The sequence below is a fragment of the Methylotuvimicrobium sp. KM2 genome (assembly GCF_038051925.1).
In the GTDB taxonomy this organism is placed as follows: Bacteria; Pseudomonadota; Gammaproteobacteria; order Methylococcales; family Methylomonadaceae; genus Methylotuvimicrobium.
In genome coordinates, this window is record NZ_CP150634.1 from 3574970 (window position 1) to 3632640 (window position 57671).

General features: G+C 49.6%; 56 protein-coding genes and 1 pseudogene (1 of these 57 cut by a window edge). 27 read left to right on the forward strand and 30 right to left on the reverse strand.

Annotation, left to right across the window (positions count from 1 at the left end; all coding sequences use genetic code 11):
- From WJM45_RS14975 to umuD, 5 genes and pseudogenes are all read right to left on the reverse strand, one after another.
- On the reverse strand, positions 1-2651 hold the 5' portion of the coding sequence (locus WJM45_RS14975; RefSeq protein WP_341325881.1) for a hypothetical protein. Its footprint begins 559 nt before the window's first position; only the first 2651 of its 3210 coding nucleotides appear in the window; it begins with the start codon at positions 2649-2651; its stop codon lies off the left edge, out of view.
- Between the two features lie 1169 nt (positions 2652-3820).
- Positions 3821-6172, reverse strand: a pseudogene (locus tag WJM45_RS14980) (SNF2-related protein); the annotation flags it as partial.
- Positions 6173-6569: 397 nt separating this feature from the next.
- Positions 6570-7046 carry a DUF4113 domain-containing protein gene (locus WJM45_RS14985; protein WP_341328954.1) on the reverse strand — a complete coding sequence of 159 codons (477 nt, stop codon included), beginning with the start codon at positions 7044-7046 and terminating at the stop codon, positions 6570-6572.
- A gap of 33 nt (positions 7047-7079) precedes the next feature.
- A complete protein-coding gene (locus WJM45_RS14990) occupies positions 7080-8174 on the reverse strand; it encodes a Y-family DNA polymerase (RefSeq protein WP_341325882.1) in 1095 nt (364 codons plus the stop codon).
- Entirely contained in the window at positions 8174-8608 is a 435-nt protein-coding gene (gene umuD, locus WJM45_RS14995; protein WP_341325883.1) for a translesion error-prone DNA polymerase V autoproteolytic subunit, read from the reverse strand. The genes WJM45_RS14990 and umuD overlap by 1 nt, the downstream gene beginning before the upstream one ends.
- 119 nt (positions 8609-8727) lie before the next feature.
- On the opposite strand from umuD, the gene WJM45_RS15000 reads away from it, so the two are divergent.
- Positions 8728-8871 (forward strand): hypothetical protein, encoded by a 144-nt coding sequence (locus WJM45_RS15000; RefSeq protein ID WP_014147570.1) that lies wholly within the window; start codon positions 8728-8730, stop codon positions 8869-8871.
- A gap of 161 nt (positions 8872-9032) precedes the next feature.
- Here the strand turns inward: WJM45_RS15000 and WJM45_RS15005 are convergent, their stop codons facing one another.
- Positions 9033-9401 (reverse strand): hypothetical protein, encoded by a 369-nt coding sequence (locus WJM45_RS15005; RefSeq protein WP_341325884.1) that lies wholly within the window; start codon positions 9399-9401, stop codon positions 9033-9035.
- A gap of 295 nt (positions 9402-9696) precedes the next feature.
- Here WJM45_RS15005 and WJM45_RS15010 point away from each other — a divergent pair, with 295 nt between their 5' ends.
- The 8 genes from WJM45_RS15010 to WJM45_RS15045 all read left to right on the forward strand — a co-directional run bounded on the left by WJM45_RS15010 (position 9697) and on the right by WJM45_RS15045 (position 16323).
- Positions 9697-10575 (forward strand): ImmA/IrrE family metallo-endopeptidase, encoded by an 879-nt coding sequence (locus WJM45_RS15010; protein ID WP_341325885.1) that lies wholly within the window; start codon positions 9697-9699, stop codon positions 10573-10575.
- 206 nt (positions 10576-10781) lie between these two features.
- Positions 10782-11282: a hypothetical protein gene (locus tag WJM45_RS15015; RefSeq protein WP_341325886.1), complete on the forward strand. Its 501-nt coding sequence runs from the start codon at positions 10782-10784 to the stop codon at positions 11280-11282.
- 278 nt (positions 11283-11560) lie between these two features.
- Entirely contained in the window at positions 11561-11908 is a 348-nt protein-coding gene (locus tag WJM45_RS15020; RefSeq protein WP_014147574.1) for a cupin domain-containing protein, read from the forward strand.
- 480 nt (positions 11909-12388) lie between these two features.
- Positions 12389-12682, forward strand: coding sequence for an IS66 family insertion sequence element accessory protein TnpB (locus WJM45_RS15025; RefSeq protein ID WP_341325887.1), 294 nt, complete (start codon positions 12389-12391; stop codon positions 12680-12682).
- Positions 12670-13020, forward strand: a complete 351-nt coding sequence (tnpB, locus tag WJM45_RS15030; RefSeq protein ID WP_341325888.1) for an IS66 family insertion sequence element accessory protein TnpB — start codon at positions 12670-12672, stop codon at positions 13018-13020. Before WJM45_RS15025 ends, tnpB begins: the two co-directional genes overlap by 13 nt.
- A gap of 85 nt (positions 13021-13105) precedes the next feature.
- Entirely contained in the window at positions 13106-14719 is a 1614-nt protein-coding gene (locus tag WJM45_RS15035) for an IS66 family transposase (RefSeq protein WP_341325889.1), read from the forward strand.
- A gap of 189 nt (positions 14720-14908) precedes the next feature.
- On the forward strand, positions 14909-15259 hold the full coding sequence (locus WJM45_RS15040) for a hypothetical protein (RefSeq protein ID WP_341325890.1): 351 nt from the start codon (positions 14909-14911) through the stop codon (positions 15257-15259).
- Positions 15260-15684: 425 nt separating this feature from the next.
- Positions 15685-16323 carry a hypothetical protein gene (locus WJM45_RS15045; protein WP_341325891.1) on the forward strand — a complete coding sequence of 213 codons (639 nt, stop codon included), beginning with the start codon at positions 15685-15687 and terminating at the stop codon, positions 16321-16323.
- Here the strand turns inward: WJM45_RS15045 and WJM45_RS15050 are convergent.
- The 17 genes from WJM45_RS15050 to WJM45_RS15130 form a co-directional block, all read right to left on the reverse strand.
- On the reverse strand, positions 16320-17834 hold the full coding sequence (locus WJM45_RS15050; RefSeq protein WP_341325892.1) for a conjugal transfer protein TraG N-terminal domain-containing protein: 1515 nt from the start codon (positions 17832-17834) through the stop codon (positions 16320-16322). The two genes, WJM45_RS15045 and WJM45_RS15050, sit on opposite strands and share 4 nt — an antisense overlap.
- A gap of 8 nt (positions 17835-17842) precedes the next feature.
- Positions 17843-18259, reverse strand: coding sequence for a hypothetical protein (locus WJM45_RS15055; protein ID WP_341325893.1), 417 nt, complete (start codon positions 18257-18259; stop codon positions 17843-17845).
- Positions 18256-19608 (reverse strand): integrating conjugative element protein, encoded by a 1353-nt coding sequence (locus WJM45_RS15060; RefSeq protein ID WP_341325894.1) that lies wholly within the window; start codon positions 19606-19608, stop codon positions 18256-18258. The genes WJM45_RS15055 and WJM45_RS15060 overlap by 4 nt, the downstream gene beginning before the upstream one ends.
- Before the next feature lie 24 nt (positions 19609-19632).
- The gene (locus tag WJM45_RS15065) at positions 19633-20529 is read right to left on the reverse strand and encodes a TraU family protein (protein WP_341325895.1); all 897 of its coding nucleotides are present in this window, start codon (positions 20527-20529) and stop codon (positions 19633-19635) included.
- Positions 20526-20993, reverse strand: coding sequence for a TIGR03757 family integrating conjugative element protein (locus WJM45_RS15070; protein ID WP_341325896.1), 468 nt, complete (start codon positions 20991-20993; stop codon positions 20526-20528). Before WJM45_RS15070 ends, WJM45_RS15065 begins: the two co-directional genes overlap by 4 nt.
- Complete coding sequence (locus WJM45_RS15075; protein WP_341325897.1) at positions 20980-23790, reverse strand: conjugative transfer ATPase; 2811 nt, start codon at positions 23788-23790, stop codon at positions 20980-20982. The genes WJM45_RS15070 and WJM45_RS15075 overlap by 14 nt, the downstream gene beginning before the upstream one ends.
- Positions 23790-24236 carry a TIGR03751 family conjugal transfer lipoprotein gene (locus WJM45_RS15080; RefSeq protein WP_341325898.1) on the reverse strand — a complete coding sequence of 149 codons (447 nt, stop codon included), beginning with the start codon at positions 24234-24236 and terminating at the stop codon, positions 23790-23792. The genes WJM45_RS15075 and WJM45_RS15080 overlap by 1 nt, the downstream gene beginning before the upstream one ends.
- The gene (locus tag WJM45_RS15085) at positions 24196-25614 is read right to left on the reverse strand and encodes a TIGR03752 family integrating conjugative element protein (RefSeq protein ID WP_341325899.1); all 1419 of its coding nucleotides are present in this window, start codon (positions 25612-25614) and stop codon (positions 24196-24198) included. The genes WJM45_RS15080 and WJM45_RS15085 overlap by 41 nt, the downstream gene beginning before the upstream one ends.
- Positions 25615-26484 (reverse strand): TIGR03749 family integrating conjugative element protein, encoded by an 870-nt coding sequence (locus WJM45_RS15090; protein WP_341325900.1) that lies wholly within the window; start codon positions 26482-26484, stop codon positions 25615-25617.
- Complete coding sequence (locus WJM45_RS15095) at positions 26484-27122, reverse strand: TIGR03746 family integrating conjugative element protein (RefSeq protein WP_341325901.1); 639 nt, start codon at positions 27120-27122, stop codon at positions 26484-26486. Before WJM45_RS15095 ends, WJM45_RS15090 begins: the two co-directional genes overlap by 1 nt.
- A 9-nt stretch (positions 27123-27131) precedes the next feature.
- Positions 27132-27518: a TIGR03750 family conjugal transfer protein gene (locus tag WJM45_RS15100; protein ID WP_341325902.1), complete on the reverse strand. Its 387-nt coding sequence runs from the start codon at positions 27516-27518 to the stop codon at positions 27132-27134.
- 3 nt (positions 27519-27521) lie between these two features.
- The gene (locus WJM45_RS15105) at positions 27522-27890 is read right to left on the reverse strand and encodes a TIGR03745 family integrating conjugative element membrane protein (RefSeq protein ID WP_341325903.1); all 369 of its coding nucleotides are present in this window, start codon (positions 27888-27890) and stop codon (positions 27522-27524) included.
- 64 nt (positions 27891-27954) lie between these two features.
- Positions 27955-28191 carry a TIGR03758 family integrating conjugative element protein gene (locus WJM45_RS15110; RefSeq protein ID WP_341325904.1) on the reverse strand — a complete coding sequence of 79 codons (237 nt, stop codon included), beginning with the start codon at positions 28189-28191 and terminating at the stop codon, positions 27955-27957.
- A gap of 1 nt (position 28192) precedes the next feature.
- Complete coding sequence (locus tag WJM45_RS15115) at positions 28193-28486, reverse strand: RAQPRD family integrative conjugative element protein (protein ID WP_341325905.1); 294 nt, start codon at positions 28484-28486, stop codon at positions 28193-28195.
- A 204-nt stretch (positions 28487-28690) separates the two neighbouring features.
- Positions 28691-29437: a TIGR03747 family integrating conjugative element membrane protein gene (locus WJM45_RS15120; RefSeq protein ID WP_341325906.1), complete on the reverse strand. Its 747-nt coding sequence runs from the start codon at positions 29435-29437 to the stop codon at positions 28691-28693.
- A 1-nt stretch (position 29438) separates the two neighbouring features.
- The gene (gene traD, locus WJM45_RS15125; protein WP_341325907.1) at positions 29439-31493 is read right to left on the reverse strand and encodes a type IV conjugative transfer system coupling protein TraD; all 2055 of its coding nucleotides are present in this window, start codon (positions 31491-31493) and stop codon (positions 29439-29441) included.
- The gene (locus WJM45_RS15130; protein ID WP_341325908.1) at positions 31490-31987 is read right to left on the reverse strand and encodes an integrating conjugative element protein; all 498 of its coding nucleotides are present in this window, start codon (positions 31985-31987) and stop codon (positions 31490-31492) included. The genes traD and WJM45_RS15130 overlap by 4 nt, the downstream gene beginning before the upstream one ends.
- A gap of 761 nt (positions 31988-32748) precedes the next feature.
- Here WJM45_RS15130 and WJM45_RS15135 point away from each other — a divergent pair.
- Positions 32749-34209, forward strand: a complete 1461-nt coding sequence (locus WJM45_RS15135) for a metallophosphoesterase (protein ID WP_341325909.1) — start codon at positions 32749-32751, stop codon at positions 34207-34209.
- On the forward strand, positions 34206-36530 hold the full coding sequence (locus WJM45_RS15140; RefSeq protein WP_341325910.1) for an ATP-binding protein: 2325 nt from the start codon (positions 34206-34208) through the stop codon (positions 36528-36530). The genes WJM45_RS15135 and WJM45_RS15140 overlap by 4 nt, the downstream gene beginning before the upstream one ends.
- Positions 36531-36851: 321 nt before the next feature.
- Here WJM45_RS15140 and WJM45_RS15145 read toward each other — a convergent pair whose 3' ends face one another.
- Genes WJM45_RS15145 through WJM45_RS15170 form a run of 6 tightly spaced genes read right to left on the reverse strand, consistent with a single transcriptional unit; the run spans position 36852 to position 40926 of the window.
- A complete protein-coding gene (locus WJM45_RS15145) occupies positions 36852-37733 on the reverse strand; it encodes a TIGR03758 family integrating conjugative element protein (RefSeq protein ID WP_341328955.1) in 882 nt (293 codons plus the stop codon).
- 6 nt (positions 37734-37739) lie between these two features.
- The gene (locus WJM45_RS15150; RefSeq protein ID WP_341325911.1) at positions 37740-38192 is read right to left on the reverse strand and encodes a hypothetical protein; all 453 of its coding nucleotides are present in this window, start codon (positions 38190-38192) and stop codon (positions 37740-37742) included.
- 10 nt (positions 38193-38202) lie between these two features.
- Positions 38203-38745 (reverse strand): transglycosylase SLT domain-containing protein, encoded by a 543-nt coding sequence (locus WJM45_RS15155; RefSeq protein WP_341325912.1) that lies wholly within the window; start codon positions 38743-38745, stop codon positions 38203-38205.
- Positions 38746-38785: 40 nt separating this feature from the next.
- Positions 38786-39556: a TIGR03759 family integrating conjugative element protein gene (locus tag WJM45_RS15160; protein ID WP_341325913.1), complete on the reverse strand. Its 771-nt coding sequence runs from the start codon at positions 39554-39556 to the stop codon at positions 38786-38788.
- Positions 39557-39574: 18 nt separating this feature from the next.
- Positions 39575-40357 carry a hypothetical protein gene (locus WJM45_RS15165; protein ID WP_341325914.1) on the reverse strand — a complete coding sequence of 261 codons (783 nt, stop codon included), beginning with the start codon at positions 40355-40357 and terminating at the stop codon, positions 39575-39577.
- Between the two features lie 2 nt (positions 40358-40359).
- The gene (locus tag WJM45_RS15170) at positions 40360-40926 is read right to left on the reverse strand and encodes a hypothetical protein (protein ID WP_341325915.1); all 567 of its coding nucleotides are present in this window, start codon (positions 40924-40926) and stop codon (positions 40360-40362) included.
- A 940-nt stretch (positions 40927-41866) separates the two neighbouring features.
- Between WJM45_RS15170 and WJM45_RS15175 the strand changes: the two genes are divergently transcribed.
- Positions 41867-43450, forward strand: a complete 1584-nt coding sequence (locus tag WJM45_RS15175) for an IS66 family transposase (RefSeq protein WP_341325916.1) — start codon at positions 41867-41869, stop codon at positions 43448-43450.
- Positions 43451-43959: 509 nt separating this feature from the next.
- Here WJM45_RS15175 and WJM45_RS15180 read toward each other — a convergent pair.
- Positions 43960-44628, reverse strand: a complete 669-nt coding sequence (locus WJM45_RS15180; RefSeq protein ID WP_341325860.1) for a hypothetical protein — start codon at positions 44626-44628, stop codon at positions 43960-43962.
- A gap of 403 nt (positions 44629-45031) precedes the next feature.
- Between WJM45_RS15180 and WJM45_RS15185 the strand changes: the two genes are divergently transcribed.
- The 15 genes from WJM45_RS15185 to WJM45_RS15255 all read left to right on the forward strand — a co-directional run bounded on the left by WJM45_RS15185 (position 45032) and on the right by WJM45_RS15255 (position 57665).
- Complete coding sequence (locus WJM45_RS15185) at positions 45032-46228, forward strand: integrase family protein (protein WP_341325917.1); 1197 nt, start codon at positions 45032-45034, stop codon at positions 46226-46228.
- Between the two features lie 191 nt (positions 46229-46419).
- Complete coding sequence (locus WJM45_RS15190; RefSeq protein WP_341325918.1) at positions 46420-46941, forward strand: hypothetical protein; 522 nt, start codon at positions 46420-46422, stop codon at positions 46939-46941.
- A gap of 163 nt (positions 46942-47104) precedes the next feature.
- Positions 47105-47323, forward strand: a complete 219-nt coding sequence (locus WJM45_RS15195) for a helix-turn-helix domain-containing protein (protein WP_341325919.1) — start codon at positions 47105-47107, stop codon at positions 47321-47323.
- A gap of 105 nt (positions 47324-47428) precedes the next feature.
- A complete protein-coding gene (locus tag WJM45_RS15200) occupies positions 47429-48103 on the forward strand; it encodes a hypothetical protein (RefSeq protein ID WP_341325920.1) in 675 nt (224 codons plus the stop codon).
- Between the two features lie 10 nt (positions 48104-48113).
- Positions 48114-48896, forward strand: a complete 783-nt coding sequence (locus WJM45_RS15205; protein ID WP_341325921.1) for a hypothetical protein — start codon at positions 48114-48116, stop codon at positions 48894-48896.
- Positions 48893-50383: a DEAD/DEAH box helicase family protein gene (locus WJM45_RS15210; protein WP_341325922.1), complete on the forward strand. Its 1491-nt coding sequence runs from the start codon at positions 48893-48895 to the stop codon at positions 50381-50383. Before WJM45_RS15205 ends, WJM45_RS15210 begins: the two co-directional genes overlap by 4 nt.
- Positions 50380-51360 carry a primase-helicase zinc-binding domain-containing protein gene (locus WJM45_RS15215; RefSeq protein ID WP_341325923.1) on the forward strand — a complete coding sequence of 327 codons (981 nt, stop codon included), beginning with the start codon at positions 50380-50382 and terminating at the stop codon, positions 51358-51360. Before WJM45_RS15210 ends, WJM45_RS15215 begins: the two co-directional genes overlap by 4 nt.
- 265 nt (positions 51361-51625) lie before the next feature.
- Positions 51626-52174, forward strand: a complete 549-nt coding sequence (locus WJM45_RS15220) for a hypothetical protein (RefSeq protein WP_341325924.1) — start codon at positions 51626-51628, stop codon at positions 52172-52174.
- A gap of 45 nt (positions 52175-52219) precedes the next feature.
- Complete coding sequence (locus tag WJM45_RS15225; protein ID WP_341325925.1) at positions 52220-52795, forward strand: helix-turn-helix transcriptional regulator; 576 nt, start codon at positions 52220-52222, stop codon at positions 52793-52795.
- Between the two features lie 82 nt (positions 52796-52877).
- Positions 52878-53633, forward strand: a complete 756-nt coding sequence (locus tag WJM45_RS15230) for a hypothetical protein (RefSeq protein ID WP_341325926.1) — start codon at positions 52878-52880, stop codon at positions 53631-53633.
- Positions 53634-53638: 5 nt separating this feature from the next.
- Positions 53639-55483, forward strand: a complete 1845-nt coding sequence (locus tag WJM45_RS15235) for a glycoside hydrolase family 19 protein (protein WP_341325927.1) — start codon at positions 53639-53641, stop codon at positions 55481-55483.
- A gap of 48 nt (positions 55484-55531) precedes the next feature.
- Complete coding sequence (locus tag WJM45_RS15240) at positions 55532-56071, forward strand: hypothetical protein (protein WP_341325928.1); 540 nt, start codon at positions 55532-55534, stop codon at positions 56069-56071.
- Positions 56072-56482: 411 nt separating this feature from the next.
- The gene (locus WJM45_RS15245; RefSeq protein ID WP_341325929.1) at positions 56483-56689 is read left to right on the forward strand and encodes an AlpA family phage regulatory protein; all 207 of its coding nucleotides are present in this window, start codon (positions 56483-56485) and stop codon (positions 56687-56689) included.
- Entirely contained in the window at positions 56686-57369 is a 684-nt protein-coding gene (locus WJM45_RS15250; protein WP_341325930.1) for a Rha family transcriptional regulator, read from the forward strand. Before WJM45_RS15245 ends, WJM45_RS15250 begins: the two co-directional genes overlap by 4 nt.
- 47 nt (positions 57370-57416) lie before the next feature.
- Positions 57417-57665 (forward strand): hypothetical protein, encoded by a 249-nt coding sequence (locus tag WJM45_RS15255; protein WP_341325931.1) that lies wholly within the window; start codon positions 57417-57419, stop codon positions 57663-57665.
- Positions 57666-57671 lie beyond the last annotated feature (6 nt).

A 57671-nucleotide genomic window follows, 5' to 3' on the forward strand; every position in this document is an offset into this window, starting at 1 on the left:
ATTATTCCGCGTTGCGGGCGTGTCAGTTGGTCAAGTCCAGTTTTAAACAATGGCGCCGGTTGGGGTGGGATTTCTTTCGGAATTATTTTGAGCATTTTTTGCTTATCGGCTTCTGACGCTTTTTTGAAAGAATCGATCAACATCACCAAATCTTTATCTCCCTCCGTGATCAATTCAAGAGCTTGTTCAACTTCAGGCTTTTTCATGCCCAATTTTTCAGCAACTTCCCTAGCACCAACAGAAGTATTTTCAAATTCATCGGGTAAATCAGTTAGTAACAGTTCGGTTGGCTTATAAAAGTTTCCCGAGTTATCAGGCAGCCAACGTGAATTTGATAGAAGGATTCCTACTGTAGACAGTTTTTCTTCTTCTCTTATTGGATTTTCAAAATTCTGCCGAGTAGATTTTTCGATTGTGCCTTTTATGCACTGATAATTTGACTTCAGAATGTCCCATAAAATCACGCTTTGCTCTGGTCTTAAATTTGAGTTTATTCTTGGTTCAAGGCCTATAACTTCCCAGTCAGGATCAAAGCCGTTTAATCCTCGTACGTGATTTCCATGATTTGATGAAATATTCGTATAGCGTTTATTGTCTGAAAAACGTTTTTTTACCAAATTATCAACTGGTTTAGCCATTATCTTTACTAAATCACTGCCTAACTCATTATTCACGCGATGATGTAAAAAATAGGCGTCAAAAAACTCTAGCCCTTCAAACCAAATTTCATGATAACGTGTTCTAGCAAATAAGGACGTATCTCCGGTTTTCTTCCAAACAATCTTTTCCGACTTTCCGCTGGAATGATTGCAGGCCAACCAAAATACAGTTTTAAGACTATTGATGAGCTGATTTCTTGGCAATTCATCGGATTTGTTATAAGCGTCTTTAATATGTCGCAAGTAGTCAGCGTAGGTTTTTTCTTCAAAGTTTTCGGTAAATTGTTCCTCTTGAAATTTAGGCAAAATTGATTTTTCTACGATAGCAGCGGCATCAATTTCACGGATACCTTTTTCAGCCAGAAAGCTTCTAATTTCACCGTCGTTAACCAGTTCCGCATGCACGAGCGGGAACACTGTCAAATCCAAATCAGAAGCATCTTTGGGAGCAAACCAAGCGGTAGGCGACACTGACTTGTTTTCAGGAAGTGAAACTTGTTCACCTGATTCGAGCCGAATAAACGGCACTTTTCGCATAGCCAAAATATTCTTGGCATAAAGAACGAAACGCACTAGCCAGTCGACCTCCTGTTTCTTTAGGAAATCTACTGTTAGCTTTGGAGCCAGGGTGTCAGCTTCCACCTGGAGTCCTTCAATAAGCGGTTCAATATCGATATAACCTTTTTTACGCCCCACTAAATATACATAAAAGCCCGCAGTTTCCCCGTTCTCGGTAATGGCTGTATCTATCCAGTTCAGCTTTTTTTTGCCGAACAACGCGCTCAGTTGCTCTGAAGAAAAAAGCTCGACTAATTCTTTTCCGCGCGCAAGTTTGGCTTCAACTGCTTTGATAAAATCACCATCCTGCCCGGGTAGTAAGGGCTGAGTTTTAAGCGCTTCACGTATCCTTTCATAGACACATTCAAATAAACTATGGCGAAAATCTATTAGACGTATAGGAAAGGCATTAAAACTGGCAATATTCATCCTTCCCATATCGCGGAGAATTGTCAAACTGTCGGCAGCGAGTTCCGCTGCTGTTTGAATCATAAGTTCATTGGCTGCATCGTCAGACTTAATGTTGTCACGCGCTTTGGTGGTCTTGAATGGCGCTTGAATAAAGAAACCAAGTTTGGTTTCCTTTTCGGTCGGAAAAAAGACAACTAATTGTGTATCTTGCGCTTTAGTAACAAAGCCATTTTTGAGCAGGAAAGCAACTTCCACTGTAACGATATGTGATTTTCCGACATCCTCGACTCTGACATCCCTAGAAAAAATTAGCCACTCCTCAAGGGATTCGTCTTGATCGAGCACTTCCACCTTGCGCAAATTATTGTAATTTTCGAAAGGTAAGGTGCTTCGAATAAAATGGCCGGACGTTCCGTCCGGCAATGTCCATTTGATTTCTTCGATATGTCTTAAAAACAACAAAGTTCGGATGCCTAATTCGCGGAGAGCATCGCCGATTTCCAGTGCTGCACTTTCTGGAGATATATTTTCTCGAAAAGCCCATGATGGCCTGCAATCCGGTCGATCAAAAGGCAAAATAATCCGAGTATCTTCACTTTCTATACTGTCAATGTTGTAGGGTTCAACAAAGCGCCGTATTTCGAAGTGCTCATCGCCGGAATGAATTTGCGGAAAAAAAGTAAAGGCGTAGACTGACTTGAAGCCAATGCCGAATTTACCAATCTGGGTATAATCTCCCGCTTTTGTCCCTTCCCCAATACCGCAAATGCCTATGACATTTTTTTCGGAAAACGGCATTCCGTTATGACTAATTTCCAACCTATCCTCATACAAATTAAAGTACACATAACCTGAAGGACTTCCGGCTGATCGCTCCTTTAATGCATCCTCGGCGTTTTGCAGAATTTCGAAAATAAAATGAGTCCGGGTTGTATAAATGTCAGAAAGATATGAAAGGTGACGCGATCCTTCACCATATTCTTTAATATTTTTATGGCGAATACTTTCGTAATCTGTCGTCATACACTGATCTCCAAAACCCCAAACACAACCGCCTCAGCCAATATATCCGCCTGCTTAGCGGCAAGCTCTAACTGCTCCAGGTGCTGGGCATTATCACGTTCTGCCGATTCGATTTGCGCTTGTTTCATGCGTTGAATTTTCGCGTCGCTGTTTGTTTCCAATTGATCCCTGAGTACGGCAATACGGGCGGTATGCGTGGTTTTAAGCGAGTTCAGCCGCGAATCGACGTGTTGCCGGACTTGTTCGATATGCTCGGCGCGAGCGTCCAACCATAACCGGTAATGGTGTTGCTCCAGTTCGGTTTCATCCTGTGCCGAAATTCCTACGTCAGCATTATTCAAAGACTGAGCGGTTTCTAGTATGGAGAGCATGGCTTCGGTTAAGCGCGGATCGGTACTTAACGGTTGGAAGGTAAAATCCTCTTTAATGCCTTTCTTCTGCCAGCGGTAAATCGCGTACGGGTAATGGCCCGGTTGAATCGCATCGGTTTGGGTAACGAGGTTACACTGCAACGGCGTGTCCGGTTCTACCGCTAAGGCGGCCTGTTGGGCCAGCGGATGAGTGGGAGCGATGAATAGGATTTCTCGGTTGTCGCTGGCAACTTCCTGGTCGAAGGTGATCTTCAAATAGGGATCGTTACCTTTTAGCCAGCGTTGCCATTGCTGGGCGGCTTCACCACTAAGCTTCAGGCTTTGAAACTGCTTCAACAATCGTTCGCGGATGTCTTGCCCGAGTTGCAAAGTGGTAACGGCTTTTTGTCCGAGCGATGCGGGGAGATTCGCGCCCTGTTGTTGCAGATAACGGTTGATTAAATTAGCGAGCATGATTTGGCTCAACCAGAAGCTGGAAGCTTGATTAACCATGTCTTGATCCCGCGTCGGCTGAGTCAAGCCGAACAGTTGGCTTTGTTGCTGCTCCAGTTGGGCTTGTTCCTGCATGATGCGTACTTCGTTATCGGACAACTGTTGCAGACGGTCAGCTTGTTGTTCTGGAGTCAAATTAAAATCTTCGGCAATGTTCTGGATTTCCTGGGTCAGTTCGCCGAGAATTTCTTCATTGCCGCCGATTGATTGCTGAAAAACGCCGATTCGCCATAGGCAACGTTCGTAGATTTCCGCATCGACAGTGCCGGGCGTGATGAAGTTATATATTACCACCGTAGGGCTTTTTTGCCCGTAACGGTCGATACGGCCAATGCGTTGTTCGACGCGCATCGGGTTCCACGGTAAGTCGTAATTAACCATGCCGTCGCAGAATTGGTAATCCAGGCCTTCGCAACCGACTTCCGAAGATAGCAACACATCCAATGCATCGGCATGATCTTTCGGCAGGCTAAAGCGATTGCGCAATTCGCGGCGTTGTTCGTCGGCGATTTTACCGTGAATCAAACCGACTCGGACGCCTTCCTGTTTTAGCGCATGCTCCAGATATTCCCAGGTATGGCGGAAGCAAGTAAACACCAATAATTTATTGTTATCCAGCGCCTGCTTGTCGCGGATGACCTTGAGAAAGGCGGCTAATTTGGGATCGGGACCGTTCGCAACCTGTTGCGCCGTCTGAATAAGACTATTAACTTCTTGACGGAATTGAGCAAGGATTTGACTTACCGAGTCGGTATCGATCGTGTCGAAGGGATCGATGTCGTCAATCTCGAGTTTGCTCAAGTGGCGGTGCAAAATGTCCTTTAGTAATGGCGCAAGCCCGAATACGCTACTGGCAACTTGCCGCCGTATGGTAGACAACAGAAATTTCAGGTTTTGGTTGCCATGCCGCAGTTGCAGAATTCGGGCGAGCAAATCGAGCAAATTTCGGTGTAGTTCGGCTTGTTCCGGCGTGAATTCGACGCTGACGGTTTCCGGTTTCCGGATGGTGAAGTTACCGATGTCGCGGCGACGGGTACGGTTGATGAAGGGAGCGAAGGTGTATAACGTTTCCAGCAGGCGCACGCTGGTCAATCGAGCTTCCGTGGAATCGTCTTCGCCAAGCAGCAGATCAAGGATTTGTTGGGTTTTCGGATCGTTGATTAAAACACCCACCCCCCATGCCGTCGCCAAAGCGTCATGTAGATGGTCGAATACGCGCTCTTTCCAATCTTGTTTGGCGGTTCTGGCGGCTTCAATCGCTTTGTTTAATGCCGGATTCGGTTCGGCCATCGCATCGAAATCGCCACGATTGGTGATGACGTCCGGTCTTAGCAGTTTTAGCAGATTGAACAGGTCGTTGTTACCCAGTTGGATCGGTGTGGCGGATAGCAAGATCACCGCTTCGGCGTTATCGCAAAAATAGCGGACGTTTTGGTGAGCCCAGGTGTTGGTGTTGCGGATGGCATGGGCTTCGTCGACGATAACCAGATCGAAAACCGGCGGCGGGTCCAGGTCGAGCAAGCCTTTTTGTTTCTTGCGGCCATTTTGTTTGCCGTTCAACAGGCTTTCATCTAATTGCGAATACGGCAGAATCGCCCGCGCATAATTTTGCGGCCAAACGCCGTCGAGGTCGGTTTCGTCAATGCAATAGCGCAGTGCTTGTCCGTCCAGATGCTCGAAACGTTCGTCAAAGCGCTTCATTTCGTTAAGCCATTTGCGTTCGGCAACCAGTGGTTTGGGGCAAATCACCAATACGTTTTTCAATTCGCGGCGCGCTTGCAGCTCCTTAAGAATCAGCCCTGCTTCGATGGTTTTACCGACACCAACCTCGTCGGCAATCAGAATTCTAGGGCGGTCGGCCTGAATTAATTTCAGTACCGGGCGGAACTGGTATGGGATGAAGTTAATGCGTGAAGCGAATAAAGAATACAGATGGCGAGTGCTGGGATGGCGCAATTGTAGGGCGGTCATTGCGGCGTGCAATTCATCCGGGGTAACAGTGGATCTGGTCGTGGCAGCCTCTATCGTTTCAAGCTGCGATTCGTAGTAAGTCGAAACCGAACCATCGAAAAATACTTGATAGCGGTTTTCGGCTGCCCCATTTAAAACCGCCGTGATTGCGCCGGTTTTGCTTGGATCGGCTTTGAGGTGCACCATGTCGCCGGGTTTGTAGCCGATGTTTACGGAATTCGGTGCCGGTGGTGTCTCGACTGGTGTTTTTTCGCGGCTAGCCAAACGGTTGAGCAGATGCTGCTTTTCCTGCTTTATGCGATCCAGGATTTCGCTGTCGGCACCAAACGCTTTTAACAATCGTTCGATGGTATCGACATCGCGGAAGCACATGTCGCCCGGCAATCCCTCGGCCGGCGCATGCGCCCAGCGGTTACGGATGGTATGCGCTTCTTTCAGCCAATTTCGCGCTTCACGGTTAAAGCCACCTTCCCTGGCTATGTCGTACCAGTTTTGGTCGGCTATTCGCAGCAGGGCAGCCAAATCCAGGCGTTCCAGAGCGTGCGGCGTTAGCGAGACGGCAAAGCTTTTTTGTTGGTAGGTTAATTTGTCAAGTACCAGAGAATTCCACCAATTGGAATCCAGCGTCGGTAATGTGGCGGTTAATAGTTTAACCAGTTGTTGATTGAGCAGGCTGAGGATTTCCATATTTGATTGTCTGAGTTAAAAATGCCGATGACTGATTAGTTAAGATACTAGGTGTTTTATCTAATTTTCCAGGCAAAGTCACGCGACATTCGGTGAATGACAGTCAAAGCCTTAATTTACTGAGCTACACGAAATTACCAATTCGATATTGGTCGTATCAGTTTTTCCATGTAGGCTGAGTATTGTGCATCTGATATTTAATGTTGTTTCACTTGAATGTCGGATATACATTCGATTCCAGCCTATCGGAATCGAACCATCGGTGGCCGCAGTTGGCCGTTTGGTTGAGGTCACCAATGGCTGCTTTGTAGCCCTCCAGTCCGCAAAACTAAATTTGGCTGCCGGCCGCTTTGGAGAAGTCCGACTGGCAAAAATGGGTCGTCAACAGACATGGACCTCACAAACACTTCACCCCAGCCAATTCCCGCCAATCCGTCGTATAACGCTGCGAAATCCTCTCCGCCTTCGGCTTCCAGCTTTTATCAAATCCAGTTGCCGCGATCGAAACGGCACTCGGAAAGCGGTGGTTTATCTGATCAATGGCTTTCATCAAGTGACGGTTTTCAGAAGATAGCCCGTCAACCATCAAGTCGAATACATCCATTTGCCCTGGCGTGGTTTTTGGCTGGATATGGCTCAGCTGGACGCCGCATTTCTGATAGTTATAGCCTGGCCTGTATAGCTCTTTGAGCATCTGGTTAGCGGTAGCTATGATAGACCTCGTGTCTTGCGTAGCCGCATTCAGCTTACTACTGGCCGCCCGTTGATATTGCGGCTCATCCGGATTGAATGGGCTGGTCCGGATAAATATCGTAATGCAGCCGGTCACTGAGTCTTGATTCCGGAGTTTTTCGGCGGCCCGGCCGCTGAAAATCTTGGAAACGGAGCGTTAGCGAAGTGAAGATTTTTAGTCCCCGATAGCCGTAGCGCCGGGTGTTTTGCCGGAGTCTGCGCGAATAGCGCAGGCGGAGGCAAAATACAAGGCATCGCGACACGGCGTAAAGCCATTTGTGGGAGTGCTACGGAGCCGCATCGAGTATACGATGATGTGGCGTAGTGGCACGGACGCAGGGCGAATCGGGGCCGCCGAAGGCAATAATCGCCAAGTCATTTTTCGCTGCTGAAATCGGACGGACCCCATTTCAGCTTTCGCGAAAAATCTTGGCGCGCTTGTGCAGAATTCGGCCATGGCTTGCGACAGCTCGGCGTATTCGGTTAAGCGGCGGCTAAAACTTCTGGAGCAGACAATTTGCTGTTTATCCGGGGCGATTGCTTCCAGTTGCAGGCAAGGCGTGCCATTTAATTCCATCACGGTTCTGGCCACCACAACATTGAACTGGGCTTGAATGCGCTTGCTGGATTGGGACGCCAAATCCCAAACGGTATGAATGCCAAGCTGGTTCAGCTTGGCCGCCGTGCGCGGGCCTATGCCCCACACCTCGCCGACCGGCACAATGCGCATCAATTTTTCCCGGCGCACCGGGTCGGACAGATCCAGAACACCGCCGGTTCGCGGCCATTTCTTGGCGGCGAAGTTCGCCAGCTTAGCGAGCGTTTTGGTCGGTCCTAGCCCCACGCAAACCGGAATGCCGGTGGTTCGAACAACCGTTTTTCTGATCAGCTGGCCGTAAGCGATTGGGTCTTTGCCGCAAGGGTAAACGCCGGTTAAGTCCAGAAAGCCTTCGTCGATGGAATACACCTCAAGATTTGGGGCGAACTCTTCCAAAGTGGCCATGACTCTCGCCGACATATCGGCATACAGCGTGTAGTTTGATGAGAAAAGTTTGATTTGGTGCTGGTTGACCAGTTGCTGAATCTGGAACAGCGGCACACCCATTTTAATGCCCAATTTCTTGACTTCGGCACTGCGGGCGACGACGCAGCCGTCATTGTTGCTGAGTACGGCAACCGGCTTACCGATCAGGTCAGGCCTAAACACGCGTTCGCAGCTTACATAGAAGTTGTTGCAATCGACCAGGGCGATCAGCCGTTGCGGGGACATTACAGCGGGTGAATGACGTTGGTCACCACGCCCCAAATCACAGTATCCATCTCTTCACGAAGCACGATATCTTTATAAGCCGGGTTTTCTGAGCCTAGAACCCATTGGCCGCCCAGGCGCTTCAAACGCTTGACGACCAGCTCCCCATTCAGCGCGCAAATCACGATCCTGCCCGGTACCGGTTCCAGCGAACGGTCGACGACCAGAATGTCGTTCGGGTGGATGCCGGCGCCGAGCATCGATTCGCCTTGCGCGCGGACGAAGAACGTCGCGGCGGGCTTTTGCACCAGCAGCTCGTTCAGATCCAGCGTTTTCTCGATGTTCTCGTCGGCCGGCGAGGGGAAGCCGGCCGAGACTTTGCCGGAAAATAGCGGCAGGTTCACAGTTTTCGGGTTTGAAGCAGCGTATAAAACAGTCGTTGGCATAATGATCATAGCGGGTTGAGAGCGAGGCGAAGCCGAAAGGCGTTTATTATGTTCTCTTATTGTTCTCTTTTAAATCTGTTTTTGCTATGCTGTCAAAAAATTCCAAACCAGCGATGAGGGGCGCCGCCATGCAACGCAAAATTCACATGCAGGATCAGGTCAGAAACCGGGTGGCCGAGATTATGGAGGATCGCCGGTCGGATGTTGCGGCCGCTTTGGGGATGAAGGTGTTGGTGGTATCGGCGATTATGCTGGTGGGGGTGGTTTGGTGATAGATAAGTATGGAAATGCAGCGCAGTGGAATTGAGGTTTGCGGCGGTACGGTAATATCTGTTGTTGGAGGGGGGATTAAGTTTATTACGACACTATGCGGAATATAGTGTCATGAGTTTTATAACGGGAAATGAGAATGCTTGCGAGTCCAATTCTTCAGTTATTGAGGTTGTTTCCAGCGGACCGGGACAAACGCCCGGCAAGAAGTGATGCCGGTTACCCCGTTGCGCCCCATTGAAATACGAATCCGCTGCTCATTTACGGGCTCTATTTCTTTCTTCAATTTTTCTGCGTGCCTCCAGGCGGCTGAGGTCAGTTGGTTCTTGCACGCCATAGCTACCGCATCACTTTCAGGGATAAACTGATATCGTGAGTAGTAGAGTTCTATATCGAAGCCGTCTTCGGTTTCTTTCGTTCCATACCGCGTATCGTCGTCGAATGAGATGAGTTTAATATCCGTATGCTGTTTGGCAACGGCACATGCTGTAAGTGACAGCACGAAGACGACGCATAAGCTTAGTCGGACCATTTTGAATACCTTAAATATTGATTAAGTGGGAAAATTTGCCATTTTATTTCGATTGATCTTGGGGGACACTTTAACATATTTCTCAGAAAAATCGCTTAATCCCAGCAATATCAAGGCTTACAAGCTTGGATTTGAAAAGTTGCCGTGAATTCTTTTAGTCCATCTATGGGCTGAAAAAAATACCCGCGTTTGCTTGGAAATTTACGACGCGGGGACGATGCAACAATGATTTTGAAGGTAAACTAAGCGTTGTGTTCATGCCCGAAATGAAGGCGACGGTTAAGGAAAAATAACAATGTCCACCCAGAACTATGACTCAATGGCGCCGCATGCCCGTTCGCTGCTTTCCGAATTACTCGAAGATTCCAAGCTTTATAAAAGCGGCCAAGACTATCAGGAAATGCTCGATTTTGTCGTGCGGCTACGCAACTTCGCACCCTTCAATGCCTTTATCCTGCACATCCAAAAACCAGGCCTGCGCTTTGCCGCGTCACGAAGGGATTGGCTCAATCGGTTCAGGCGCACGGTCAGGCCGGGCGCCAGGCCGCTGCTGATTTTATGGCCCTTTGCGCCGCTGGTCCTGGTTTATGACGTCGAAGATACCGAAGGCGATCCATTGCCCCATGATGTGGCCGAAGCTTTCAGGGCTATCGGGGCTATGACGGACCATAGAATCGCGCGGTTTTTGGAATTGCTCGGCCGGCAGGGCATAGAAACCCAGCAAATCGAATTTGGCGATGGCCTGGCGGGTAACATCGGTAAACTGGGCAATACGATGGAAGTCATCAAGCGCATCCCCAAAACCAAAGAAAAAAAGGATACCAAGGAAAAGCCGCACTACCGCATTCGTTTGAACAAAGCCCACGATCCAAATATCCGTTTCGCCACGTTGATTCATGAGCTGGCGCATCTGTACCTTGGGCATTTGGGCGAAGACGACTATTTGAAGATACCGGACCGTAGTGGCTTGACTCACGGCCACAAAGAACTGGAAGCGGAATCCGTTTGTTACATGATCTGCCGCCGTAGCGGGGTAGAACCCGATTCGGACCGATACCTGGCAAATTATGTGCGGCAAGATATGACGGTCGAACATTTTGATTTATACGCCTTGCTGAAGACCGCCGGCCAAATCGAGACAGTGCTTGAGCTTACGGCGCATAATTATTTTTAGCGCGTCGAAGAGGCTGGCGTGCAAGCGCTTTGGGAATGAAGGTGTTGGTGGTATCGGCGATTATGCTGGTGGGGGTGGTTTGGTGATGGATAAGTTCGGGAATACGGCGGTGGAGTTAGATGGGCTGTTTTGATGCCTTTATTTATCCTGGCTATGCGAGAATGTGAGTTTTATTCTTAAATTTCCGCAATATGGACAACAAGCAAATGGCAAGAACATTAGTTTTATTCGGTTTCATCAGCATTTTCATTGGAGGATGCACATCAATAACGGTCGAGCCTTTAACCACTTCGTATAGCGTTAAGCGCATTTGTATCAGAGAGAACCCTAAAGTTATGGTACAGGATTTAGTGCCAGTGATTACCGACGGTTTGGCACGCCATCAGATAGAGAGTGAGTTTATTGAGTCAACGCTGGATAAAGATAAAGTGCGCAGAGAGGGCGCTGAATCTGATGAATACTATATGCATATCACCCCGGTACCAGATCAGTGCGAATTCAACTTGGCTTATACGGCTAGACGTTCATGGGACTTGGGTACTTACCTATCTTCTGCCGATATTGAGATTTTAAATCGGGAAGGCGTGATCGCTCGAGCAAATTACCATTTGGTTGGAAAAGGCGGATTGTCTTTATTTAAGTGGCAAGGCGTCAAAACCAAACTAGACCCGATGATGGATGAATTGCTTGAACATTATAAAAATTAAGGATGGGGTTTGAGACGCAGTGGAACGGAAAACCGAGTTAGCGTCTATTATGACGCGATTTTAGATGAGCTTGGAAATGTCGGTAGCCCCAATACGGGGTTATTTAACCCAAAGAACGGTTTGTCCCGCGACACCCTTGTAACCCTTGGTCTTACATGCGGTGTGAACGATAAATTCGGTTTATCGGCAAAATGCAGGCAAAATAAAGAGCACGAAAAACAGGCACGATCATTCAAATTTACTCTGATTTTGGAAAAAATCTAACTATAGGAAGGAACATGAAAGAAATTACAGTTGATAGCAACCCAAGTGAAGCAGTGTTAAAAAAATTGGGTGTTGCACACTGGCCAACATGGGAAAAGGACGTCTCTGTCTTCCCGTGGGCGTTTGTTACGACAGAAATAGCCCTTATTGTTGAAGGTGAGTGTGAAATGACACCTGCCGATGGGGGGCCGTCTACGACCTTTAAAGCCGGTGATTTAGTGGTATTCCCGAATGGGTATAAAGGCACTTGGGAAGTGAAAAAACCTCTTAAGAAGCAGTTCAAACACAAAGACGGTAATTTAGTGAAATGTGCTCTCAGCCGTTTTAAAATTTTAAAAAACCGTTTAAAGTCAAATAATTAAAGCGTGTCGTAATGCCTGTTAGATTGGGCTAAATTCAATGAATCTCAACAAATAGCTGTCATTCCCGCGCAGGTGGGAATCTGGTGACATTTGTAGGTTGGCGCTGAGCTTGCGAAGCCCAACAATTGGTATTTGGCCGACCGTAAGGATTGCTTCGTAAATGAGTAAAGCATCCCTGTAACCATTGGTATCACTGGCTTGGCATAACTAACTGCAAGAAAAGTGTTTATCTTGTAGTCAAATAATCGCCAGTTTGTTCGGGAAAGAGCACAAGAAAACTCATTGATAAAATCAAATAAAGGTTCAATGCCTCGATTTCGCTTCCTGTTACTCATTTACGAAGCAATCCTTACTGTACCCCATATACTGTTAACGGCTTAATAACTTGATGGCTCCGCTTCGCGGTAAGCGTCCAACGCCACCATCTAAAAAATTTTCCCCGCCGTTGTTATCCTCATTATTTTTCCACGAGGAGAGCACATGGCATTATCGGACAAACAGAAACATCACATCGAAGCCTGGCAAGCCAGCGGATTGACGAAATCAGCGTATTGCCGTCAGACGGGTTTGAACGTCAAAACCTTTGGCCGCTGGTGCCGATTGGCTCGGCAAGCGGCGGACTCCGATGCGCCTGCATTGATACCGGTCCGGCTGCAACCGGAGTCGACGGCCTCGGGTTCGTTGTCGTTGCGTTGGCCGCAAGGCCACGTTTTGGAAATACCGGGCAGTGTATCACCGCATTGGCTCGGGGAGTTGCTGCAATGTCTGGCTTGATTGAGAGTCCGGCGCAAATCTGGCTGGCGGTCGAGCCGGTCGATATGAGGCGGGGCATCGATGGCTTGTCGGCGATTGTCCAACAGCGCTTAGGTTATGCGCCGTGCGCCGGGGCAGCGTTTATTTTTCGTAATCGCGCCGGTAATCGTTTGAAAATGTTGCTGTGGGACGGCAATGGTGTCTGGCTGTGTCAACGGCGTCTGCATCGAGGCTCGTTTACCTGGCCCAAGGCCTCCGAAACCGTATTTGCCCTGAGTCAGGCGCAGTGGCAATGGCTGATTGCCGGTGTCGATTGGCAGCGCTTATCGGCGTCATCGTCAGCCGATTGGCAAGTCTAAAAGGCCTGAAAAAACACGTAAAAAAATCGTAGAAACCCAGTTGAATCAAGTGCTTCAGAGGGCTTAATAGGGTATAATAAACCCCATGAATCCACTCGCTGAACTTGATCAATTGAACCTAGAGCCCGCCGCGAAAAATCATGTCGCGGCGTTGCTTCAGGCGCTTCTTGATCAAGCCGCTCAGGACGCCAAAACCATTGAGGCTAAAGAAGCTGACATCCAGGCCAAGGACCTCAAAATCGGCGCCCTGACCTACGAATTGGCCTATTACAAGCGTATCCGCTTCAGCACCAAGAGCGAAGCGCTGGCACCGCTGCAACGCGACGTATTCGAGGAAGCCTTCGATACCGACATTGCCGCTATCCAAGCCGAGGTCGAGCAGCTTCAAGACGACCCGGCGTGTGATACTGCGGGTCGCCCCAAACGTCCGCGCGCCGGCCGCCAACCCTTACCGGATCATTTGCACCGCATCGAGCACCGTCACGAACCCGAATCCTGCACTTGCGGTCAATGCGGCAAGGACTTGGTCAAGATCGGCGAAGACGTCACCGAACAACTGGATGTCGAGCCGGCCAAATTCTTTGTCCATCGTCATATCCGCCCGCAATATGCCTGCCGGACTTGCGAAACCGTCACGGCGGCACCGATTCCTCCGGCCGTGATCGACGGCGGTATGGCGGCAGTCGGCTTGCTGACCTGGGTGCTGATCGGCAAATTCCTCGATCACTTGCCGTTGTACCGACTGGAACAGATCGCCGCCCGCAGCGGTGTGATCTTGTCCCGCTCGACACTGGCCGATTGGGTCGGACGCCTCGGCGTCGCCCTGGAGCCCTTGGCGGAACGCCTGGCTTGGCATCTAAGGCAACGCGATAGCTTGCATGCCGACGAAACCCCCGTTTCGCAACTGGATCCCGGCAACGGCAAAACCAAGAAAGCCTATTTATGGGCTTATCGCAGCAACGACTTGCAACCCGGCCCCAAGATCCTCGTCTTCGACTACCAAGCCGGTCGCAGTGGCCGGCATGCGCAGCGCTTTCTACAAGACTGGCATGGTCACCTGCTGGTCGATGACTACAGTGGCTACAAAGCCCTGTTTGCGACGGCGCGTGCGCATCCCGAATCGTCTTGCCTACTCGAGCCGTGCGTCGAACTGGCGTGCTGGGCGCATGTGCGCCGAAAATTCTTCGATCTGTATCAGGCCAATCAGAGCCCGATCGCGCAGGAGGCGTTAAATCGTATCGCGGTCTTATATGCGGTAGAAGCCGACGCGCGGGAACTGACGTCCCTAGGACGCCAAACCCTTCGGGCCGAAAAAAGCCTGCCGGCACTCACGGACTTACACGACTGGCTGCACCAAACCCGGTTGCGCACCGCACCGAATACCGCGACCGCCAAAGCCATCGAGCACGCGTTAAAACGCTGGCCAGCCCTGACGCGTTACGCCGAAACCGGCGATTTACCGATCGACAACAATCCGGTAGAAAATGCCATCCGACCCATTGCCCTGGGCAAAAAAAACTGGCTGTTCGCAGGATCCGAGCGTGCCGGTCAACGGGCCGCCGTCATCCAAACCCTGCTCGGCACCGCCAAACTCAATGGACTTGATCCGGCCGCTTGGTTAAATGAAACCCTGGAAAAACTACCCACCTGGCCCAATAGCCGGATCGACGAATTGTTGCCGTTCGACCGCGGGGATTAAATCATGTTCTGTCGAGCACGAATAGGTGGCTCGGTTGGACGCTTACGCTTCGCGGAGCTCTCGGGTCAGATAAGGAGCTTGAACATGTCAAAACGATATACACTATTAAACGTAACGCCATCAATCAGATCAAGCAGACGCTTGGGCGCTCCTTATCTGACCCATTAGTCCATTTTACGGATGCGAAAAGTGAGAAAATTGAAATTATTTTTATTAGTTGCTGCAATGGCAGTAGGCATTATCCCTTTGTTTGGTTGCACGCCTCATGGAAGCTATATTAGAACAGACTACATTGACAACGGCACTGTGGAGCAAAAAAAATGCCTACAAGAGTGCAAGAATACTGAAATGAGTTGCAAGTTATTGGCAGAAACACAATTTGCAAACAACATGAATAGTACACAAAACGATTCCTATATATTGAAGAAGATGTTTCGTGATGGAAAAAACTCGGATATTGATTCTTGTGAGTCTGACACTAGAAAATGTTTTGAGGAAATATGCAATGGAAAAGTTAAACAAACTGAAGTGAAGTACTAATTTTTTAGCCGGAAATGTCGGGCAACTGCTTTATCGTTGCCCGACATTTCAAGCAATATACACACCTAACATGCTGTCCGAGCGAAAAATGTTAACGCCGACATAAACCCGCAACTATTTGCCGCAGGATAAAAAATGTTTGAAGACTTAATTAGAGAAATGGAACGGCTGAATAGGCAATCTGTGTCTATTCCAATTGAATGTGATGAAAAACGATAGCGATCAAATCGATTAAAAAATAGACACCTTTGTCTAGCGATTGATATGATCAGCAAGAAGGGGACTTGCACACAGACTTTTCCACAGTTTTTGTGGATAACTCTATCGCTCTGGAACTTTGTCAGGGCACATAATACTGATTATGCTGCATAAATTAATTCCGAAATCTTAAACGATTCGGTGTGGAGGTAACTATGGAAGCATTCTTGTTTGCGGCCGCATTAGTAGCCTCATTTGGCACGCTGGTGATATTTTACCGGGCAAATAGACTGTTGGCCGCCCTACCCGCCGACAAGGCCGCCGTTGTGTCTGGAAAAGTCACTTCTCTCATGGTCTCAGCCGGCAAGTGGCTGACCGTTACCGGCGGTATCGGCACGCTGCCTTTGGTCGCGTTATTGGTCTTTGCGCCCAATGCTTCGACTTCGGGGTTTCAATGGGTTTTTTCCAGCGGGTTCGCCGGCTGCTTGGCTTTTGTTCTGGCGGCATTGTTACTGGTTACGGCCGGTTTGATCAATGGTATTGGCCATTCGGACAAGGTCAAGCGCCTGGTAGTCGGCGGCGCTCATTTCGTCCTGAATAAAGGTCTGAGCCTGGCCCGTCAAAAAGCCTTTTGGATTAGCCTGGCCGTCATTACGGTCGTTATTGCTTTTCTGCCTTGGATCATCGATCTCTTAACCTTTGTGGGTTATGCTTGGTTGCTGTTTATCGCTGGTCGATTGGGTTTATTCTTAAATACTGAAAAAGAAGATTCCTCTCACTATTTTTCACGGGAATATAACTATGCAACAGGTAAATGGGACAATGGATATGATCCAGGCGGACTTCACGACTGCTGGGATGACTAAAATTTACCTTTTGTACTTGTGCTCTTAGCTGCATTTCCGCCTTTTTTACCAGCATCTTCTGGTGAACCTCTAAGTTCGCCACTGACTTTGTTAATTTCACTCCCAACCCTAAACCCCGCCCAAGTCAACACCCCCGACCAAAACAACGGCATCACAACAAACAACCCGCCGATCACGAAATCGATGATCATTTCGACGAGCATGTTGTTTTGCATGCTCAATTGATACCAGGATGGCTTGATCGCCTCGATCAAGTTATTGTCCAGCCAATTGGCAATCGCCCACAGCACGGTCCAGAACTTGACCGAAAAAACGATGATCGACATGAAAATGATTTTGCCGGGCTGGTAGGACGAAAACCAAAAGTAAAACGGCATCAAGGCATAAATCAGCATCAGGACAACGGCCTGGATGATCGGGGCCGCCGCTTTCATTGCGTACAGCGCCGGATAAAACGACATGGCTTCCATGAAGGAGCCCAGGGTAGCCCCCGCCGAGCTGGCGGCATTGGCAAAGCTCGCTTCGTTATAGCTGTTCAAATTCCTCAGTCCGTTGAATGCCGTTTCCTCCCGGCTGATCAATGTTTTGATCGCGATGTTTTCAACCTCGTCTTGAGGCTTACCCGTTGTATTCGCGACATGCTGCTTGAACGTTGTCAACGCTCCGGCATCGATCTGATCGGCCAAAGCCTCGCGCAGCCCGATGCCATTGGCGTGGCCGTTTCCGGTCCACCATTGCGCGCAGGTCGGTTTACCGTCGACGGGGATATACACATTCGGATCGTATTCCAGGTCCCGGTTCGGGTCGTAAGTAAAGCCGGGGACCGTGGCGCTGGCCCGTGCGGTCTGGTAAGTCCCGTTCAGAAAAAATTGCGATCCCAACCAGTTTAAATCTTCTTTCGGCAAGTTGTTGGGATAAGGTTGGTTATGGTCTAAAAACATCGCCATCGCATGCCGGTAGCAATCCTTGAAAAACATTTGCACCTGGCGGCGCAGCTGCGGATCTTTGACACGCGCGTTATCGATGCTAAACGACATCAGGCGGATATTTTCGGTACACGGGATTGCCAGGATGGCCGCATCGTTGATGCCGCCGGTCACCGCCAGAACGGCGTACCACCAGATTGGAACCAAGGCGTTATTACCGCCGAGCGTCGCCGCCGTAAACGTTGTATCGTAGGTTTTACCGGTATTGCCGCCGGCCACCGCATTGCCGCCCGGACTGCACGCCTTGGTATAACTCAAGTTGTTGTAACTGACGGTCATGTACGGTTGAACAGCGATCACCAACACCGCGAACATTTTAGTGGCATCGATTTCGATGCGGCGCAATGACACAGACGACGCATCCTTGGCTTCCTGGCTGGTAATCGGTTCGACGATATTGCGCAAAAACATCCCGATGAACGGCAGATACGCCAGACCGGTATCGACGAGAACCTCCCAAAATACGTCGTACATCGTCCAGCCGAATTGCGTGAGATAGATTTCAAGATACGAAGAAACACCCATGACACTGCCTATAACACTGAAAGATTGTCGATAAATTGCCCGAGAACACCTTGCGATAACACCGCTTCCATGACCAACAGCCACAACGCCATGCGCCACCGGTAATTCAACAGGAACGCCCATTGTTCGCCGCTCAAGCCGGCCCAGGCAGCATAGATTGCCGACCAGCGCGGCCATCCGATGATAATCACCAAAAACAAACCAATCCGCCAAATCGCCAAGGGCCATTCGGCGGACTCGACCGCCTGTTTAATCGTTTCGATCGGATAATAATGACTGGCGACGATCAGCCCGGCGGCAATGGCGAGTGAAAGCATCGCGGTTAGCCATAACGACCCGGTAAAGACTTGCCGGCTACGTTTTCTGGCCCATGCCATTTGATCCTGCTCGGAAGGTTTCCCGTCTATTGGTTGTTGATGCGTCATGGCTTTATCGCTCCATCCTCTATGAGTGAGTCCTCGGACCCGGCTGCGGGAGGGGTCGATTGAGAGCGATTGTCGTGCTCCGCTTTCAATCCTAAAATCGCGGACGGCGTTTGCGATGCCAACTCGTTATGAATCCGGCGCTCGTACATGATGTCGTTGATTTCTCTGTCCAGGCGCGATATGGAGTGCTCGATTTGCGTCGGGGCCGGCGAGTTGGCAACATTCGGTTCGCGGCTGGCGGTGATCAGCATGCGCCGGATAATCAATGCCTTTTCGACGACTTTGGCCATCGCCACCTCGGACGCCAGCTTGCTGACCGCAATCGATTGCTCGCCCGGCTTAAGCGACCGGATCGCGCTGATCACATCCTGGTTTATCAGAGCAGCATTGCTCGATACGTCGCCTAGATTCTCGAGGGTGGTTTGCGCATTGCCGGTCACCAGATTAGTCAATTTTTGCATGGCGTCCGTCATTTCGCCGGCGATTTTCGGCAGTAACCCGTGTCCCGGCACCGTTTCGACAGGACGCTGGTCATGGGTGTAGATATGCACATCCCCCAACACGTCGACCGCCCATTCCGACGCTTTATTCGGGGACTCGAATACTTCCACTAGCCTCTGTGACTTGTCGGAAGGTAGAGTCGTGTTATCGGGATTTCGATTCAGGGTGATGTTGTAGCCCGCTTTCACTACGTCGTAGGTCGCCTTGATGGCATCCATGTTCTTGCCGCCGGCTTTTTTGCCGCCAATCCAGGGCACGCCGTTGTCGCCATTACTGCGCTCGACATTCTCTTTGGCTTGTACCACGTCGACATTGGCACCGCCATAGCCGTTCGAACCCATTTGTACTTTCCAATCGACGATCTTCGACAAGTCGGTCCATTCGGCATAGGGATTGATGCCCTGCTTGATTTCCTGCTCATATTGCTCGCACGATTTATTCGCTAGCGATAAAATCGCTTCCACGCGGATCAAGGCATTCTGAAACAAATCGTACAAACCTGGATCGATGCGTTGCATAATCAGTGCCGGAATCCCGCCGATCGCCGCTTGCACTGCGCCGATCGCGCCGTTGACGAGATTATTGCCGGTATTTTGCAGATCGTTCATCAAATTGGTCAGTCCCAGCATGGGGTCGAAATTGCCGCAACTGTATCCGAGGCCGTACTCTAACGAACCATTGAGCGCATAGGTTTGCACATTGACGTTGGGCGGCACCGATATGGATCTAGCACCGCCGATTTTGTAATAAAAGTCGCTGTTGTCACCGTTCGACCAGGGGATCGCCAGGCAAGTGTTAACGGCCAGCAACAGCAGCAGACCGGTAATGACAAACATTCGTTGGTTCATAACGCCCCCCATGTCATCGCGTGTTTAATGAGTAATGACCGGTGTCGGAAAAGGCATGAAATCAATGACGACCAACGCTCCGTCGTCAATTTCGCAACAGGTGTAAGGTCGCCACAAGGCATGGACGTAATCGCCCGTCTTCGACACTCGGCCGCCGCCCCAGCCTCGGAGTGCCAGCGTGTCGTTCTCGCCGAACACCAGACATTGCTCCATTTTTGGCGAGGTGGGTTGCCACCAACCCTCTTCGTTGCTGTTTTCGATCAGACTGCCCGGCGACCAGGTCAGCTTGTTGTCTTCGACGAAAACCGGCTCGCCCAGAATGCTCCGGTAAACATGCGGCTGACCGTCACGGGTGATGATGTCGCCGACCCGATGCGCAACGACGGCAGCGGCTTTCGGCTGCGCATGCTGAATGGTCCAGCCGGTTCGCGGATATATATTGCCCCATTTGTTTAACGGCCAACGACCGATTTCCCGTAAGCCCGGCACCCAAGAGGCCGGATTCAAGGCATCCAATCCGCCCCACCGCCATGACGGACTATCCAGTTGTGCGGAAAAATAAGGGCTGGCCGCCGTGGTGTTGGATGGACAATAGATAAGCCCGGTCAACGGATGACCGACCGCGAGCGCATCCTGATAAATCAAGTTGTTGTGATTCCGATTAAACGTATCGATGCGTTTGGGATCTTCGACCCGATCCACGCCTTGCGGATTCATCACGGTGACCATGACATCCGGATTGAAGTGGCCGATCTTGAGCGTCACGTCGATATCGCAACCGAACGGCGTACAGACGATCCAGATACACACACCGACGACCCGGAGTTGGATGCATTCGTACTGCTTGGCCGACGTTTGCGCGGCGACCAGGTTCGCGCACAGAAAAGCGATAAACAACAGTCTACGCAGCGTAGCTTTCACGGATTGTTCCTCCGCCAGTCGCGGTAGATCGCCACCGCACGGTTCAAGTCGGTCACGCCGAACACCACGGCCTTACCCCGGTCGAATACGACGGCCGGATAGCGGCTGACCCCGTATTGCACCCCGGCGATCTGTCCTTGAAATACCTGCGTGAACTGTACCTGGACGGCCTCCATGCCTTGCTCTTTAAAGCGCCGTTCCAATGCGGCTTTGGCCTGCTCTTGATTGGGTGGCAACCCGGTTGCCAGATAGGCCGTCAAGCGTTCGGCATCGTCAAGATTGTAGGTTTTGATCTCTATGCCCTGCCCGGCTACAGCGTCGAGGCCGGTTAACTGAAATGCGTCGCTGTGAATGACTTCGACGACAATAGCATGCCCATCAGCCCATACAGGTAAAGGCATGACTGCCGTCATGACGCTAGCCGCCAAACCAGTGATGATGATCATGAATTTAATGCTGGTCATCGATTTCCCCCCGGCGCCTAAAACTGATCTCTTTGGCCACCTGTTCGACTGCCTCGATCTCGCTGCAACCGAACTGCTTCATGATTCGCGCACGGTTCGCCTTCTCGTCTTTCTCGGTCATCGCCAACGCTAGTGCCAACGGCGGCGGGACGATGCGGAACAACATCGCTTGTTCGTCGGTCAAGACCACGCCTTCGGTGAACTGCTTCGGTGATTTTCTGGCGGCCAACAGCATGTTTTTCTCTTCGTTGCGTAAGTCACGAAACCGGGCGATGTGCTCGACCTCCTCTTTCGGCATGACCAGGCAAAACCACCACTCCAGCATATTGAGCATCTTTTTACTGGCATCGGGGAAATCTTCCAGGTTTTGCGTCGCGATCCAAAACCAGGCGCCCAATTTCCGCCACATCTTGACGATCTTGATGACATACGGAGCCAACAGCGGATTGGTGGTTATGATATGCCCTTCGTCGGTGATCACGATCGTGGGCCTGGCATCGTTCTGGTGCCGTTCCACTAGGTCATGGATATGGTTCATCAAACCGATGTAGGCGACGGTCAATTGATCTTCATAGCCTTCCCTGGCCAGGATACCCATGTCGACCAGGGTAAAATCCACATCCGGCCAGCGCACGCCGGGGCGATTGAAAAAATGCCCGGCCAGCCCCGAACAGAATAGTTCCATGCCGTCGGCCATGTCCTGCACCCGTTCCCGGCGGCGGTCGGCCAAACCCTCCAGATTGCGCAGCGCCTGCACGACATCCTCGGTCAATACCTGGTCGCGCCCGGCTTCCTTGACGTTCTTCGCGGCCTCGTGAATCGCCCGGCGAATCAACAACCGATCCGCGCGGGTCATGCGATTGTCCTCGCGCACGTCGCCGCCGGTGATCATGATCCGGGCGGCGATCTCCATTTCGCCGAGTAAATCCCGGTTGTCGTCCTCGATGTCCTCGTTATCGAAGTCGTTGTAAGGATCGTCATCGAGGTCGTTCTCCTCTTGCAGCTCGAAATCCAGATCCAGGCGTTTCTGGTCCAATAATTTCAAGGCTTCGCTGAACGGCGGCAAGCTGACATCGGCGCCCGGCAGCATCGACACGCGATTGGTCGTGACGCCCTGGCTTTCTAAATACTGACCCAGCAATCCGAACGAATTGCCGGCCTCGATGATGAAGATGCGGGGGCGGTACACCGCCATCATTTGCAGGATCATGTACACCAACGTGGCCGATTTACCGGCGCCGGTCGGCCCGATGATCAGGGCGTGGGCATTCTTCTTGCGGTCCTGCGGATTCAACGGGTCCAACATCAAGGGTTCGGCGCCGCGATTGAAGAACAATAAACCGGGATGACCGGAACCGGTGGAGCGTCCGTAAACCGGCATGAGATTGGCGCAGTGTTTGGAAAACACCAAGCGGGAGCGCCGCGCTTCACGCTTGTCGTGGTCGTACTGATAGCCCATCGGCAGGTTGCGCAGATAACTGTCCAGAGGAATCAAATCGTCACGCTCCATGATGGGTTGCAATCCGTTCGACAACAGCAAGGAATTGACCTTGTTGATTTTGCGGTGTAAATCGGGTTCGTCCTCGCCGCGCACATAAACCGCCAACTGGACCGGAAACAGTTTGTTGCCTTTGGCGATTTCCATCACCGCTTTCTCGGCGTCTTGCGCCGCCAGTTTCGCTTCCGGATAATCGCCTACCGCGCCGTGCTGGACCTGGCCAAGATGGTTGCGCACGAGATCCTGCGCCGCGACGACGAGGGTCATCGCCAGGACGGTGTCTTCCGGCATCCGGTCGAACATCGCGTAAATGTGATCGCCGCTACTGCGTTCGGCTCCAAACAAGCCGATATCCGGAATCTTGCGAAGCCCCTGCACCGTGACGGTTTTGTGCGGCATTCCGTCGAACCACCAGATTCCGCGCTCCGCATCCGAATGCGGCATGCCCAGCATCAGGGTTTCGGCGTACGCGTAACCGTACGGCATCTCTTCATCGCCGGGGTACGGCGCGACGTTGCGAAGCACGGCTTCGCTATCGCCCTCCTCGACCGCCGGTTTCGGATTGAACCAGCGGAACATCCATTCATACAATTCCTTGCCGCCCAGCCGGGTCAGGCGAATGCCGGCCGTCATCATCGCCGTGGTCAACTTGGCGGCCGCATCGTTCAATTCGTCCTCGGGCGGCAGATGGTAATAGTCGCGCGTCCCGGCATTCTTGGCCGGTTTGCGTCGGCGGTAGAGCGTCGCCCGGATGCGCCGGCGCTGGCCACGCCACGGCCCGCCGGTGACCAGTTTGTCGTCAAATGCGCCGCCGGTTTGGGAAATGGTCTGCAAATGATCGTGCAATATCCTCAAGTAGTTTTCGCTCAACGCGCTTTGTTGCGCGCGCGGATCGAGATAACGCTCGACCTCATCGACGACGCCGAGCAGACTGGGTTCATCCTGCACGAACACTTGAAAAACCCACGGCGAGTCCAATTCCTCGGCGATCGAAGTCAATACGGTTTGCAGTTTGTCGCGCAGTTCGGCAATGTATTGCGCCGTTCGGCCTTCGGTGCCGATGCCGCCGATCTCGAACAACGCGGCGACGCTGTAGCCGTCATCGAGCAAAAAACAACGCGTCTGCGGACAATAGTCCAGCCACGGCAACAAATTGGTAAACGAAGCCGGCCGTTCATAGAGCTGCCGTATCCGCCTTTCGGTCGGCGCTCTGTCGGTGGCCCTGCGCCGAAACCGGGCGGCATCGTCCTGCGGTTTGGTTTTAGCGGACGATTGAGTTGTAAAGGAAAAAAGCGCCATCAATAGCCCTCCTCGCGCTCGCCCGGCAGTGCGTATTCGGGTTTCTCGTAAAATGGGAACGCCGTCGAATAACCGGGAACAGGATAACGCTCGGCACTGCTCAAATGCGGAAACACATACATAATCAAGGTCTTGTTCATCAGCCGTGGAAAGATTTGCCGAATCTCTGAATCGGCATCGCGCGTATAAGCGGACAGCTCCAAAGTCGGTTCCGGTTCACGCCGCGCTTCCCGTTGAACCAAAGCGCCGCGCGTCGCGTCGAGTGTACCCTGATCGTGTTCGGTACCGGAAAAGTGTCTGTGGTAAACCTCTTTCATGGTCGGCCCTTCCTGGGGCAAAATCGATTCTTTGTCGCCGGTTGCGCAGCCCGTCGTGATCAAGATCAGGCTCAGGGCGCACACCGCGTTAATCCAGTAATTCGTCGTCAGTCGTTTGATTGGAGGCATAATGGGTTTTTCTCCCGTCCGGTTCATAATCGATAGGCAATTCGATGTCGACGTGGACGGCCAATTCGGCGCCGGTATCCACATAGACTGCATCGAACGATTGCGCCGCGCGTTCGCGCAAGTATTGACTCACTTCGTTTGCGCCGCCGGCCATGGCTTGACCGGCCGCAAACTTGCCGGCGTCGCCGGTGATCACCGAGGTGGCCACGCCTTGCCCGAGCGAGACGGCATTCGTGGTTTGGGCCTGGGTGAACGCTCCGGCGGCAGCTTCGGCGGCGGAAGCCAGAATACGCCCCGCCAAATAGTCCGGTGCATTACTGATGCGGGTACCGGTCACGCAGGGAATGCCGCGCCGGTCCGATATCCAGCCCATTTTCAGTTGTTGTCCGCCTTGTTGTTGCCCTTGTTGGGAAGCCTGTAAGTTCTTGGTCGTATCGGCGGACAGTTCGCGGATGGTGCCGTCGGCAAACACATAAGTCACCGAGACGATGTCGCCCCGAACGCAAGAGAGCGTCCAATCGCCGGTCGCTTTACCGCTGAACACCATGCCGTCAAGCCCCGGCACTTCGATGCCGTTGGCGGCCAGATTGTCGCGGCCGACGATGACCTTGAACGGAAACGGATCTTCGACTACACCCTTGAACGGAATCCGGCCGATCAGCGCGGTCATGCCGGTCGAGCCGATCAGTGTGGCGTTTCTTGGCACCGTATAGACCGGCTCGTCCGGTTCGGCTTCGTCCAATTTGGCTTTTAGATAATTCTCGGTCGTACTGCTTGTTCCAAGCAATCCGCCGCTGTCATCCATCGGGTCCGGGTCGTCGCCGCTTTTCGATAACGCGGGATAAACCCAATTGCCCTGGCGGTCTTTGCTCGTGCCTAGCGGTTCGATCCAAACGATTTCCGTCGCTTTGGGCAGAGTAATTCCGTCGCCGCTACCGATGCCGAAGCCGACCGGGATATCGCTGCCGGATGCCTGTTGTGCGGCGCCGTTTTGCGCCTGGGTCAGTTCGTCGAGTTGGTTTTTGAAAAAATCCAGTCTTTCAGTCAGCTTGCCGACTGCGGTGGTATCTTCCTTGTTCTTTAGGTTGCGCATTTCGGTGAGCAGCTCCGCCCTGACTTTGCTTTCGATCTCCTGGCGCTGCCGCAACAGTTCCTGATTTTGCATCTGGAGCTTTTCGGATTCGTTTTTGATCGAGGCCACTTGCGCCGTCAGGGTGCGGATCGTATCGGCCGGTGAATCCGCATCGGGTGTCCCGGCGACCGGCACCTGGTCGAGTTGAATATCATTGCCGCCGCGATTGAACGATTTGATGCCGACGAAGACCAACATCAGCAAAACCAAGCCTGCGATAATCGGTAATAATTTGTTCGATGGCATCTACATGACCCCCCGTATCATTTCATGAAAGGGACGATCGGAAACCAGATAGACAGCCGTGGTATCCGCTTCGGTACCGGCGGGATGCAGCCGGCCATGTTGAAACGTCGCCGCTTTCCAGCGTCCGCGAATGCGCCGAGGGTCGAGCTCGATCGGCGCTGTCCCGGTATTGCGCAGTTGCACGGCGGTGACGTAAAGCTCGCCGCCCTGCCAGCTCGCCACCGGCAACGCTTCGATCGACTCGCCCCGGATCAGATTGTGCAGCGCGCGACGAGTCACCACGACCCGGTGAATACCGGGCGACGCTTTCAGCATCCTGGACGGCGCATATAACTGCTGGGCCGCGAAGCGGGTTAAGGTGACCAGTCCCGGTGCTTTTTGCGCTTTGCGGGGGGTACGGGGATTGCGGTGTTTGCTGTCGCTTTCGGTTTTCTCGACGCCATGCGCTTGCTTGTTCAGCACTTCGATCGGATTGACCGGCAGGTTTGGCTCCTTACTTGCGCTCAGGTCGACCAAATAAATGCCGCTTCCGTCGGTCTCGTGAATTTCGATGCGCTGCGCTTCGAACGATTGATTCGCCAACCAATATACGGTGCCGTTATGGCTTTGCGTCCGCACCTTGCCGGACAGCTCGGACGGCATGCCCACGCGCACCTCGCCGGGAAACGTAACCAGTCGCTCTTGGCCGACCGGCAGGGTGATACCGATCGGAATTTTGTCCCAAAACAGACGTTCGATTTCCGCCGATCCGGCCACGGACGGAAGTAGGCCATTGAGAATCGCTACCAGAAACAAGTCGTTTAGAAATACCGAACCCCCTGTTTTGCGATCTTTGTCAATCCTATCGACATTTTCACTACTTGGATTCATCACGATCCCCCTGCTTTTTCTTCGTTGTTCAACCGCCGCGGCCCATCGCCTCTGAAGCCATCCAGAGCCAAACCCCACGGGTTGATTTCCGGATCGACATCGTAGCGCACGACGCGAATCGGATAGCGAATGTCCAGGCTTTTTACGTCCATGCCACGCACCGTTTCCTCGATACGAAAATCGAGCCACACTAACCAGGTATTGCGATCGAGTACGTCCACCCGGCGCTCTTCGTAGCCGTGACCGGGGATTAGCTGAATGCCCCGAACCCGTCCGCTCAATTCCCCCCGCTTGCCGCGCAGTTCCAGATCATGAGTTAAAAACTGCCGAAACTCCGGCGTCAAATACGCCGCCATGCGAAACACTTGCTTGCCGTAATCGGTTTCGCCGTTTTCTTCCCAGCGGTTGAGTTGCTGAAAGATATAATGAGCAAAGGCATAGATGTTCGGCGGCGGGACTTCATCGAGCGTCAACAAGGCTCCGGAGCGTAAATCCGGCGGAATGTGCAAGCGAATGTCGCTCCGCGACTGGTGCCAGCCGTACCACAGGCCCACGATCAGTAACAGCAAAAAACCGATGATGATGCGTAATGAATTGATGTGCGAATGGAGCGTACTGTTTTCGTCCCGATAGCGCATGACGGCCTCTTATCGATGAGAGTGAAACGAACGCGGCAGCGTGAGCCCCAAGTCCCACGCCCCGTGCCTGACAATCAATGTGGATGAGCGCAGCCCCCATTGATGCAATTTCAGTATCAGGCAGTGCTGGTAATAAAAGTCGGGGCGGCCGCGCTTGATCCGTTGGAACCCCGTCGAGCCGAAAACGATCGTCGCCAGCACGCCCAGTGTGGCGATTCCGAGACCCATCACGGGGGCTCCGAACAGCCCGGCGAGCAGGAGTCCTGCGGGCAACCAGAACACGATGGCGCATAACAAAATCATTCCCAGTTCCGAGTTGGTGCTGCCACGGAAGATGACCGGTTCCTGGTTGAGCCGATCAGCCAGTGTTTCCGTGCTGATATCGTGCTCGTCCATCGGTTAAATGACGTTTGACGCTTCGGTCAGCAAGAAGCTGATGAAAATCATCACCCCCGCCGCGACGACGGCGGTTAACCCGACTTCACCCCACTCGGCCCGCCCTGCTCTGGCCTCGTTGAATTTGGCGATCGTAATCCAACCGATCCATAAAAACGCCACGACCGCGATAATCAGTCCGATGACGAGGCCGGCGTCCTTGGCATAGCCCTTGATCAATTCCAGCCAATTGCCCGCCGCAGGGGCGTTACTGGGAGCGACCGGCGCAGGCAAGGCCGCTTGCGCGTTATCACTTGCCATCGCCAATGACATGACGACGAAAGCGGTGAGTCGATGGGCGGATTGGCCCATCTTGTTACGTAATTTCTTCATGTTTGATGTCTCCGTTTTGAAAAAGAGAATGAGACCAGCGAAATAGATTCAGTTTAAGGTTGGGTCAACGGATGAAGTAGCCCACGAGCAAGACCACAACGATCGCTCTGAGCACGGAAGAGGTCATGTCATAAAAGTCTCCTTTCCTGGTTTGCCAGGCGTGATATTGCGATTTCGTGATCCAGACCAACCACAGCAAATAAATCACGGCGAAGACCATGGCAATCCCTAACAACAGTTGTCCGGGATTGGCGATATGACCGGTCGCCTGCGTGAAGGCGGCTGCTTGCTGATTCGTCATGTCAGTGCCGGTAGTCGCCTTTCAAGGGTGGAAAACTGCGCTGCTGCGTCGACGGAGCCGATAAATGCTCTTGAATCCCCAAAACCATGCGATCGAGGTCTAATGCCAGCCAGTCATATTGGAATTGCACCCTGGCGTCGCTGTCTGCCTGGGCTTTGGCTTCGGCGATCAACGGCTTCAAGGATTCAATCTCATGCTTGATTTTGGCTAACGCGGTACGCTCGGCGTCGCTGTCGGCAAAGGCCGTGAAAGGACAAGCGAGCAGCAGCGCGGTGATGATTGTTTTTTGGACCATGACGTTCTCTTCGCGATTCGAGAGTGAGTAATAGTGATTGCTTGACGGTTATTGTTTGCATCCGAATGCAAAAAAGCCATAAAAAACCCTAACTGAATTTCCCATGGGTTTTTTATGGCCGATTTTGCGGCGTTTCTTTTTTTGTTGTAAGCATCCTCGAACTGCCTGGGCCTTTGGGTTAACATGGCTAGACCTGCGAAAAGCTTACAAATATTTTTTAAACGTCGACGACATCACCAAAAGCGATGCCGCGAACAACACGGCGAACGGCAGAACGACCAGATTGGGATGCACGCTCACTGGCATCGCGAGATACACGATCCAGGGCAGAATCAACGAGGGGTACAACGCTTTTTTGGCCCAGTGATAGACGAACGACGACTCTCTCCCGCCACTCCAGCGGCGAATGTCGCGTTGCACCAGTCCATCGACCAAGCCCGTCGCGCCCAACAGGACGAAGGCCGGCATTGCCAAAGTCAATACCGCCAGGCGCACCCCGAATATCTGCGTCACGGTCATGGCGGCCAAAACGTAGGCCTCGACCATCCGAAACAGACCATGCAACCCTTTTCGAACGTGTCCGGAACCGGCCTGGGTCGGGGTGGCCAGCCAAATCACGGCGGTTTGAACGCCCGTTTTTTTAAAGGTCAGATCGTAGAAATTCTTGGAAAAACGGTCGGCAAAGCGCATCGGGCTCTTGACGACCGCGCTTCGTTGGAAATCGCGGTTCAAATACTGTAATTCCTGTTGCAGCATCCGTTCGCTGTGGTCCACGCCCGTCTCGTCCCACAAACTGGCCGCCATGCCCACCCACTCGATCACGATCGAAAACACCAGCGTCAGGATCAGGTACATCACGATCTGTACCAACCGGATCAGCGTCGTCGCTATAATGCCTTGCTCTGCGCTTTGCTGCGCCGACCCCGGGCGTCGTTTGCTCGACTCCGCCATGTCAGCCGGTCCACCAATGGTCGCTGGTCAAATAACGGCGCTGCATTTCGGCGGCCACTTCACGCAGGTTCTTCGGCATCATGTCGTCTTCGCTTTTGGAGGGCAGCGGCATGCGGATTTTCCACAGATTGCCGCCTTCGAGCAGCGCGAAGGCCTGGCCCTTTGGCAAGGCCATCACGTTGGCCGGGGTGATCAACGGGACTTCGGTCACCGCTATCCGGTCTTGGTTGGTCGAGGTGAAATCGACCTTGGAAGTCGGGTCGGCGGTGTCGTTGACGCCGGAGACTTCGGTCACCGTGGTCACGTTACAGCTATCGACTTGGCTGGTCAGCATTTCCGCCGTGGCCAATTCCTTGACTCTCAGCATGATCAGCGTATTGAAGTTGCCGGCTACCTGCCCGGCTTTGGCCTTGCTGCCGATTCGCGCTTCCACGTCGGACCAGGTTTGCGTGTAGGCTGTCACCTGAAACCCGGACCCGCCGGCCTTGTTCAGCAGCGGAATGAACTCGTCGCCGATCAATTCGTTGAACTCGTCGGCATGCAGCGATATCGTCGGCATGTCCGGCGCTTGTTCCGTTTCCGGCATGCCGCGATCGGTGCCATGTTTGTAAATTTCCCCCGACACCGACACCAGGTCGGCAAACATGGAATTGCCGACCGCCGAGGCGACCGCCGTGTCGGACAGCGCATCCAATCCGATATAGACCACGCCCTTGCGGCGAATGATCTGGCGCCAATCGATGATGGGGCGATCGTCCTCCATGTCCGAGTAATCCGGCGAGATCAATGACGCGGTTTTGCCGGAGATCAATTTCTCCATCAGCGGCAGCAGCGAGGCCACGATCTTGTCGAAATAGGTCTTGTCGTACTCGAAGGCGGAGCGCAGGCCGTCGGCCACCGGATCGTATAAGCCGTTCTCTTTGGCATAACGAACCAAAGCAATGGCTTCGTGCGACCTGCCTTTCAACGCGAACGGCAAATCCCGTTCATTAATAGCTTCCGCCAAGCGCTGGACTTCCCGGACCCACTCGACCGGCGCGATATCCGGCAACCATTGCCGGTAGTATTCGATCAGCAGGGGCTCGATATGGGTGATGTACCGCGTGACTTGCCGGTAATCCGGACGTCGGCCCATTTTGACCAGGGCCACCGCGATCATGTTCGTGAACCGCCAGGCGAATTCCCGGAACGCGGCGGAGTTGCCTTCGCTGGGCAAGGCGTTAGTCAGTCGTGTGGCGACTTCCGTGATTCGGGAAAAGTTGCCGATCGCATTGTAACGGCACGAGATATCGGGATACCCCAAATGGAAAATGTAGGTCTCGTCGCTACGACCGGCCCGTTTGGCTTCGGCGACCACTCGTTTCATCAGGTCGGCGTCGCCCTTCGGATCGAACACGATCACGGTATCGCCCCGGGCGATATCCTGGGTAATCAGGATTTCTGCCAATCGTGTTTTGCCGACACGGGTGGTCCCGAGCACCAAGGTATGACCGACCCGTTCGCGTAGATCCATCGTGACATCTTGCTCCCGCATTTCGACGGCGTGAATGTGCGGTTTGCCGCCGACCGGGGGCAAGGGTCTGACCGGATTCCACGGCGAATGGCTTCGCAATAGTTTGGCGACTCTATTGAGTAGGAATGAATGTTCCCATTGCGACTCCCTCCGTCTGGCCCAGCGATAGAAGGCGGACGGCTCGACGTAATGCCGAACTTTCGGATTCAGGGTATCGCGCAATCGCTGCGTATGTTGTTGCCGCCACAGGAATCCCTTGCCTAGAAACAGTTGCCGGCGGCTGACCGGAATGTCCTTCGGCTCGACGACATATTCCGGCATTCGGCGCATGTGCCGTTGATAACGCAGGATATAAAGCGCGTCGAACAATCGATAGACTCCAAACCCGGTTAACAGCAGCGCCGACAGATAACCGACCGCCGGCGTCATCATGATCGCCCAAGGCGCCAAGGCGGAGATCAGCGCGATACCGAACGCGCAAAAGGCGGACCACAGTTCGATCGGAGGACGCAACAGCGCTTCGACGGGATAGGTCTTGTTCATTGCTCGATACGGTGTTGTGAAATCAATACCGGATAATGCGTCAAGTCCAACTGTTTGGCGATAAAGTCACCCGGCACCGGGTTGACTTCCAGTCCATCGGCGGCTTGCCTTAATCGACGCAGTTGATCGGGATTGTCCACGTTGACAACGATGCCAGTCGCACGATGCCGTTTTAGCTGTTCCAGGTTATGCCGAAGCCAGTTGAGCGACAGTTCGTCATATCCGATGATGAACACCGGGCGATCGAGTCCGGGCCGATCGATGACACGCGCTTGGACGGGCCCCGGCGTCAGCGCCAGACTGCGGACCGGCAGCGGATCGAAGTGTTGCGGGAAATCCGGTAGCTGGAAGGATTGTTGATAGTTCGGTGGGTTTATTTGCAAACCGGACGGCATTGGCCGCGTGTTGCCGGCGTCGAATAGAACCACCGTCTCGCTGTTTGCTGCCGTGCTGAATAGCGCGATGAGGATGAAACAGACAGTGACGCAACGCATAACGGACTCCTTTTGCTGGAGTCGTCATTGTTGATAACCGGAATGAAATCGACAATAAAAAACCCTTAATCCAATTTGGAAGGGTTTTTATTGTTGCCTTGACGGCACTCTGTGCGGTGTACTATTTTTTTAACATCAGCACTACCGACACCGTTTGAATCGAGCCCTGGATTAAGATAGCGTTTAATGAGATAACTATTCTAAAGCGGACGCAAAGAAATAGTTCATTTTAAATCGGCTGATTATCTGGTTCCGACCCTTAAGCGACAGTCGATCTAGTTTTGCTAATGCCAGCAAATTGATAATAAGCCGACGTTGGATTTGCGGAAGTAGGCTGGGTTGAATGATAATGAAACCCAGCTTTAAAGCCGAAAAGTTTTGAAAATCAAAAAACATTTTGGATGCAAAGAAACTTGGATATTTCAAAGCATCTGCTAAGTTTCGCGTTGCTCTACCCTGCCCTGCCTACGGCTCTAACAGGTTGTTGATTTTCTATATTTGGCACGTTAGATGAACTATATTTAGTGGAAAGTCTTGCTTGATGTCACAATATATAGTCAATTTGTTACCCGACTAACGTCCACACAACTGATTTTCAACAGCCTGCTAAGGGTAACGTAAATAGTTGTTCACCGTTCATAACGTATAGAATACACTACCAATACTATTTTATAGAGCCAAAATCGTGAGTTTTGAATAAGTAATATGTCTTTCTCTGAATTATTTGAGCATCTAAAATATTCTTCCACTTAAAATAAATCATGCACTTCTCAATTCTACATATTTCTGATCTCCATCGTGATCTTGACGATGAAATAGGTAATGAATGGCTGCTTGATTCGCTTGAAAATGATTTTAATCAATTCAGCGAACAAACCCCACAAATTATGAAACCTTCACTTTGTATTGTAAGTGGTGATCTTGTTCATGGTGTCGGATTAGGAGTTGAAGATGCAGACAACGAACTAAAGAGGCAATACTCTCTAACAGAAACATTTCTTATCGGATTGGCAGATAGATTCTTTAATGGTGAACGTGAACGTGTTGTTATTTTGCCTGGCAATCATGATGTTTGTTTTAATGATGTAATACAAAGTGTTGAGAAAATTGAAATACCAGAAGAACCAGAAAAGAAAGTACCACTTGTTAAGGAATTATTCAAACCAAACTCCAAATTACGATGGTCATGGCGTGACTTGTGTTTCTATAGGATTTTGGATGAAGATATATATCAGAACCGATTCCGATATTTTATATCAACATACAATAGTTTTTATCAGGGTAAACGCTTATATCAACTAGCACCCGAACAGCAGTTCGATGTGTTTGATTTTGCCGATCTTGGTTTTTCTATAGTTACCTTAAATAGTTGTTTTAATAATGACCCTTTACGACGAGCAGGAGCATTTCATAATGATGCTTTAGCTAAAGCTTGTCGTGCCTTGCGTGATAATACTAGAGCTGGCTGGTTATCTTCTGTAGCTTGGCATCACAATTTAGTTGGTAAACCTGAGCAAGACGACTATTTAGACGCTGGTTCTCTTCAACATTTTATAGAAGCAGGAGCATCGCTTGCCTTTCATGGTCATCAACATTTATCAGAGTGTTTTGATGAGCGTTATCAACTCGGAAAAAAACCAAGAAAAATAACTATTGTTAGCGCAGGAACTCTTTGTGCTGAGCCTAGCGGTTTAAGACCTGGAATACCTCGTAGTTATAACATTGTTGAACTAAATACAGACTCTTGGAAAGGGGTGTTACATCAAAGACAAATGGTAAATGCAGATATGCCATTGCCAGTTTGGGGAGAAGGGTATTTCATCAATACAGGTAGTTCATTTTTTGAGTTTGATATATGTAAACCTATAGCAACTAGACCAAAACAACTTGATGAACATTTAATACTCTTTCAAGCAGATAATCTTCTTGGAGAGCAAAAATGGCATGAGGCATTAGATATTCTCGAAAAAATAAGGAATGTTCCTCTTGCACGTTCTTTAATTGCGAAAGCACTTGAGGAAATTAACGATCCGCAACTTATCATAGAAAAACTGTATCCACCTATCAATAATGCTGAAGCAGTAATGATTGGTGGTGTGATTCTCACTGATGGCACATCTGAACAGGCAAAAGCATTTGTGGAATTAGAATTTGTGCTAACTAACCAAGACGCGAGTGTTTGCGAAATATCACGTCGAATTACTGAAAGGCGGCTTAAATGAATAATGGGATAGTATTTCAGGTAGAAACCAATCGAATACTTCAAATTCTTGCAAATGAGATTTATGACTCTCCCTTAGCACTTCTCCGCGAAAACTTACAAAATGCCTATGACGCAGTTCGTATGCGCTTTGCAAGCACTGGCACATTAGTTGAAGGTGGCAGAATTGATATTTGTATAAATGGCAACGAAATATCAATCTCTGATAATGGCATTGGCATGACCGAGGAAGTATTGCGTGAAAATTTTTGGAAAGCAGGCTCTAGCGGTAAACGATCAGATAATGCTCGTCGGGCTGGTGTAGTTGGTACGTTTGGCATTGGGGCAATGGCAAATTTTGGAGTTTGTACACGGCTTACAGTAGAAACTTATTGTGAAGGTAATACAGCAATTTTGTGTAGCGTAGCTGAACGAGATTCACTCAAAATTGCTGAAGAGTGTATCAGTTTAGAGAGGGAAAACATTACCCCTGAACAAGAAAGAGAAACAGGAACAAAAGTAACTGCAATATTAGACAATGAACATCCGATTAGTCCAAATCAAGCATTGCAGTATTTAAAACCTTATGTAGGGTTTCTTCAAGTTCCTGTTTATTTCAACGGCAATTTAATCAGCGGCAATGCAATCGAATCGCAACTCCCAATCGCAAATCGGTCATTTAAGCAACTTGGTGTAAAACAATTAAAAGATAACTTGTGTCAAGGTGAATTTGACGTACATGCTGACCAAAACGGGCAAGTTTTAATTTTTGTTAAAGATATTGCTCTGGCTGGTAATGTTATTGAAGGGAGTATGGTTCTTTTACAATCGGGTGGACAACTTATAGGATTACGATCATTTTTTGGACTCGCCCCAATTCCAGTTGGTGGATATTACCAATTTGGAGGATATGCAAATTTATCTTTTTTACAGCCAACGGCTGGACGCGAAGCATTAAGTCGTGAAAGTATTGAGCAGGTTTCGCGCTTAATAAATTTAGCTGAACGCGCAGCGTCAGAGCTACTTTCAACTGCGACTGAAGCAGATAAAAATAATGCCTTTTTGCAATGGCTAATAGCGCATGGGCAATATAACCTTGCAAGCATGGTGTCGATTCGTGTATTACCAGAAAATAAAGATATATCACTTGGAGAAATAAAAACATATATTGCTGGTAGAACTACACATTACTACACTGGTAATGATTCGCAAATTTTATCAATGTATGCAAATGAAAGTTCTTACTTGCTTCAGGTCGCACAAAGCAATCCACGGCGACAAGTACAAGTTCATTATCTAACTAAAATCCTAAGAATATCTGCCGTACCGGATTCAGCACAAATTATTCGCACATACACAGGAACTGAATTAAACATGCGTGAAGCTTCTGTTTTAATACGAACTGCCTCAATTTTACGTGATGATTATTTGATTTCTGATATTGAAATTATTCTTGCTGATATTTCACATGGGGTTACTGTCTTTCCTCAAAAGAAAGGTAATCAACTAACAATTTATATCGCAAAATCAAGCTCTCTTTTACCTCCACTTTTTAATTTTTACGATCAAGCTTATGAGCTTTTTACTCAGTTTATGAAAGACTTTGTAAGAGTTCATATTTATCCAAGAATTCAGCAGTTCGTACCATCTTCAACTCGTGACGGCGTTGATGCCTTACAAAAAATATTACAGCGCAATCGTGAGTTGTACAGCTATGAAGAGACCGACTTTGGAGATTTGGAAGGAGTATTAGGAGATTATCTTTCTGGTTCTGTAACCCTTTCCAAAGTTTTGAACGAGGCGCGTACCAGAGCAAAACCACAAACTCAAAGCGTTTCCCGAAATCAAGTTGGTTCCGTTGAAAACGAGATACCTGGTATAGCAGAATCACCTATTGCTCAATCGACTGAAGCAGGACTTGAGTTTGCTCCCAGCCCTCCAATCATCAGAGATTCTGTTACATCTGATATGAAAATATTAATGACGGCTGCAAAATACCCATCGCTTAATAACTTTTCAATGTTATTAGGTCTTTCTGATCGGCTTATGAAAACTGAAGCCGAATTCTTTCATGCTCCACATACCACCAGAATATTATGGGGTGGGCATCGAGTTGTTTACATTTTTACAGAAGCAACTGGAAGACTTAGTCTTTATTATGATATTGAACTTCGTGAACCTATCGAACATACAAAAGCAGGTGGAGGAATGTTTCAAACTACAACTTTGATTACAAAAAAACGTATATTCGTTCCTATTCCAGATATGCTTATGGAAGAGTTTCAAATTACAAACGGTTCTAAACAATTTTTTGTCCGTTTTGATATATTGAGTGGCTCGTAGATACAAGGATGCGGTAAACAAAGTGCACCGCATCGTTCGCGATTGGTGCGGTGCGTAGACTCACCACACCCTAAGGCTGCTTTGGATGAAAAAGTTGCCAATTGCGCTTTATTCCGTCTGACTGGTTATGGCCGTTACCGGATGACCAGAAATATCAATTTTTCACTTTACCAGTGGCTGCTTTGGGGGATTTTACCCCTTCTGGGTAATGGTGTTATGAGCTGATGACTAAATCTTTGAATTTTATTTCGCCGGCTTTATTTGATTATTCTTGTTTTTTCGCCGTTCTCGTTAACTACGGATGGTTGATTTCAATACGTCTCACAGCATAAAAACAAACAATAACAGCATCATTACCGCAGTGGCTCGAATGATATTGGACTTCATCGCCATGATCGAGATACTGTTTTCGCCCCACATTTTGAATTGACTCCAGCTTACAAAGGCGATCCATAAAAACAGTAGGATTGCGATAATCGACTGTATCGCAGTTTTAAGTTCTTGATAGCTGACGCCGCCGGCGCTGTTTGTGAATGCAGTCGAAGGATTTATCAACGGTTGCCAGACAGTGAGGGTTGGCGATTGAACGCCATTATTGCCATTACCCCCCGTACTGACGGAACCGGTACTGCCTCCGGTGGTAACATTGCCGGTAATCGGTGCCAGGTTATAACCATTAAACACCGAAATGTAATGGGTAATGGCGGTGTTATTGGCATCACTGGGGATTTGGGCGCCGTTGGATTGTAAAAACGTTTTAAGCCCTCCGACCCCGACCAGGTGAGCGCCGGCCAATAAACCCGATTCGGTCATGACGATACCGGCTACCGTTTGGCCCAAATAACTATCCAGCCCTAAATTTTGTATATAACCCCACTGCTTGATGTTGTAATCTTTGATCGCTTGGGTTTGTACTGCGGCGTTCGCTAAAAAGTCGGCTTTGCTGTGTATCCCGTTCTTCCCGGTCCAGGTGCCTGTCCAGTCATTGATATCCGGCGTGTGATCTTTGAGATAATACCCGGCATCGATCAAGGCGCTCTCCCCCACCTGATAACTGCCTAAAAAGCCGTATTTATTGACGGTGCCGGGATTGCTGCTGGATTCTCTGGCGCTGAGCGCCGCCAAGTAATCGTTGTATTCAGAAGCCGCCCACACCACACTTGAGATGAACAAGCCTATGATCAGTTGCCTGGTTTGCTTCATCACGCTTTACTCTGAGCCGGGTGCTAATTCTTGTAACTGCCCAGCCCGATAACGAAAGTGAAGCACTTGGGTCTGCGTTGGACAGCATAATGGATCGCTCGGACCCTGGACTTTCGTTTCGACCGGGAGAATTCCAGTCGTTTGCACGGGCCGGAATCCCTCCACCATGCCGGTAACCGGTACCGTCGCCAGAATCTGCCAGTGATTCTGTTGTTTTGACACAATACTTAACTGGTTCCGCCAATAGGTCGGCCCGATGATCGTCCACAAGACCGCCTGTTCTAAACCGGGTTTACTGTCGTCTAATTCGACCGGCATGATCTGTCGGATCTGCACTTCTTCTCGGGTATCCAGCTGTTGCTTGAACAGCACGCTTAATTCCGGATCGATGGTTTCCGTCTGTCCGATGTGCACACACATGCCAAACATAACAATGACGGACAGTATTTTTCTGATCATTGCATCATCTTCACTTGCTTAAGTTATTGGAAATACCCACGACTGAGCTTGCGTATTTTTTTGCTCTACGCTTCTGCTGGACACCGGGACCTGGAGAGTGATAACGCCCGATCGCCTCGAACCAGTCTTCGGTTTCACGGTATTCCGACGCCAGTATTTTAGCCCCGGTACGGACATTGTGGTATGGATCGAGTGCCTGCCACGGCGTGCCTAGCTTGTCTTGGTGATAGCGCCAATTGACCTGCATCAGCCCGACATCGATCGACCGGATACCGCGTTCCAAATAAAAAGTCAGTCCTTTATAGGCCGCGATTCGGGTCGGGTATCTTCTCGGGACACCCGCAACGTTCAGCGTCCATGGCCAGGGACGGGTCTGCCGGCTACGCAATCGAATTCGGCTTTCTTGCAGCGCCACGCTGTATAGCAGGCGAGGCGGTATGTCGTACTCGTGCGCAATCTGTCGGTAACTCGCCGGCATGGATTCCGCATGTAGCGGACTGCCCACTATCGACAGACCTATACCAAGAACGATTACCCATGATTTTGTAATCATTGTTTGTTACTTGTGATCCGACCTGTTCGCAGATGTGTGCTTAGAGTTTTATTGCGGTGAGGGAATCAGTATTCATTTTGAAGACTACAGGTATTGCTTGATCGAATTTTTTAGTGATTTTTAACAGGTTGCCACGATCATGATTCAAGGTGATCTTGCCGCTTTTCAGCCGTGATGAGTCAATAGCCAGGTCGATTACCCATTTTTTGATCTTTTCATCATCCCGCCCCGGCGTGGTGTCGACGAAATACACATCGATTTGATGTGGGTTCAGCGAACGATTGTCCAGCACCCGCCGCATCATTTGTTTGCATTCATGACATTTATCGACTTTGAGAAAAACCAACAAACGGCTGTTCGGTTGTATCGATGCTGTGGCTTGGGTGCCCGAGTGAGGACGTATTTTGTTGATGTCGATCAGTTGAATATCGCCGTACAGTTTCTTGAATGCTTCGCTGTAGGCCGCTTGAAACGCTAAAATGCGTTCGGCATCCTCGAAGCGCATTTGCGCCCACATTTCAGCGTATTTTTTTCGCTCCTGATCGTTTCTGGCGTGGGTGCCGAGGACTTCGATCGGCGAGATAGTGGCCGGACTGATGCTGCCGCGTATGCCCTGCATCAGCGTTTTATAGCGGCGCCATTCTTCGGTGGATAACGACCAGTGCTTGCGTTGCGCGTCTTCCGTTTCGACCGGTTTGATTTGGCTATCTCGATACTCGCTAGTGGTTTGCTCCGCGGTCGATGGCATGATCGGTAGCGTCATCAGCGCTAGCATTGCGATTACGACACCAACAACAGACGGCTTCGGCATAAGAGTTTCCTTGTTGCCTTAGGACTGTATTGAGAGCACCTTGCGCGCTCCGGACTGATGCGTGAGTGTTACGGTCCCCCTTACATTATTCATCTCGTTGACTGTCCATTGATCGATCGCCTGCCCTATGGTCAGTTCCAGCAACTGTCCGTTATACCGAAACACGGCATAGAACTCGCTCCCCCATTGATCAACGCTGACCAAGGAAAAAGGAATAGGTGCGATTACAGGACGCGGGTTTAGGTTGGCTTTAGGCTGAGGGTTGGATTTGAATTGCTTGACCGGTTGTTGGCTGGGTTTATTGGGTTTTAGGCGATTCAATAGTTGATCGATTTGCAGTTGTTGAGAGATCAGGCGGTCTTGCAATTCCTGGATGAGCGCGTCCTGTTGGTTTTGCCGGTTGTCGTTGGCTGTCTCCAATGCGCTTAGATCGATTTGTAGCTGCTCCAGTTTATTCACGCTTTCGCCGGGTTCCGAGGCAAAGGGCAGGTTGAGTTCCGAATCGGCATTACCGGTTGTGGCCGGTTGTTCCGTCTCACTTTCAGATGTCTGTTCCAGTTCTTTTGCGCCGCCTATCGGTAGAACATCGATTTGTTCAGACAATGGCGAAAAAGAAGGTCGGCTATCGCTTTCCAAATCCACCAGATGGGTTGTCGGCTCATCAGAGCCTTTGGTTGTAAGAAAAAGTAACAGAATGACGACAACGGCAGCCAGTGCGGCTCCGCTGTATTTCACCCAGTCCGGAATCGGTTGCTGGGCTATCGTTTCGTCGTTGTTTAGGATTACGTCATTTTCCGGCATGGTTATTCTCCGTTAGCGGTAGCAAAACTTGCATTGTGCTTATGCGTTTCTGCGCTTTGCACGTAATTAATCCGTCGTCTGATAGGATCGATAACCGGCACAAGTTCCGGCGTGACCAAGACCGTCAGCGCATCGTGTAAGGTCATAGGGCCAAGACACCGTTGCACGTCGGGCAACGGGTTCAGGAACATTCGAACGGCGTGCGGATTCAGTGTTGGCGGACTTTCGACGCTATAGCCGCTTCGTCTCAGTAGATAATGGACGGTATCCCCGACAGTTTGCAGGTCGTTGGGAATGGTGACGTTGATGAGGACCTGTAAAGGTTCCCGTTGCGGGAGCGTCGGGATGGCCGGAACAAACGAGTAGCGACCGGTTTGGACGACTGCGACAGGTTTGATTTCGTCATTGATTGCTGAATAACGGGTTTCGTTGATTTCCGGAGCGGGTATTTCCGCCGGTGCGACCGTTTTAAGTTCGTTGTTCGCTACTTTGCCGCCTTGCGTGGCACAGCCGGCGAGCAGCGATAGTGCGAAGTACTGGAACAGGGTTTTTATGGAAAAATTCATCATGTCGACTCTGTGATAGCTGGCTTTTGTTACACAGAAGTCTGCGGGTTTGCTGGGATTTCAACAATAAAAAACCCTTTTTACGATTTCATAGGGTTTTACCTTTTCCGGATAGGCCCCTTTCCATTAGGGTCCCCTTCCCTTCTTCCCTATGTCCTTTATCCATTCCTTTTGAAACTATTTCCCGTACTTCTTGCCTTTCTGCCTTTTGCCTTTTTGTCCTGCGTCAATTATCTTTGCCGGTTTGACGTCAATTATCATGGGCCGATCCTATTGAATGGATGTGTATAGGGATGGCCGTAAGGGTATTTGCATAAAATAAGCAATGGTGCCCGAGTTAATTCCATTTGACCTTCGTTTCCGGGTGTCTCAGAATTCGGAAAATAGTACGATAAATTTTCATTAGCGAGCATTCACCCACCAATTTCCCCAAATCCGTCATATAGTTTTTAGAAATCCGGTCAGCCTTCGGTTGTCAGCTTCTATCGAATTACGTGGCCATGTTGGGTAAGTTCTGGGATACGATGAAGAGGTTGGACTTTCCGGCGGGGATGGTCACAACGGATGGGGTTTTGAGGTGGATATTTTAAAACTCGGAGTAAAGTCGCTCGTCGACTCACAAGAACCACTCAACCCATATTTCCGAATGGCTAAGTAGAACCCTTAGCAGTCACCGATAAACTACTTCTAAAAGGAGTAACATGAAAATCACCGGCTCATCCGATGATTTATTGGTTTAATTTGAGGCTTTATGTAATTTTTAACCATGAATACCTATTGTCAACTTGTTCCGACCCCATGCTCTGGCACTTGAAAGCTATTTAATTATTGGAATTAAGTTGTCCACATGCGGCGTAACTATTCAGCCCCCCCATTACAAAAATCATCCAATCAGTCACTAAAAAACTGTATTTTCAAGCCGCCAAGACGTATCCTGTGCACCATGCAACTGAGCGATCATGACCTAAACCAACTGGATGAAGACAGGCTTCTGGACTTACCGGAAGAGGATTTGCGTCGCCTTTCGATTCGCTTGCTCAACGATCTCAAGGAAGCACGCGAGCGCTTGAAGCAAAACTCGCGCAATAGCTCCCGGCCACCCAGTAGTGAAGCACCGTGGGATAAGGCGAACGATACAGCCAGTGATACCGATGCGATAGACGCTGGCGAAGACACGCCGGACCAGGAGGCAGATAACACATCTTCCGCCCCACCTGCTAAAGAATCCAAACAAGATTCTCAAACCGACTCGTCTCAAGCTTCGGATGATGTGCGTAAACCCGGTAAGCAGCCTGGTGCGCAAGGCTTCGGTAGACAGCAAGTCCTGCCGGTGACCGACTATCAAGACCATCGTCCCGAGCTTTGCGCGTGTTGCGGTACTGTGTTCACGACAAGTCAGCAAAAAGCGTATACCGCTTTTGATACCGTTGACCTCACCTGGGCTGACGCGAACGATCCGGGCTTGAGATTGATCACGACGCGGCATACCTATTATGAAGCGACGTGTCACTGCGGCCATGTGACGCGAGGCGAACCGTATCGTCATGTGCCCCACGGCAGTTTGCCGAACGTCGTGTGCAGCGAATGGCGCCTGGTCGGGCCGGGTTTAGCCGCCTTGATTGTGTGTCTGGCCTATCGCATGCGGCTATCCCGTGAGCGCATCCGCGAATTCTTGCAGGATTGGTTAGGGTTAAGTCTCAGTGTCGGCACCATCAACAACACCCTGCATGAAAGCGGCGCGGCGGCGCTGCCGATCGAAGACGAACTCATTGACGCCGTGGTCAATAGTCAATTACTGCATGTCGATGAAACGTCTTGGATGGAACTGACGACCTTCTTATGGCTGTGGGTGTTCAGTACGGATACCGTGACTGCTTACTGGATTGCCTACCGCAGTGCCGAATTGCTCGAGAACCTCTTGGGCTCGGATTACTTGGGCTGGCTCATGAGCGATGGCTACAAAGCCTATCGCAGATACCCGAATCGCGTGCGCTGCTGGGCGCATCTGCTGCGCAAAGCCCAAGGACTGGAAGAGAGTTTCGACCCTGTGGCCCGCCAGTTCGGCAAACAAACACTGGCGTTGCTGAATACGCTGATGAACGCGATTCGAGAGGCCCGTGTCGACCCACCCGACAAACCGTTGACGGAAACCTTTCAAGAATCACTAGCGCTCTATCGAGCGCTATGCGAAAGCCTGCGCGAAGCAACGCATAAAAAGACGCGTGAGCTGTCCGGTGAAATGCTCAATGATTGGGAGGCGATCTTTCAGGTCGTTGCATCCTGTCATTTGCCGTTGACCAACAACGAAGCCGAGCGGGCACTGCGGCACTGGGTGATTTTGAGACGCATCAGCTATGGCACTCGCACCGAACAAGGCTCGCGGGTATTCGCCATTTTAATCAGCGTGATCGAAACCTGTCGTAAAAGACAGCAATCCCCTTGGCTTTATTTGGCAGTAGTCATTGATCATCAGCGAACCGGTCGGCCGATTCCAAAATTGCCTCCAGTGGACTGGGGGTCTGAATAGTTACCACGATTCAGGTGATGTTGAATGGCTTCGACGTGTTTATCCCGCCAATCCAACAACTGTCTTCTCAGAAATATATAATCTGCCCTATCAATTGTTGATTGTTTTTTCTGTTGGAGCATTTTTGATACTCTCTTTGGGAGTTAGCGAATAATACCGTCGGCCTAGGATTTTAAACCATTAGCTCGAACCTGCCACCAATCATAGATGTAAAAGGCAAATAATTGCCAAGTTTTGATCGGTCAGCACAACTCTTTCGAAAATATGTGTGGTTTTATCGCAACTGACAACTCAACCGACTCGATACTAAGGCTTCAATGGGAGCGAAACAATAGATTGAGCACCCGTCAGGCTTTGCGGAATGCTTTTAAAGAGATATGCCGACCGGGAGACCATCAAAAATTCAGTCAATAAAAAAGGGCCTACGCGCTAACGCAAGCCCTTGCTTTATTTACCACGGACGGGATATACGACCGATCGAGTGCCTATTCTGAGCCGATTTAGCTTGTCTAAACCGGCACATGTCCGAAATTGGAGGTTTCGCCAAGTCCAATAGTCGCAGAGATGATTGCTTTCGCCATCTTGGCGCCGTTTGCAGGCTTGCTCAGAAAATGACTCAACTCATTATCATCAATCCGGTCTATTATCCGTTTGACCTGCTCCGCTTGGAAGATTTCATTGCTGAGTAAAACGGTTCCACCTGTTTGAATCCAAAAGCCATCAAAATCGATCAGATGCCCAGCCAGAATCATTCCCTGACGAGCGGTTTTAGCCAATTGATGATCGACCAACCGATAAATCACCTTACTGAATACATCCACAACTTTTAAGGAATCGGTGCCGTTCGTTTCTTCCACCTGATAAATCGCATAATGCGCTTCGCTCATACGGCGCAGCAATTCCAATTCATATGCGTCGGCTTCTTTACTGAATAGACGCAAGAACTTCTCCGCCATATTGAAGCCGTTTGGACGATAGCCGTAAATCGCATAATCGGTAAATAAGTCCATTTCGGTTTCGTTTTGGACCATTAAGGCCTTTTGATGCCAAATCCCCAAATGCTTGCCGCAGGTTTTAATATTGTCCTTCGTGAGCTTTCTGAAAATATTGCCGTTCAAATCCATCATACGATGACGTATCTCGGGATAATCGGCTGGAGTAAACGTAAAATCGGCCATGAGCTATGTTGAATGATGATGCGAAGTTTGTTCTTAACAGGTCGTGCAGATTTTTCCGACCCGATACCGCCCCCACCGGGAGACTGTTGGAATTATGGAGTAACACTGTATTTTTTCAAAGGCACTACAAATAAAAAAGGCCTGTAGAGAAAAACTCTACAGGCCTTGATTTATTTGGCTCCCCCGGACGGGCTCGAACCGCCGACCTAGTGATTAACAGTTACTTGCTCCTAGTGTTTCCAACCCCTTGTTACTATACGGAAAAGCCATTTAAGCCATTGATTTACCTTAAAAGTTGACATTACCGCACGTTACTATAAAATTCTTGAACATACTAGATATAGTGCTTAAAACTTGACCCGGCCTTGACCCGGCCTTGACCCGGATTTAATAAGGAAGCGAAATGGCAAATAAAATAAATTTCACACAGCAGCGGATTGAAAAATTAAAGGCACCGGAAAATGGTCGTGTTGATTATCATGATACCGGATTCCCAAAGTTGATTTGTCGAGTTAGCAGCACAGGAGTTAAGACTTTTGCGGTTTTAAAATGGGACGGTCGAACATCAAAGCGCGTTACGTTGGGGCGGTTCCCTGATTTGTCGGTAGCGGATGCCAGAAAACTTGCAGGAGAAGCTCTTTCCTCCCTAGCCAATGGCATTGACCCAGTGGAAGAAAAGCGCAAGGAGAGACTGTCGGGAATGACGCTTTCGGAACTGCTTGAATCCTACTTAAAAAATAAAAACGACTTGCGGGAAGCATCAATATTGGATTACCGCAAAAAAATCAATCAAGGCTTTGCCGATTGGCTGGACAAACCTATCAACACAATAACGCGGGACATGGTTCTTGTGAAGCGCAATGGCTTTAAAGGAGCCAGAGACAACAAACTTCGAGTATTGCGTGTACTGATGAATTACGCCACCAAGACACTGAAGGCGATTGATAATAACCCGGTTGACATCCTCACTGATGGGAAGCTATGGGCAAGACCGAAACGACGAAAGCGGATGATTGGCAGCGATGATATGAAGGCATGGTACGAGGCCGTTTTGGGTTTGGATAACGAAAAGGCAAAGCTCTATTTGTTACTGTTGCTTCACACCGGATTGCGCGATCAGGATGTTAGATATTTAGAATGGCTGGACGTGGATTTTAAGAACGATTCCTTTCTTGTTCGAGACACAAAAAACCATACAGACTTCACTGCCTACATTGCGCCGCAAATCAAACCGTACTTACGAGGATTACAGGCATTAACGGGCGACAGTCGATTCGTATTTCCAGGCGAAAGTGGTGATGGCGTAATGAATCAGCCGCGCAAGCAGATCAAAAAGGTAATCGATCAATCCGGCGTCGAGTTCTCACCGCATGACCTGAAACGAACCTTTCTAACGATTGGCGAAGCGGCCATGATTCCATTCAGCTTACTCAAAGCGCTGGCGAACCACAAAACCGACAACGACGTGACCGGCGGTTACATCAATCCCGAAAGCAAGACCATGAAGGCGGCAACCTTCAAGATTGCCGATTATATTGAACAGCATGTCTTATCGAGCGATGAGAACGTTGTTACTTTAAAACGGAGTTTAACGCAGTGACATATTTCAATATTCCCCGGAGCGAGCGAACACCGGAAACAGAGATTGATTCAATATTAGCGACCGCTTCTTATTTGTATGATTGCATCAATAATGACGGCACAAAATACAGTTTCATCAATACTTTTTTTAAGGAAATGATGGAGAACGAGAATACCAGCGGCGATACCCTATCGCGATTGGTTTACAAGGTGAATCCGGTTAATGTCGATGGAATTGGAAAGGTGACTGAAATATCGGCCTTGGTGGTTTCTTGTGCGTATTGTTGCGAGGCTCAACGGGCTTTTGACGATGGGCGCATTAATGATGCGTGGACCTATATTATTGACGCGAAGGACTGGCTTAGAGTGCCGCTCTCAAGGCATGCGGGAATAACAGAATTAATAAACGAGGAGCATAAGTCGGATATATCGCGGATACGGAGGGAAAGCCGAAAAAAAGGTATTGAAAAGTACGATTATTCCGATTTTATTTTGAAGGAGTACAGAAAAAAAGCTTGGAAAAATAAGGCTCAGGCGGTCGAGGCTATTAATAAATTACTGGGTAAGTATATCGAGAATAATAACTTGCCGGTACGGGTATTACAAGTCGAATTAGAAAACGGAAATATCGCGGAAGAAAGGCAGACCGATTTCACTAAATATGTTTATGGAATTTTACCAAGCGCACAGCAAGTTAAAATTGATGCGAAGAATTTTAGAAAGAAAACCTGATAGATAAAAAACTGTTATATAAAGCAAAAAGCCGGGCATGACCCGGTTTTTTTGTGCCTGAAAAACTGCCAGTAACAAAAAACTTTTTGTTAAAGGGAATTTTTTTTAGCAGCCATTACGCAAAATGACCTCACTGTTTTTTTATTACTTGAGGATTTAAAAGATGGCTGCAACACAACAAAACCAAGATATTTCATTTCACGTTGACGCGCTTATTGATACCGATGGAGCGGCAAAACTGCTTAATATCCCGCGTGGCACTTTAATCAAATGGCGCTGTACCGGCGAAAACAATATTCCATACGTTCGTATCGGTCGATTAATTAAATACAGAACAACCGCCTTATTAGAGTATGTCGAACGACATACCCATAACGCATAAAAAAACCCCGAACACTTTGAAAAATGTCCGGGGCTTTTTAAGGTACAAATCACTACGCAAAGTGATTATATCTTATTGGACACACCCGGAAAAGGAATTTTAGTTATGAACGAAATACTATGCGAGTGCGTTGACACCAAGATCGGTAGTATCCGTGTAAAAAGCGGAAAGAAACCCGTCTTTATATTTGAGTTGGTATCTGATACCGGCGAGCTATTCATCAAGTTTTTTAACGCCAACAAGACACCCAAAGGCAATTATTCGGTTGCACGGAATAGCGACTTTGCGCGGTTATATCGGTTATCGACCGGCAATAATCCGATAAAGAAATTCAGCGAATGTCAAAAGTTAATCAAGCACATGTCTGGATATATGTTTCTTGCCTCATTCGAAGCGGCAAGAGATCGGCGCGGCAACGAGTACAACAGAGTGATCGCTTTAAAACCAGCCGAACCAATTATTTCCGGCGAATGGACGATAACCGGACACCTTATAAAAGGCGTTAGACAGCCGGGGAAAAATTGGGGACATTTTGGGGAAAATCCGGGGAAAAACTGGGGAAAAACCGGGGAAAGCAATTCGACCTCAGGCCAAGTAAATTCAGGGGCTACAGCGGTTTTCAATCCCATACAGCATCTCCCATGCCACATAGAAGCATATCAAGTAGGTTCTAGGCACAGTATTAATACTATAAAGGGGCTTAGTGTTCATTCTCCGCCGACTGATTCCGATTTGAAAGTGGTTTTTGATTCCGAATTTGAACAGAAATATTTATTTTAAGGTGGATTTTATGAATACCCATATTACGGCAGAAAAAAATACGTTAGAACAATTGATTGAGGCTCAAGGCCAGTTTATCGACCACACAAAGGAGGCGATGAACGCAGCATTCAGGATCGGGGAAATCCTTTTGAGATTGAAACAGGAAACTCCTCACGGTCAGTTTGAAAGCGTACTCAAAAACGACACGCGTGTCGCTTTTACCCTTCGCCATGCTCAACGATTTATGCGTATCGCTCAAAACAAGGCCTTGGTGCTTGAACATACCGGCGAGGAGGCCTTGAGCCTTCGGGAAATGGACAGAATTGTTGCCAAGGCCAAACCGAGGAAGGAGCCTGAGCATCTGGACGATGACGAGGAGGTTATTGATCGACTCATGATTGAGCCCCCTCAATCTCTTGGCATGGCAGGCCAGGAAGAAGCCGAGGACGCTGAATTTACCGAGATTGAACAAGACGCAAGCCCCGCACCGGCAGCGACCGCTCAGGAGCCTGAAATTGCCGAGGATTACGAGTATTCAGAACTTGACCAGCTCAACGACACGATAGCCGAGCTTGCGTCAGAAAACGAGCGATTGCAGAAGGACAACGACCACATGCGATCAATCTTTGATGACGACAACCATACGGCGGCGGCCATTAAAGAGATTGAGAAAAAGCAATCGTTAATCGATGGATTGCAAGGCACGATCAACGGATTGGTGAACGAAAACGCCGTGATGAAAAAGGAACTGAACAAGCTGGACCGGCGATGCAAAGCGTTAGATAAAAAATTGAAGGAGGCCGGACTATGAGCGGTTTAGCACTCCGAGAATATCAAGAGGACAGCCTGAACGGATTGCGCGAAGGATTTGCAGCCGGTCACGGGCCACAAGTACTTTATTTGCCGACAGGCGGCGGCAAAACAGAGGTAGCAATATCGATGCTCAAAGCGGCAGCCGACAAAGGTCACCGGGCGGCAATGGTGCTTGATCGGCGCGTATTGTGTGACCAGACAAGCGGCAGGCTTGATAAGTATTCAATCGACCACGGCGTTTTAATGGCCGGACACTGGCGGCGGCACACACATAAATCAATTCAAATTTGTTCGGCTCAGACCCTCGAAAAAATGGGCAGCTTTCCAAACCTGAAATTATTGATTGTTGACGAGGCGCACAATACGCGCCGCTCAATCGTCGAGTTTATTAAAAATAACGAGGCGGTCAAGGTTGTTGGTCTATCCGCGAGTCCTTTTACAAAAGGTCTTGGTGGCATTTATTCGAACGTGGTTAGCCGAACAACTACCGCGCAACTGGTCGAGATGGGCAGCCTTGCCCCGCTTCGCGTTTTTGTATGCAAACAGGTTGATATGAGCGATGCCAAAAAAGTTGCGGGCGAGTGGTCGGACAAGGAAGCCGGGGAGCGTGGTATTAAGATCAGCGGCGATGTTGTTTCGGAATGGATTAAAAAAACGCATGAAGTTTTTGGTGGGCCGCGCAAGACAATCGTATTTTGTGCAGGCGTGGCGCATGGACAAGACCTTTCAGCGAAGTTCAAGGAAGCCGGTTATAACTTTGTGTCGATCAGTTACAAGGACAGTGAACAAACCAAAAAGGCAATCTTTGACGAGTTTGCCAAGCCCGACAGCACTATCACCGGCCTGATTGCGACCGATATTTTGACCAAAGGCTTTGACTGTCCTGACGTGATGATTGGCGTATCGGCGAGGCCTTTCAGCAAATCATTCTCAAGCCATGTTCAGCAGTTGGGTAGACCAATGCGTCCATTTCCAGGCAAGGAGTTTGCCTTGTGGCTCGACCATTCCGGGAATTATTTACGATTCAAAGATGATTGGGAGTCGCTTTATCATGAAGGTTGTCACGAATTGCGCGACGATGCCGAAAAACCTAAAAAGGAGCCTACCAGCGAAGAAAAAGAGGCGGCAAAGTGCGGTAATTGCGGCGAATTGTGGGGGCCGGATCGGGACGTTTGCCAACATTGCGGCGCAACAAGACCAAAACGGAACAAGGTTATTGCAGTTCCGGGACAGCTCGAAGAAATCAAGATCGGCAAGAAGCCATACGGCGGCAATCGAATCGATTTGTGGAACGAGGTGTGTTCAATCGTTCGGCAAAAGGGCAATAAACCGGGCCGCGCATATTATCTATACAAAGAATTAGTTGGCAAAGAGCCGCCTAGACGGTTTGAAGATACGCCCACCGTCGATGTAAGCCGCGAGATTGCTAACTTGGTCAAGTCAAAAGATATTCGCTTTGCCAAAAGCAGGAGGGCCTCAAGATGAGCGCAATATCTTCACAATGTACAGGCAAGTGGTCGAGCATTTTATTAACGCTTGGTATCGATCAGACGCACCTATCAGGTAAGCATGCCCCCTGCCCGGCTTGCGGTGGGAAGGACAGGTTCCGATTTGACAATAAGGACGGGCGCGGGACGTTCTACTGTTCGAATTGCGGCGCGGGCGATGGTTTCACTCTGCTACAGAAAGTAAACGATTGGACCTTTTCCGAGTGCGCAAAGGAAATTGAAAAGATTGTCGGTAAATGCAGCGCAACACAATCCGATGTTAAACCAAAGCAGGCAACCAACGAGCAGCGACTAAAGCGCATCCATTCCGGCCTAAAGCGTATCACCCGCGATGATGCTGTGTGGCGATACCTGAAAGGCCGGGGTATAGACATTTTGCCTAAGAATGACGTTTTCTTTCACCCTGCAATCGACTATTGGCATAGGGACGATGCAGGAAAGCCGGTTAAGGTTGGCACGTTCCCGGCAATGGTTTCGGTTATGCGAAATCTTGATGACGAAGTCTGCACTTATCACGTTACATATCTTACCGATGAGGGGCAGAAAATCAGCGGATACCCGGCTAAAAAGATGATGCCGATTATTAAACCCCTACCCGGCGCATCAATCAGGCTAGGCGGTCAAGGTGAAATGGTCGGCATTTCGGAAGGCATTGAAACAGCACTTGCAGCTCAACAGCTCGAAGGTTATCCGTGTTGGGCGGCGGCTAATGCGGTTTTGATGGAACAGGTGCAAGTACCTAGCTACATAGGCGCGGTCGTAATCTATCCCGATGAGGACGCAAGCTTTACCGGACAGGCGGCGGCCTATGCCCTAGCCAAACGATTGAAGGCCGAGGGCAAGACGGTTTATGTGTCCCGCCTACTTGGCTTGGATGGTCAAATCATTATCGACAGTGGAGCCGACCGCGATTATTGCGACTACATAAAAGAGCAAAATGCAGAGGTATTTTAATTTATTCCAAAACCGGAAAAACGCCCGTTAGACCCCCATTTCGGGCGATTAGAATACCATTTCAAATTTTAGGAGTTACAAAAAATGACCCCAAAACCACAGCCACGCAAGACAAAAATCTTGCGAAACCGGGCGGAAAAAATCCTAACGGATGCGCTGAAAGATCAATGCGCACCGGCAGAATTACGCGTTAGTGCCGCAATCGCTACGCTTAAATATATCGTCCCACATCAACCAAATTCTTAATTGAAAAAGGAAATCCAAAATGAAAATCAATCAATCAATCTTCAATAACGCAGAACATGCACACAACCGCGCCGAGGCAGTATTGCAAGGCCTTGACGCAATGACCGAGGCCGACCGCGAAGGCATAAACGATGCCGTGCTTGTCGTTAAAAATCGGTTCATTCAGATCAAAGACGAGGCGAAAAAGATCATCGACGCGGCATACGAACGACACAACAATCGACCCGAAAAGCTGATTTCCATGGCGCTCAGAGTCCACCACGGAATTCCGCTCGAAATTTCGCGAAAAATGGGCTCAATGCAGGCCGAAATCCGAACTTTTCAGCAAAAAAAGGAAGATTTGATAGCGAAAGGTTTCACTTTGGACGAGATTCCGAAAATCATCCAAGGACCCAGCGATAGCGAAATCGAGTCGGTTGACAGCGAGTGCCGCGCACTGTCGGTAGAGTCGGCGGCGCTATTAAAATTCGCGAGCGATCCATTTTACGACTACTCGCTCCTTGTGGGCACCCGCCTGGAGTGCGAAATTCCGCAGACCGAAGCCGAGGAAGAAAACCAAGCCGATTAATTCCAACCGAGCCGGGCGTAAAACCCCGGCACCTTCGAGGTGCCGATGCTAGATCTTTCAACAAATCAGCGATTAAAAATTATTGGGCAAAAGTTCGTGGAGGCGCGTGGCTTATGTGGATTAAGCCAACATGCAGCCGCAAAACTTTTAGGAATTTCGACCGAAAGCCTAAAAGCGGTCGAAACCGCGCTCGATATCGAATCTATTTCGCCATTTTTAATCGTCCGAGCGGCGCATGGCTATGAAGTTACGACAGATTTTTTGTTAGGCGTTGCGGTCGAGGACGATTGGGAGCGCGATCCGAATACGCAGTTTATGCGCGAGTGGAACGTTCAAAGCAACCAGCGACAATTCGAAATGCTAACCCGCATGATTTCCAGCGTAGAGGCCCATTGTCGCAAGATAAATCGGGCGGATGCGGCGATATCCGAAATGGTGAACGAGTACGAGGAGCTGGTTGCCGCAGTCGAAAGGTTTATCGAAATCACCGACGGTTTCAATAACATACCAGGAAGCGCTCGTCTACTGCTTCACACCAAGAAATTTGGCGAAGTGTGCCGGGAAGCGAAGCACCAACTAATCCGCTGCAAAATTTTACCCAAAAAAAAACCCGACGATTAAGTCGGGCTTGAATAGCAGTACCATCAAAACGAAAAAATAACTGATTCGAATTTACAATATCACACAACCGGACAAAAACAAAATGACTGAAAAAGTTTTAAGCTCCTTATGGGGCGATTCCCCGGACACCGGACTGAGCAAGCACCTGATCGCTATATTTTACGAGGTGAATCGTAAAGGGGAGCGGCTAGGCGGCGAAGATGATGTTGTTGTCAAATGTCCGCTTATCGACTCGAATATCGAGGCGTCGTTTAACTGGAACTCTCCTTTTGAGCAAGTTGGTCAAAACTCATTAGCCAATTTCCAGCAATTAGCGCAATCCGGCGAGGCGCTTGACGTTGCGCGTGTCGTCAATACGTTATCTAAAACGATGGGCGGATTTTTTGAAGAAATAGCCGAATCCGCAACTGGCAAAACATCGATAACAAAACTCAATTCGACTCAAATCTTTAACGGTTCGCCTCCGCTAAAAATCACGGCAACCCTACTGTTACGGGCATGGTCCGACCCCGTAACCGAAGTCGAAGAACCGATGAACCAGTTGCTCAAGTGGGCATTGCCAAAGGAGTTATCCCCCGATGGATCATTGCTATTGCGCCTTGCTAAAGATGGTTTTCAGGAGTCGTCTTTTTTGCCAAGTTCAACCCCGACTACAATCGCGATGAACTATAAAAACCGAACCTACAAGCCACTGGTCATTGAATCAATCAGCATTCCGTCCAACAGCCCAATTGATAAAAACGGCCATTTCACCGAACTCAGTATTCCGGTAACGCTTGCCACGCTTACAAGCATCGACCGAATCGATTGGGATAATTTTTCAACAAAACCGAGGTAAAAACTATGCTACCACACGACTCCGAAGGCTTTTTAGTCGGTGAAACAATCACGGACATTCGACGCGCATCAAGAGCGATTGATGATATCAGAACCGATGTTGCCGCGATAAAAGCGGCGGTTGTTTCGCCAAGAAACCGTGGTTCGTCGATTGCCATAAAATCAAATCTTGCTAACCAAAACCGGCTAGATTCACGCGATAACCGACACACCAATACAGTTGCATTACCCGGTAATCAGTCGTCTACAGCACCCAAAAACCGCGATGCAAGAGGCCGTTTTATTTCATCTTCTGTAACAGATATTGTTGAGCCTGGACAGGGCGCAAACAGAAACAAAAAAGGCAGATTTACATCGTCAACATCGACCGGCAAGGATGAACGAAACACAACCCGACTGTTTGGAAACTTTGCCGACAGAATAGCAAAATCCTTTGCAGAAGCCGAAACCGGGCTTGCGGATGTAGACCCCAATGTTAAAGCCGCTCAGGAGATTGCACAGCCGCTATCAAAAGGCTACCAAGCTATTTTCGGCGGCGAGTCGGACAAAAAGAAATTCCATTGGTTTTCACGGATATTCAGGGAACTGAAACTAAGCCGCGAAGAAAGCACGGTACACGCTAAAGCACAGAAGAAAGTCCTCGATGATATCGAAGAAAAGACCGGGGGCAGTGCGGCAAGTGGCGGTAGTAGTTTTTTTCCAACGTTCAGTGGATCATGGCTTGGTTCGTCATTCGGTAAGATAATACTTCCAGTGCTTGCGGCCATCTTCTCTCCGATTGCGCTTGGTATCGCCGCAGCCGGAACCGCAGCATGGGGAATATTCACCGAGTCGGGGCGTAAGTTTTTTTCCGATATGCTGGGCAGCGTAACATCGTCATGGAATAGCGCGATAGACAGTTTAAGAGAAAAATTCCCTGTCTTTGACAAGCTAATTGATGCTGTTTCTCGTAATGTTATTGAGCCTATTGCGGATGGTATTGAGCAAATCAAAAAAGATTCACCCAAAACAATGGAGTTTTTGGATAAGGCGCAAAAATGGCTTGGCGGTAAAGTTGACCAATTCAAAAAGTCCAGTCCTAAAACATTTGGGACCGACAAGCAAAACAAAAAGATAATGCTCAATGAGTTGGACAAGCAAGGCATTCACGGAACCGAACGCGCAATGTTAATGGCGCAGCTTGACCACGAAACAGGCGGTTTCACCAGAACAGAGGAAAACCTGAATTATTCAGCCAGACGATTACGCCAGGTCAGCAAAAAGGCGCGGTCTATGTCGTCACAGGAGTTAAATGATGCGGTTGCGCGTGGCGATGAGGGCGTGGCGGAAGTGCTTTACGGCGGTCGAAAAGACCTAGGCAATACTCAACCGGGCGATGGATATAAATACCGTGGGCGAGGCTTTGTTCAGCTAACCGGACGGGCAAACTACGAGCGCATTGGTAAAGCAATAGGCCAAGACCTTGTAAATAACCCTGACCTAGCCGCCGATCCTGAAATTGCAGCAAAGGCGGCTTTTGCTTATTACAAAACCAACCCGAGATTACAAAAAGCATCAAAATCAGGTGATGTGGTTGCGGCAAGACGGGCGCTAAACGGAGGATTAAACGGTATTGATGACGTTCGACGCCTTAACGATCATTACTCAACAATCCAAAATTCAGCGATACCGGAGGTTAAAGTTCCGTCCATGCCTTCAATCCCGGTAATTCAAGACAGCCCCGGCGTACTGCACCCGTCTAAGTCTAAGGACGACAGACAGCCTTTTGTTTCGTTGCCGATTGACGTAGGCCAGGACCTAAGTGATCGTAAAATAGGGCTTATTGCGACAGGTGGGCTTAATGCGTTATGACCCTTTTGATACACCTATAAGCATTTTCTAATATAAGGATTTACTAATATGGCTAAAAAACGACCAGAATACACGAAGGAATGGGATGCTCAGGCGTTCAGGTTATCGTTGCTTGGCTTGGATAATACCCAACTAGCAGCATACTTTGAAATATCGAGAGCAACACTACAGAGGTATTGCAAGGCGCATCCCACGTTTGGCGAAGCGATTGAAAGCGGCAAGCTCCGTGCGGATAGCAAGGTTGCGGAGGGCTTGTTTAAACGCGCAACAGGTTTTGAGACCCGCGAAGTCAAGACCAAGATGGTACTCGATGAAAGCGGAAACGAGATGATATCCGAGATCATTGAAACGGTCAGCGAAATCCCGCCTGATAGCAAGGCCGCGATGCAGTGGCTCAATAACAGACAATCGAAATATTGGAGGCCGCGCGTAAATCCTCCGCAAGAGATAAATATCAGCGCAATTCCGTGGGCTGAATTACGCCAAATCACCGAGCAGGCAGTTAAAAAAGCTCAAGAGCAGTATGAAACGGTTATCCAGGGCCGATACGAGCGGCTTGGAATCAAGCGCGAATACAGCGGCGATTAGTTGTCATAAATTTGATAAAGCAAATTCGCTTTATCCATTAATTCAATGGCTTACGGTAAACGTAAGTAACTTGATATGCAGCGAATACCCAGCTTGAGATTAATTTGATTTAGCTGGCCTTATTCTCAAAAGGATTTAAATCCTCTTGAGACCAAAACGGAAGCGCGCTTCCGATTTGAGTTGACTGGCTAGTTTTGCGAATGGGTATCTCGTTGGAACACCCATTTGCGGTTTGGAATCGGGATATCCCGATTCGGGATTGAGGCAAAAGCGAACTCCGAGTTCGTTTTTGGATGGACTTTGCGCGGGGATTATCACTTCGAGACTTTTCAAAACCGGAAAATAGCGCAATTTAGCCTTTTTTTCAGGATTTATCATTTATGCACCGTAACAATTAACAGGTGCAATTCCATGAAAAAGACCATCATCAAACGAAGTGTTCTTGCCGCAAAACTCGGTGTAAGCGAGGTGCGAATAAAAACATTAATCAAAGAGGACAATTTACCCCGCCCCATCAAAATCGGCAAAATCTCAGGTTGGGTCGAAAGCGAAATTGATAATTGGATCGATTCCAAAATCTCCGAGCGGGATGCTCAATCCGTGGAGGTGTCCGTATGAATAATTTAATCGGCAATACAGCATCGATGAACAGCCGCGAGATTGCGGAGCTGGTTGAAAAGCGTCATGATTCGGTAAAGCGTACTATTGATCGTTTAGCAGATAAAGGGATAATTCAGCTTCCACCAACGGTGAATTCCGAGAATATCAACAACTTAGGTTTGCCTCAGAAAAGTACACTCTACTGCTTCACCGGCGAACAAGGCAAGCGCGACTCTATTATCGTCGTTGCACAATTATCGCCTGAATTTACCGCGCGTCTGGTTGATCGCTGGCAAGAACTCGAAAACAAAGTACGGACACCGCAATCATTCGCTGAGGCGTTACGCCTTGCCGCCGACCTTCAAGACCGCCTTGAAGAAACCGAACGGCAGCGCATCATTGCAGTAAAAACAAAGGCTGAAATAGGCAGCCGGCGCGAAGCAACCGCAATGAACAAAGCCAGTCAGGCCGCTAAAAAAGCAAAGGCGCTTGAGGTGCAGCTAGATAAATCTACGGAATACTGCACTATAAAACGCGCTGAAATGCTCTTTCACGGTCAAAAGTTTAATTGGCGATTACTCAAGAGTGCGAGCATTGAAATAGGCGTTCCGGCTATTGATGTTTTTGATGCCAACTACGGCACAGTCAAAGCGTATCACCGCGACGCATGGCAAGAGAGCTATGCTATATCAATATAATTGCAATGGGGTGGTGAAACGCCACCCCCCTTTTTAAAGGCAACCACATGAACGCATCCACACACAACAAAGCCAGAGCAATCAAGTCACCGAGCGGCGAACTCCTGTTTTTCGCGGTCGATGCAATGGCGCAAATAGGCTTTCATAACTTCGATAATGTAAAGGCGGTCATTCAATGCGTTCCGGCTGAATGGCGCGGTACGGCGCAAGTCAGTAGCGACCATGGGCCCAAAGAGGTGGACGTGCTTACCCATGAGGGACTGCTTTACTTCCTTGGTGCGGCGCTTGATGGTTAAAATGTT

Bases quoted from the DNA above. Each gene is read 5' to 3' on its own strand.
- WJM45_RS14990 (WP_341325882.1), bottom strand. From the start codon at position 8,174: ATGTCCCCGCAACGGCTGATCGCCCTGGTCGATTGCAACAACTTCTAT.
- umuD (WP_341325883.1), bottom strand. From the start codon at position 8,608: ATGATCATTATGCCAACGACTGTTTTATACGCTGCTTCAAACCCGAAA.
- WJM45_RS15000 (WP_014147570.1), top strand. From the start codon at position 8,728: ATGCAACGCAAAATTCACATGCAGGATCAGGTCAGAAACCGGGTGGCC.
- WJM45_RS15005 (WP_341325884.1), bottom strand. From the start codon at position 9,401: ATGGTCCGACTAAGCTTATGCGTCGTCTTCGTGCTGTCACTTACAGCA.
- WJM45_RS15010 (WP_341325885.1), top strand. From the start codon at position 9,697: ATGTCCACCCAGAACTATGACTCAATGGCGCCGCATGCCCGTTCGCTG.
- WJM45_RS15015 (WP_341325886.1), top strand. From the start codon at position 10,782: ATGGCAAGAACATTAGTTTTATTCGGTTTCATCAGCATTTTCATTGGA.
- WJM45_RS15020 (WP_014147574.1), top strand. From the start codon at position 11,561: ATGAAAGAAATTACAGTTGATAGCAACCCAAGTGAAGCAGTGTTAAAA.
- WJM45_RS15025 (WP_341325887.1), top strand. From the start codon at position 12,389: ATGGCATTATCGGACAAACAGAAACATCACATCGAAGCCTGGCAAGCC.
- tnpB (WP_341325888.1), top strand. From the start codon at position 12,670: ATGTCTGGCTTGATTGAGAGTCCGGCGCAAATCTGGCTGGCGGTCGAG.
- WJM45_RS15035 (WP_341325889.1), top strand. From the start codon at position 13,106: ATGAATCCACTCGCTGAACTTGATCAATTGAACCTAGAGCCCGCCGCG.
- WJM45_RS15050 (WP_341325892.1), bottom strand. From the start codon at position 17,834: ATGGGTGTTTCTTCGTATCTTGAAATCTATCTCACGCAATTCGGCTGG.
- WJM45_RS15055 (WP_341325893.1), bottom strand. From the start codon at position 18,259: ATGACGCATCAACAACCAATAGACGGGAAACCTTCCGAGCAGGATCAA.
- WJM45_RS15060 (WP_341325894.1), bottom strand. From the start codon at position 19,608: ATGAACCAACGAATGTTTGTCATTACCGGTCTGCTGCTGTTGCTGGCC.
- WJM45_RS15070 (WP_341325896.1), bottom strand. From the start codon at position 20,993: ATGACCAGCATTAAATTCATGATCATCATCACTGGTTTGGCGGCTAGC.
- WJM45_RS15075 (WP_341325897.1), bottom strand. From the start codon at position 23,790: ATGGCGCTTTTTTCCTTTACAACTCAATCGTCCGCTAAAACCAAACCG.
- WJM45_RS15080 (WP_341325898.1), bottom strand. From the start codon at position 24,236: ATGCCTCCAATCAAACGACTGACGACGAATTACTGGATTAACGCGGTG.
- WJM45_RS15085 (WP_341325899.1), bottom strand. From the start codon at position 25,614: ATGCCATCGAACAAATTATTACCGATTATCGCAGGCTTGGTTTTGCTG.
- WJM45_RS15090 (WP_341325900.1), bottom strand. From the start codon at position 26,484: ATGAATCCAAGTAGTGAAAATGTCGATAGGATTGACAAAGATCGCAAA.
- WJM45_RS15095 (WP_341325901.1), bottom strand. From the start codon at position 27,122: ATGCGCTATCGGGACGAAAACAGTACGCTCCATTCGCACATCAATTCA.
- WJM45_RS15100 (WP_341325902.1), bottom strand. From the start codon at position 27,518: ATGGACGAGCACGATATCAGCACGGAAACACTGGCTGATCGGCTCAAC.
- WJM45_RS15105 (WP_341325903.1), bottom strand. From the start codon at position 27,890: ATGAAGAAATTACGTAACAAGATGGGCCAATCCGCCCATCGACTCACC.
- WJM45_RS15110 (WP_341325904.1), bottom strand. From the start codon at position 28,191: ATGACGAATCAGCAAGCAGCCGCCTTCACGCAGGCGACCGGTCATATC.
- WJM45_RS15115 (WP_341325905.1), bottom strand. From the start codon at position 28,486: ATGGTCCAAAAAACAATCATCACCGCGCTGCTGCTCGCTTGTCCTTTC.
- WJM45_RS15120 (WP_341325906.1), bottom strand. From the start codon at position 29,437: ATGGCGGAGTCGAGCAAACGACGCCCGGGGTCGGCGCAGCAAAGCGCA.
- traD (WP_341325907.1), bottom strand. From the start codon at position 31,493: ATGAACAAGACCTATCCCGTCGAAGCGCTGTTGCGTCCTCCGATCGAA.
- WJM45_RS15130 (WP_341325908.1), bottom strand. From the start codon at position 31,987: ATGCGTTGCGTCACTGTCTGTTTCATCCTCATCGCGCTATTCAGCACG.
- WJM45_RS15135 (WP_341325909.1), top strand. From the start codon at position 32,749: ATGCACTTCTCAATTCTACATATTTCTGATCTCCATCGTGATCTTGAC.
- WJM45_RS15140 (WP_341325910.1), top strand. From the start codon at position 34,206: ATGAATAATGGGATAGTATTTCAGGTAGAAACCAATCGAATACTTCAA.
- WJM45_RS15145 (WP_341328955.1), bottom strand. From the start codon at position 37,733: ATGAAGCAAACCAGGCAACTGATCATAGGCTTGTTCATCTCAAGTGTG.
- WJM45_RS15150 (WP_341325911.1), bottom strand. From the start codon at position 38,192: ATGATCAGAAAAATACTGTCCGTCATTGTTATGTTTGGCATGTGTGTG.
- WJM45_RS15155 (WP_341325912.1), bottom strand. From the start codon at position 38,745: ATGATTACAAAATCATGGGTAATCGTTCTTGGTATAGGTCTGTCGATA.
- WJM45_RS15160 (WP_341325913.1), bottom strand. From the start codon at position 39,556: ATGCCGAAGCCGTCTGTTGTTGGTGTCGTAATCGCAATGCTAGCGCTG.
- WJM45_RS15165 (WP_341325914.1), bottom strand. From the start codon at position 40,357: ATGCCGGAAAATGACGTAATCCTAAACAACGACGAAACGATAGCCCAG.
- WJM45_RS15170 (WP_341325915.1), bottom strand. From the start codon at position 40,926: ATGATGAATTTTTCCATAAAAACCCTGTTCCAGTACTTCGCACTATCG.
- WJM45_RS15175 (WP_341325916.1), top strand. From the start codon at position 41,867: ATGCAACTGAGCGATCATGACCTAAACCAACTGGATGAAGACAGGCTT.
- WJM45_RS15180 (WP_341325860.1), bottom strand. From the start codon at position 44,628: ATGGCCGATTTTACGTTTACTCCAGCCGATTATCCCGAGATACGTCAT.
- WJM45_RS15185 (WP_341325917.1), top strand. From the start codon at position 45,032: ATGGCAAATAAAATAAATTTCACACAGCAGCGGATTGAAAAATTAAAG.
- WJM45_RS15195 (WP_341325919.1), top strand. From the start codon at position 47,105: ATGGCTGCAACACAACAAAACCAAGATATTTCATTTCACGTTGACGCG.
- WJM45_RS15200 (WP_341325920.1), top strand. From the start codon at position 47,429: ATGAACGAAATACTATGCGAGTGCGTTGACACCAAGATCGGTAGTATC.
- WJM45_RS15205 (WP_341325921.1), top strand. From the start codon at position 48,114: ATGAATACCCATATTACGGCAGAAAAAAATACGTTAGAACAATTGATT.
- WJM45_RS15210 (WP_341325922.1), top strand. From the start codon at position 48,893: ATGAGCGGTTTAGCACTCCGAGAATATCAAGAGGACAGCCTGAACGGA.
- WJM45_RS15215 (WP_341325923.1), top strand. From the start codon at position 50,380: ATGAGCGCAATATCTTCACAATGTACAGGCAAGTGGTCGAGCATTTTA.
- WJM45_RS15220 (WP_341325924.1), top strand. From the start codon at position 51,626: ATGAAAATCAATCAATCAATCTTCAATAACGCAGAACATGCACACAAC.
- WJM45_RS15225 (WP_341325925.1), top strand. From the start codon at position 52,220: ATGCTAGATCTTTCAACAAATCAGCGATTAAAAATTATTGGGCAAAAG.
- WJM45_RS15230 (WP_341325926.1), top strand. From the start codon at position 52,878: ATGACTGAAAAAGTTTTAAGCTCCTTATGGGGCGATTCCCCGGACACC.
- WJM45_RS15235 (WP_341325927.1), top strand. From the start codon at position 53,639: ATGCTACCACACGACTCCGAAGGCTTTTTAGTCGGTGAAACAATCACG.
- WJM45_RS15240 (WP_341325928.1), top strand. From the start codon at position 55,532: ATGGCTAAAAAACGACCAGAATACACGAAGGAATGGGATGCTCAGGCG.
- WJM45_RS15245 (WP_341325929.1), top strand. From the start codon at position 56,483: ATGAAAAAGACCATCATCAAACGAAGTGTTCTTGCCGCAAAACTCGGT.
- WJM45_RS15250 (WP_341325930.1), top strand. From the start codon at position 56,686: ATGAATAATTTAATCGGCAATACAGCATCGATGAACAGCCGCGAGATT.
- WJM45_RS15255 (WP_341325931.1), top strand. From the start codon at position 57,417: ATGAACGCATCCACACACAACAAAGCCAGAGCAATCAAGTCACCGAGC.